51 protein-coding genes and 18 pseudogenes (1 of these 69 running past the window's edge) are annotated in these 57671 nt (G+C 50.9%); 28 read left to right on the top strand and 41 right to left on the bottom strand.

Annotation, left to right across the window (positions count from 1 at the left end):
* A protein-coding gene (gene ccdB / locus MKleb_RS29790) for a type II toxin-antitoxin system toxin CcdB (protein WP_217077203.1) crosses the window boundary here: on the bottom strand, positions 1-9 show its beginning. Its footprint begins 297 nt before the window's first position; the window shows 9 of its 306 coding nt (coding positions 1-9); its start codon is at positions 7-9; its stop codon lies beyond the left edge, outside the window.
* 1 nt (position 10) lies between these two features.
* Positions 11-229, bottom strand: coding sequence for a type II toxin-antitoxin system antitoxin CcdA (gene ccdA, locus MKleb_RS29785; RefSeq protein ID WP_032934863.1), 219 nt, complete (start codon positions 227-229; stop codon positions 11-13).
* A 697-nt stretch (positions 230-926) separates the two neighbouring features.
* On the opposite strand from ccdA (MKleb_RS29785), the pseudogene MKleb_RS29780 reads away from it, so the two are divergent.
* Positions 927-1630, top strand: a pseudogene (locus MKleb_RS29780) (transcriptional regulator); the annotation flags it as partial.
* Positions 1631-1779: 149 nt separating this feature from the next.
* Here the strand turns inward: MKleb_RS29780 and MKleb_RS29775 are convergent.
* Complete coding sequence (locus MKleb_RS29775) at positions 1780-2994, bottom strand: IS91 family transposase (protein ID WP_217076995.1); 1215 nt, start codon at positions 2992-2994, stop codon at positions 1780-1782.
* A gap of 80 nt (positions 2995-3074) precedes the next feature.
* Here MKleb_RS29775 and MKleb_RS29770 point away from each other — a divergent pair.
* Positions 3075-3569: pseudogene (locus tag MKleb_RS29770) on the top strand (NAD(P)H-dependent oxidoreductase); the annotation flags it as partial.
* Between the two features lie 16 nt (positions 3570-3585).
* Here the strand turns inward: MKleb_RS29770 and MKleb_RS29765 are convergent.
* Positions 3586-3750, bottom strand: a pseudogene (locus tag MKleb_RS29765) (IS3 family transposase); the annotation flags it as partial.
* A 336-nt stretch (positions 3751-4086) separates the two neighbouring features.
* Here MKleb_RS29765 and MKleb_RS29760 point away from each other — a divergent pair.
* From MKleb_RS29760 to MKleb_RS29750, 3 genes and pseudogenes are all read left to right on the top strand, one after another.
* Positions 4087-5565, top strand: a complete 1479-nt coding sequence (locus MKleb_RS29760; protein WP_217077202.1) for a SulP family inorganic anion transporter — start codon at positions 4087-4089, stop codon at positions 5563-5565.
* An 18-nt stretch (positions 5566-5583) separates the two neighbouring features.
* Positions 5584-6411 carry a universal stress protein gene (locus tag MKleb_RS29755; RefSeq protein ID WP_217077200.1) on the top strand — a complete coding sequence of 276 codons (828 nt, stop codon included), beginning with the start codon at positions 5584-5586 and terminating at the stop codon, positions 6409-6411.
* Positions 6412-6458: 47 nt separating this feature from the next.
* A pseudogene (locus MKleb_RS29750) lies at positions 6459-6662 on the top strand (IS110 family transposase); the annotation flags it as partial.
* A gap of 114 nt (positions 6663-6776) precedes the next feature.
* On the opposite strand, the gene MKleb_RS29745 reads toward MKleb_RS29750, so the two are convergent.
* Together MKleb_RS29745 and MKleb_RS29740 are read right to left on the bottom strand one after the other, a co-directional pair.
* On the bottom strand, positions 6777-7913 hold the full coding sequence (locus tag MKleb_RS29745; RefSeq protein ID WP_217077199.1) for a colicin-like bacteriocin tRNase domain-containing protein: 1137 nt from the start codon (positions 7911-7913) through the stop codon (positions 6777-6779).
* A 3-nt stretch (positions 7914-7916) separates the two neighbouring features.
* A pseudogene (locus tag MKleb_RS29740) lies at positions 7917-8520 on the bottom strand (tail fiber domain-containing protein); the annotation flags it as partial.
* Between the two features lie 399 nt (positions 8521-8919).
* Between MKleb_RS29740 and MKleb_RS29735 the strand changes: the two are divergent.
* Together MKleb_RS29735 and MKleb_RS29730 are read left to right on the top strand one after the other, a co-directional pair.
* Positions 8920-9186 carry a type II toxin-antitoxin system TacA family antitoxin gene (locus MKleb_RS29735; RefSeq protein ID WP_003026799.1) on the top strand — a complete coding sequence of 89 codons (267 nt, stop codon included), beginning with the start codon at positions 8920-8922 and terminating at the stop codon, positions 9184-9186.
* The gene (locus tag MKleb_RS29730; protein WP_154022109.1) at positions 9174-9656 is read left to right on the top strand and encodes a GNAT family N-acetyltransferase; all 483 of its coding nucleotides are present in this window, start codon (positions 9174-9176) and stop codon (positions 9654-9656) included. Before MKleb_RS29735 ends, MKleb_RS29730 begins: the two co-directional genes overlap by 13 nt.
* 140 nt (positions 9657-9796) lie before the next feature.
* On the opposite strand, the gene MKleb_RS30115 is transcribed toward MKleb_RS29730, so the two are convergent.
* Both MKleb_RS30115 and MKleb_RS29720 read right to left on the bottom strand, forming a co-directional pair.
* Positions 9797-10924: a hypothetical protein gene (locus MKleb_RS30115; RefSeq protein WP_228740836.1), complete on the bottom strand. Its 1128-nt coding sequence runs from the start codon at positions 10922-10924 to the stop codon at positions 9797-9799.
* Positions 10925-10926: 2 nt separating this feature from the next.
* On the bottom strand, positions 10927-11355 hold the full coding sequence (locus MKleb_RS29720) for a cell envelope integrity TolA C-terminal domain-containing protein (protein ID WP_217077198.1): 429 nt from the start codon (positions 11353-11355) through the stop codon (positions 10927-10929).
* Between the two features lie 251 nt (positions 11356-11606).
* On the opposite strand from MKleb_RS29720, the pseudogene MKleb_RS30110 reads away from it, so the two are divergent.
* The 12 genes and pseudogenes from MKleb_RS30110 to MKleb_RS29660 all read left to right on the top strand — a co-directional run.
* Positions 11607-11708 (top strand): annotated as a pseudogene (locus tag MKleb_RS30110) (ISNCY family transposase); the annotation flags it as partial.
* A gap of 467 nt (positions 11709-12175) precedes the next feature.
* On the top strand, positions 12176-12508 hold the full coding sequence (locus MKleb_RS29710) for an SdpI family protein (protein WP_154022755.1): 333 nt from the start codon (positions 12176-12178) through the stop codon (positions 12506-12508).
* Between the two features lie 6 nt (positions 12509-12514).
* Positions 12515-13249 carry a hypothetical protein gene (locus MKleb_RS29705; protein WP_217077196.1) on the top strand — a complete coding sequence of 245 codons (735 nt, stop codon included), beginning with the start codon at positions 12515-12517 and terminating at the stop codon, positions 13247-13249.
* Positions 13250-13266: 17 nt separating this feature from the next.
* Positions 13267-14328, top strand: coding sequence for a radical SAM protein (locus MKleb_RS29700; protein WP_324110162.1), 1062 nt, complete (start codon positions 13267-13269; stop codon positions 14326-14328).
* Entirely contained in the window at positions 14325-15395 is a 1071-nt protein-coding gene (locus tag MKleb_RS29695) for a methyltransferase (protein ID WP_217077194.1), read from the top strand. The genes MKleb_RS29700 and MKleb_RS29695 overlap by 4 nt, the downstream gene beginning before the upstream one ends.
* An 18-nt stretch (positions 15396-15413) precedes the next feature.
* On the top strand, positions 15414-17102 hold the full coding sequence (locus MKleb_RS29690) for a hypothetical protein (RefSeq protein ID WP_217077193.1): 1689 nt from the start codon (positions 15414-15416) through the stop codon (positions 17100-17102).
* 7 nt (positions 17103-17109) lie between these two features.
* Entirely contained in the window at positions 17110-17616 is a 507-nt protein-coding gene (locus MKleb_RS29685) for a toxin-activating lysine-acyltransferase (RefSeq protein ID WP_217077192.1), read from the top strand.
* Positions 17617-17675: 59 nt separating this feature from the next.
* A complete protein-coding gene (locus MKleb_RS29680; RefSeq protein ID WP_228740835.1) occupies positions 17676-18890 on the top strand; it encodes an HlyD family secretion protein in 1215 nt (404 codons plus the stop codon).
* Positions 18891-18900: 10 nt separating this feature from the next.
* Entirely contained in the window at positions 18901-21060 is a 2160-nt protein-coding gene (locus MKleb_RS29675; RefSeq protein WP_217077188.1) for a peptidase domain-containing ABC transporter, read from the top strand.
* A gap of 42 nt (positions 21061-21102) precedes the next feature.
* Entirely contained in the window at positions 21103-22938 is a 1836-nt protein-coding gene (locus MKleb_RS29670) for an alpha/beta hydrolase family protein (RefSeq protein WP_217077187.1), read from the top strand.
* A 151-nt stretch (positions 22939-23089) separates the two neighbouring features.
* A protein-coding gene (locus MKleb_RS29665; protein WP_223274117.1) for an IS1 family transposase occupies positions 23090-23787 on the top strand; the annotation gives its coding sequence in 2 pieces (ribosomal slippage) (positions 23090-23339 and positions 23339-23787; 699 coding nt in all).
* Positions 23788-23860: 73 nt separating this feature from the next.
* Positions 23861-24760, top strand: coding sequence for a hypothetical protein (locus MKleb_RS29660; protein WP_217077186.1), 900 nt, complete (start codon positions 23861-23863; stop codon positions 24758-24760).
* Between the two features lie 69 nt (positions 24761-24829).
* Here the strand turns inward: MKleb_RS29660 and MKleb_RS29655 are convergent.
* From MKleb_RS29655 to ssb, 13 genes and pseudogenes are all read right to left on the bottom strand, one after another.
* Positions 24830-25431: pseudogene (locus MKleb_RS29655) on the bottom strand (tyrosine-type recombinase/integrase).
* Positions 25432-25553: 122 nt separating this feature from the next.
* Positions 25554-26174: a histidine phosphatase family protein gene (locus tag MKleb_RS29650; RefSeq protein WP_071830716.1), complete on the bottom strand. Its 621-nt coding sequence runs from the start codon at positions 26172-26174 to the stop codon at positions 25554-25556.
* Between the two features lie 517 nt (positions 26175-26691).
* The gene (locus tag MKleb_RS29645; protein ID WP_217077157.1) at positions 26692-29682 is read right to left on the bottom strand and encodes a Tn3 family transposase; all 2991 of its coding nucleotides are present in this window, start codon (positions 29680-29682) and stop codon (positions 26692-26694) included.
* A 29-nt stretch (positions 29683-29711) separates the two neighbouring features.
* On the bottom strand, positions 29712-30335 hold the full coding sequence (locus MKleb_RS29640) for a recombinase family protein (RefSeq protein WP_118284045.1): 624 nt from the start codon (positions 30333-30335) through the stop codon (positions 29712-29714).
* Between the two features lie 158 nt (positions 30336-30493).
* Complete coding sequence (locus MKleb_RS29635; protein WP_217077158.1) at positions 30494-30832, bottom strand: DUF6616 family protein; 339 nt, start codon at positions 30830-30832, stop codon at positions 30494-30496.
* A 12-nt stretch (positions 30833-30844) separates the two neighbouring features.
* Positions 30845-31615, bottom strand: coding sequence for a DNA alkylation repair protein (locus tag MKleb_RS29630; protein ID WP_217077159.1), 771 nt, complete (start codon positions 31613-31615; stop codon positions 30845-30847).
* Complete coding sequence (locus MKleb_RS29625) at positions 31612-32106, bottom strand: MarR family winged helix-turn-helix transcriptional regulator (RefSeq protein WP_217077161.1); 495 nt, start codon at positions 32104-32106, stop codon at positions 31612-31614. Before MKleb_RS29625 ends, MKleb_RS29630 begins: the two co-directional genes overlap by 4 nt.
* 952 nt (positions 32107-33058) lie before the next feature.
* Entirely contained in the window at positions 33059-33685 is a 627-nt protein-coding gene (traW, locus tag MKleb_RS29620) for a type-F conjugative transfer system protein TraW (protein ID WP_217077224.1), read from the bottom strand.
* Positions 33682-34089: a type-F conjugative transfer system protein TrbI gene (gene trbI, locus MKleb_RS29615; RefSeq protein WP_049071729.1), complete on the bottom strand. Its 408-nt coding sequence runs from the start codon at positions 34087-34089 to the stop codon at positions 33682-33684. The genes traW and trbI overlap by 4 nt, the downstream gene beginning before the upstream one ends.
* 32 nt (positions 34090-34121) lie before the next feature.
* Positions 34122-34538, bottom strand: coding sequence for a conjugation system SOS inhibitor PsiB family protein (locus tag MKleb_RS29610; protein WP_217077226.1), 417 nt, complete (start codon positions 34536-34538; stop codon positions 34122-34124).
* A 3-nt stretch (positions 34539-34541) separates the two neighbouring features.
* A pseudogene (locus MKleb_RS29605) lies at positions 34542-35000 on the bottom strand (ParB/Srx family N-terminal domain-containing protein); the annotation flags it as partial.
* Positions 35001-35069: 69 nt separating this feature from the next.
* Positions 35070-35318, bottom strand: coding sequence for a DUF905 domain-containing protein (locus tag MKleb_RS29600; RefSeq protein WP_217077223.1), 249 nt, complete (start codon positions 35316-35318; stop codon positions 35070-35072).
* A gap of 49 nt (positions 35319-35367) precedes the next feature.
* On the bottom strand, positions 35368-35925 hold the full coding sequence (ssb, locus tag MKleb_RS29595) for a single-stranded DNA-binding protein (RefSeq protein ID WP_217077221.1): 558 nt from the start codon (positions 35923-35925) through the stop codon (positions 35368-35370).
* 317 nt (positions 35926-36242) lie between these two features.
* On the opposite strand from ssb, the pseudogene MKleb_RS30105 reads away from it, so the two are divergent.
* A pseudogene (locus tag MKleb_RS30105) lies at positions 36243-36396 on the top strand (hypothetical protein); the annotation flags it as partial.
* A gap of 286 nt (positions 36397-36682) precedes the next feature.
* Here MKleb_RS30105 and MKleb_RS29590 read toward each other — a convergent pair.
* The 3 genes from MKleb_RS29590 to MKleb_RS29580 all read right to left on the bottom strand — a co-directional run bounded on the left by MKleb_RS29590 (position 36683) and on the right by MKleb_RS29580 (position 37752).
* Complete coding sequence (locus MKleb_RS29590; protein WP_217077220.1) at positions 36683-37072, bottom strand: hypothetical protein; 390 nt, start codon at positions 37070-37072, stop codon at positions 36683-36685.
* Between the two features lie 62 nt (positions 37073-37134).
* Entirely contained in the window at positions 37135-37461 is a 327-nt protein-coding gene (locus MKleb_RS29585; RefSeq protein ID WP_217077218.1) for a hypothetical protein, read from the bottom strand.
* 36 nt (positions 37462-37497) lie between these two features.
* Positions 37498-37752, bottom strand: a complete 255-nt coding sequence (locus MKleb_RS29580) for a DNA polymerase III subunit theta (protein ID WP_049070990.1) — start codon at positions 37750-37752, stop codon at positions 37498-37500.
* A 465-nt stretch (positions 37753-38217) separates the two neighbouring features.
* Between MKleb_RS29580 and MKleb_RS29575 the strand changes: the two genes are divergently transcribed.
* Positions 38218-38613 carry a hypothetical protein gene (locus MKleb_RS29575; protein ID WP_217077214.1) on the top strand — a complete coding sequence of 132 codons (396 nt, stop codon included), beginning with the start codon at positions 38218-38220 and terminating at the stop codon, positions 38611-38613.
* 42 nt (positions 38614-38655) lie between these two features.
* On the opposite strand, the gene MKleb_RS30100 is transcribed toward MKleb_RS29575, so the two are convergent.
* The 7 genes and pseudogenes from MKleb_RS30100 to MKleb_RS29550 form a co-directional block, all read right to left on the bottom strand.
* Positions 38656-39555 (bottom strand): colicin Z C-terminal domain-related protein, encoded by a 900-nt coding sequence (locus MKleb_RS30100; RefSeq protein WP_228740837.1) that lies wholly within the window; start codon positions 39553-39555, stop codon positions 38656-38658.
* A gap of 156 nt (positions 39556-39711) precedes the next feature.
* Positions 39712-39945 (bottom strand): annotated as a pseudogene (locus MKleb_RS29565) (hypothetical protein).
* Positions 39946-39948: 3 nt separating this feature from the next.
* Complete coding sequence (locus MKleb_RS29560; RefSeq protein ID WP_217077213.1) at positions 39949-40455, bottom strand: antirestriction protein ArdA; 507 nt, start codon at positions 40453-40455, stop codon at positions 39949-39951.
* Between the two features lie 43 nt (positions 40456-40498).
* A complete protein-coding gene (locus MKleb_RS30350; RefSeq protein ID WP_416381406.1) occupies positions 40499-40606 on the bottom strand; it encodes an antirestriction protein in 108 nt (35 codons plus the stop codon).
* Positions 40561-40758, bottom strand: a pseudogene (locus MKleb_RS29555) (antirestriction protein); the annotation flags it as partial. The gene MKleb_RS30350 and the pseudogene MKleb_RS29555, both read right to left, overlap by 46 nt.
* Positions 40759-41189: 431 nt before the next feature.
* A pseudogene (locus MKleb_RS30095) lies at positions 41190-41285 on the bottom strand (hypothetical protein); the annotation flags it as partial.
* A 237-nt stretch (positions 41286-41522) separates the two neighbouring features.
* The gene (locus tag MKleb_RS29550) at positions 41523-41753 is read right to left on the bottom strand and encodes a hypothetical protein (protein ID WP_217077212.1); all 231 of its coding nucleotides are present in this window, start codon (positions 41751-41753) and stop codon (positions 41523-41525) included.
* Between the two features lie 218 nt (positions 41754-41971).
* Between MKleb_RS29550 and umuD the strand changes: the two genes are divergently transcribed.
* Positions 41972-42397 (top strand): translesion error-prone DNA polymerase V autoproteolytic subunit, encoded by a 426-nt coding sequence (gene umuD / locus MKleb_RS29545; protein WP_154022182.1) that lies wholly within the window; start codon positions 41972-41974, stop codon positions 42395-42397.
* Entirely contained in the window at positions 42397-43668 is a 1272-nt protein-coding gene (locus MKleb_RS29540; protein WP_217077209.1) for a Y-family DNA polymerase, read from the top strand. Before umuD ends, MKleb_RS29540 begins: the two co-directional genes overlap by 1 nt.
* A gap of 1345 nt (positions 43669-45013) precedes the next feature.
* Here the strand turns inward: MKleb_RS29540 and MKleb_RS29535 are convergent.
* From MKleb_RS29535 to ccdA (MKleb_RS29505), 7 genes are all read right to left on the bottom strand, one after another.
* Positions 45014-45991: a ParB/RepB/Spo0J family plasmid partition protein gene (locus MKleb_RS29535; RefSeq protein WP_217077208.1), complete on the bottom strand. Its 978-nt coding sequence runs from the start codon at positions 45989-45991 to the stop codon at positions 45014-45016.
* The gene (gene sopA / locus MKleb_RS29530; RefSeq protein ID WP_217077207.1) at positions 45991-47157 is read right to left on the bottom strand and encodes a plasmid-partitioning protein SopA; all 1167 of its coding nucleotides are present in this window, start codon (positions 47155-47157) and stop codon (positions 45991-45993) included. Before sopA ends, MKleb_RS29535 begins: the two co-directional genes overlap by 1 nt.
* A 689-nt stretch (positions 47158-47846) precedes the next feature.
* Positions 47847-48602: a replication initiation protein RepE gene (repE, locus tag MKleb_RS29525; RefSeq protein ID WP_217077206.1), complete on the bottom strand. Its 756-nt coding sequence runs from the start codon at positions 48600-48602 to the stop codon at positions 47847-47849.
* A gap of 500 nt (positions 48603-49102) precedes the next feature.
* Positions 49103-49897 (bottom strand): site-specific integrase, encoded by a 795-nt coding sequence (locus tag MKleb_RS29520; protein ID WP_217077205.1) that lies wholly within the window; start codon positions 49895-49897, stop codon positions 49103-49105.
* Positions 49890-50051, bottom strand: a complete 162-nt coding sequence (locus tag MKleb_RS29515) for a hypothetical protein (protein ID WP_187326103.1) — start codon at positions 50049-50051, stop codon at positions 49890-49892. Before MKleb_RS29515 ends, MKleb_RS29520 begins: the two co-directional genes overlap by 8 nt.
* Positions 50052-50213: 162 nt before the next feature.
* Positions 50214-50519, bottom strand: coding sequence for a type II toxin-antitoxin system toxin CcdB (gene ccdB / locus MKleb_RS29510; protein WP_217077203.1), 306 nt, complete (start codon positions 50517-50519; stop codon positions 50214-50216).
* Between the two features lies 1 nt (position 50520).
* A complete protein-coding gene (ccdA, locus tag MKleb_RS29505; protein ID WP_032934863.1) occupies positions 50521-50739 on the bottom strand; it encodes a type II toxin-antitoxin system antitoxin CcdA in 219 nt (72 codons plus the stop codon).
* Positions 50740-51436: 697 nt separating this feature from the next.
* Here ccdA (MKleb_RS29505) and MKleb_RS29500 point away from each other — a divergent pair.
* Positions 51437-52140, top strand: a pseudogene (locus tag MKleb_RS29500) (transcriptional regulator); the annotation flags it as partial.
* 150 nt (positions 52141-52290) lie between these two features.
* On the opposite strand, the gene MKleb_RS29495 reads toward MKleb_RS29500, so the two are convergent.
* Positions 52291-53505, bottom strand: coding sequence for an IS91 family transposase (locus MKleb_RS29495; protein ID WP_217076995.1), 1215 nt, complete (start codon positions 53503-53505; stop codon positions 52291-52293).
* 80 nt (positions 53506-53585) lie between these two features.
* Between MKleb_RS29495 and MKleb_RS29490 the strand changes: the two are divergent.
* Positions 53586-54081 (top strand): annotated as a pseudogene (locus MKleb_RS29490) (NAD(P)H-dependent oxidoreductase); the annotation flags it as partial.
* A 16-nt stretch (positions 54082-54097) separates the two neighbouring features.
* Here the strand turns inward: MKleb_RS29490 and MKleb_RS29485 are convergent.
* Positions 54098-54262, bottom strand: a pseudogene (locus MKleb_RS29485) (IS3 family transposase); the annotation flags it as partial.
* A 336-nt stretch (positions 54263-54598) separates the two neighbouring features.
* Between MKleb_RS29485 and MKleb_RS29480 the strand changes: the two are divergent.
* The 3 pseudogenes from MKleb_RS29480 to MKleb_RS29470 all read left to right on the top strand — a co-directional run.
* Positions 54599-56076, top strand: a pseudogene (locus tag MKleb_RS29480) (SulP family inorganic anion transporter).
* Between the two features lie 18 nt (positions 56077-56094).
* Positions 56095-56923: pseudogene (locus MKleb_RS29475) on the top strand (universal stress protein).
* A 47-nt stretch (positions 56924-56970) separates the two neighbouring features.
* A pseudogene (locus tag MKleb_RS29470) lies at positions 56971-57173 on the top strand (IS110 family transposase); the annotation flags it as partial.
* 114 nt (positions 57174-57287) lie between these two features.
* Here the strand turns inward: MKleb_RS29470 and MKleb_RS30260 are convergent.
* Positions 57288-57656 (bottom strand): colicin-like bacteriocin tRNase domain-containing protein, encoded by a 369-nt coding sequence (locus tag MKleb_RS30260; RefSeq protein ID WP_324110171.1) that lies wholly within the window; start codon positions 57654-57656, stop codon positions 57288-57290.
* Positions 57657-57671: the final 15 nt, after the last annotated feature.

Raw genomic sequence — 57671 nt, 5'->3', positions numbered from 1 at the left:
AAACTGCATATCACCAGTCCCTGTTTTCGTCAGCAAACGATCCGTTAGCCTCGATAAAGCTGGCCACCTCAGCCATCCCTTCACGGTTTTCTTCCTGCCAGCGTTCGGCGCGCAGACGTCGGGCTTCGTTCTGCATGGTCGTACTGACCAGACCGGAGATATTCACGTCGTATGCCTTGAGCAGCTGATAGCTGTCGCTGTCCACTGTCACGGTAATTCGTTGCTTCATGATGCACCTCTTTTTTACATACTTCAGGTATGAGGTAAAGTATACATTCCCCGGCCGCAAAAATCTGCCCTGCATTGTGAATACTGTTAACCGGCTTACAGTGAAGGAGTTAACTGTAAGCTGCTGCAATATGCATGCTTTTTATATGTATTATGATGTGCATTTCAGTGATGCAGGGTTACATTCCGCAAAACGCATATTGTTAACCAGCCAATAGTTATACATTCATATTTTACATAATGTGATATTAACCTTATGTAATTACAACTCAGATTATAAAAACGGAACTGAATTACCGGACGGTCGTTCCGGTCAGATCCGACTTTTCACTTTCAGTGAAGTTTCCGGAAGTGTACCACGGTCAGGGAATAATCAAATCGGCGTTTCACGGTGGTGAGCGGGCGGTCACGGAGCAGGGGAGAGACACAGCATATAGCGTCATGATCAGATGATGACACCGCTACATCTTGTGTTACCGGGCCTCTGCACGCCGGTAGGGCTGAAGAAGATCCGGGACTACCTTTTTTCGGATCTGATGAGAAATAAGAAGAGAACGGTGCAGGTTTAGCAATACCTACATCACTTTCAGTAATAAAGGATGTATCACAAATTAAAGATACAAACTCAGTAAATTAATGACAAAAACATTGAATGCTAAGTTAGCATCTTGAGCAAAACAAATACTAAAGGAATGATGATGCTCAGTCAGCTTAACCTGCGTTTTCACAAAAGATTGATCGAGGCGCTGAAAGTGCGCGCCGTTCGCGAAAATACTTCGGTCAACGCCTGGCCGAACGCTTCCTCGATGACGGTCTGAAAACGGTTGCGCCCGACGACGGGTATTTTCAGCTGACCGCCGATCCGGAGGCCGCAGTCCGACAACTGTACCGGCATATCATTCTCGGCCAGACCTTAGGCACCGCGGCCGTCTCCCGGGATGAACTGCGCTTCATCCTGGTTCATGCCCGGGAAGCCTTTCTGTGCGGCCGGAACAGGGTGGCCACGCTCCCGGCCCTGCGCACCCTGATGGACATCACCCAGGATCTGCTGACCTGGCAGGCTGAGAACGACCGTCCGGTGGACGGACACTACCTGAAGGGGATCTTTCGCCTGGCGGGGGAGAACTGGACGGTAGAATTCGACGCTTTCCTAGTGGCGCTGCGCCCCGTGGTGGATCAGATGTATGCCGAACATCTGCTGCGCCCGCTGGAAAGACTGGCAGACGTGCCGGACGCCGTGCTGGCGGAAATCTTTACCCTGCCGCGGCTGAAAGCCGTTTTCCCGTTGGTTCTGCGCGGGCTGGACTGGACCGGACCAAAAGCGACAGCGCTGGCGCAGGATCTGCGCCCGGTGATCCCGGCCGTCACGCAAACCATTGAAGCCGGCACCCTGCGCCTTGATGGTTAGGAGATTGAATCATCGTTTCAAAAAATTCCTGGCCATGAATGTCGTCACCGGCAGCGCACTGACGGCGCGTGGTTGTGACTCTTATGTTAACAGAATACCGCTTTCGATTCTTTTTTGACCTGAAAGCCATTTTTCAGGCGCACTTATCCTGCTGCCTGTCCCTGAAGCCATCGTTTACGGTCGATATTATGCAGCCTTTCGGCCACTAACACCGAAGCGTGCCTGCCCGCTTCTGCGCTGACAAAGCGCAGCCGGTTACCGCACAGAATGCATTTGTACGGGTCTGTGCGCAGAAATTCCTTCATCAGCGCGGCGAATCCCGGTTTCTCCGGTTTTTTCCGTGCCTCCATCTCCAGGGCTTCATACACCTTTGGCAGCAGCTCGCCCCGTTTCCTGCTGGACAAAAAGCCGTAGTAGCGCACCATCTTAAAGTGCTTCGCCGGGATATGACTGATATAACGGTCAATCATCTCTTCCTGCGTCAGCGTCTGCTGCCGGTACTGCTGCGTACGGTGGTCGAGGTAATGATGTGCCACGGCCCCGCCGCTGTAGTGCCTGAGCTTTGCCGCCGACACCGGCGGTCGCTTCAGATACCGGCCCAGATATTTGACGCTACGCCATGCACCCCGGGTCTTCTTTGCGAAGTGGACCTTCCAGCAGCGCCCGTACTGCGCTTCCAGATAACGGCCCCACTGTTTTTTGTTCCGAATATGATCCAGCCCCGGCAGGCTGCCGGGGTTAATCAGGTCATAACTGTGGCGCAGCAGGCGGGTGACCGCCCCGCGCCAGATGACCTCCACGGCGTGCTTCTTAAAGAAGATATCGCGCCAGACACCGTGTTTAACGTCGGGGCCACCGCGGGTGACGGAGAGGTGTATGTGTGGATGCTGGTTGAGCTGGCGGCCGTACGTATGCAGGGCGCAGAAGATACCGATCTCCACGCCCTGTTTGCGGGCCCAGCGTAGCATGGCCCGGGTGGCAGCACGGAACAGGGCATTGAGCAGAGGCCAGTTGTTATTGAAGAAGGGCCACAGAAGGTGGGGCATGGTGAAGGTGATGTGCTGCCAGTCACAGTCGGGCAGAATATGCTGTTGCTCTGTAATCCACTGCTCCGTGGCTTTATGCCCGCAGGCGCTGCATGCCTTTGACTTGCAGGTCTGGCAGAAGAAGCGGGAGTGTGTGCAGTCAGGAGATGAGCAGCAGTAGCGCTTCACGCCCATCGCTGTGGTGCCGCAGGCGAGCATGCGCTCAACGCAAAGTCGTGTCCAGGGCGTGACGCGGCCCCCGAACCTGGCGAGGAACCTGTTCCAGGCGTCATCGACGGTGAAGAGCAACTTTGCGGGGCGCGGAATGTACATGCCGCAGAGTATAAAACGGGACTCTGTACCTGCAAACCATCGGAATCGCGAAGCGGTGACGCTCGCCCTGTAAGGGCGCTACTGTTCTAATCGTTTCTCATCCGTATCCGGAGCGGTCCGTTATGATTAAAGGGCTACAGCAGGCGGCTGAGAGCGTAGATGGAGTCACTGTTCGTAACCTTGAAACGCTCTATGGTTTCGATACGCGCAAGATAAACGGTGATGAGGAGAGGCGTGTCACACGCCAGAATGACAGGATAGTGTTTATCTTTCCCACTCACTGGTTCAATATCACCCCAATGATGAAAGCGTATATGAATGACACATGGGGTAGCGTTGGCCCGGATTTATGGAAGGGTAAGGAAATGCTTATTGTTACTACTGCTGCCGGTGACGACTCAACATACGGAAAAAATGGCAGAACAGGTACTGAGCTTGCCGATATTTTCACACCCATGGAAGCCAGTGCATTACATGCGGGCATGACATGGCTCCCGCCACTTGTTTTTCAGGGGGTGAGAACCAGCCAGTTGCCTGAATACCAGCGCCAGCTGATTGAACGCCTGACAAAGTAGAAATCTGCCTTCACAGAAGGCGGCTCTTATACTGGCGACTGGTATAGTGACTGCCCTGGACGCTGTGGAGCAACACTCCTGTTGGCTTACCCCGAAGCGGCCAGGCCATCTGCAACGCTTTGACCGTGAGTGCTGAGTCCGGCGACGTCGACATAGCCCAGCCCACCGGTTTACCGGCGAACTATGTGTATCATTTGTAGGGGAGGGCATATGTACTGAACCCCAGATTTGACCGTGCCTGTAATTTGTTTATAGTATTGAGCGGCTTTGGTTTGGTCCTGGCTCAAACTCTATGCCTCTCATTTATCCCGGGCATCAGACCCGGCAATACATCCACTCTCGCTTTGGAGAAGCTGACAAACGCTATGCGTATTACGCCACCCTGAGTTTTCTTTCCTCCGTTGTACTGAGCGAGCCTCAGAACGCACTCAATATCATCCCGTCTGCGGATGTGCTTTATCGTACGTAAAAATGCTGCCCTCCAGGGCTGACTGTATCTAAAAACTGAGAAATTAATATGTTACTGTCCTCGACGCGTAAGGACTGGCTGGGTAACGTCCGTGGTGACGTTCTGGCCGGTATTGTTGTCGCGCTCGCACTCATTCCAGAAGCGATCGCCTTTTCCATTATTGCCGGTGTAGACCCCCAGGTGGGCCTCTACTCGGCGTTCTGTATTCCTCTCGTTATGGCCTTCTTTGGCGGACGTCCGGCGATGATTTCTTCATCCACCGGTGCAATGGCGCTGCTTATGGTGACGCTGGTGAAAGATTATGGTTTACAGTATTTACTGGCCGCTTCCATACTGACCGGGGTATTCCAGCTGATAGCCGGTTACCTGAAGCTCGATGGACTAATGCGTTTTGTTTCACGCTCAGTGGTCACGGGATTCGTTAATGCGCTGGCAATACTGATTTTTATGGCGCAGTTGCCCGAATTAACCAACGTGACCTGGCATGTTTATGCCATGACTGCGGCAGGGCTGGGGATCATCTATATCTTCCCTTATATCAACAAAACCATTCCTTCACCGCTTGTGTGCATCGTGGTGCTGACCGGCATTACCATGTGGCTGCATCTGGATGTACGAACCGTCGGGGATATGGGGAAACTTCCCGACAGTCTGCCGGTCTTCCTGCTCCCGGACGTGCCCTTAAATCTCCAGACGCTGCTCATCATACTGCCATATTCTGCGGGGCTTGCCGTGGTGGGGCTGCTTGAGTCGATGATGACCGCCACTATTGTGGATGACATGACCGACACGCCAGGCGACAAAAACAGGGAGTGCAAAGCTCAGGGCATAGCAAACATCTGCACATCCTTCATCGGAGGAATGGCAGGCTGCGCGATGATAGGACAATCCGTTATCAACGTAAAATCCGGTGGCCGCGGACGGCTTTCAACCCTCACGGCGGGCGTGGTGCTGCTTTGCCTGATTGTGTTCCTGCGCGACTGGGTCTCCCAAATCCCGATGGCAGCGCTGGTTGCGGTGATGATTATGGTTTCCATCGGGACATTCTCCTGGCGCTCCATTGCCAACCTGCGGACACACCCCCTTTCAACCAGCGTGGTCATGCTTGCCACTGTCGCGGTTGTGGTGGCAACACATAATCTGGCCTTCGGCGTGCTGACCGGCGTACTGATTGCTTCGCTCAACTTTGCCACTAAAGTATCCCGGTTCATGCGTGTAACCTCAGGTCTGGAGGGGACCAGCCGGGCGTATACCGTCACCGGCCAGGTATTCTTTGCATCAGCAGACCGCTTTACCAGCCACTTTGATTTCCGTGAAGCGATTGAGAATGTGGTGATAGATGTTTCACATGCCCATTTCTGGGACATCACGTCCGTCAGCGCCCTGGATAAGGTGGTCATTAAGTTCCGAAGAGAGGGCACTGGGGTGGAGATACGTGGGATGAATGAAGCCACCAGCACCATCGTTGACCGGTTTGGTGTTCACGATAAACCTGAAGAAGTCGAAAAACTGATGGGCGGTCATTAACAGACCGGAGGGAAAACTATGAATAATACTGTTACAGCCTGTGTGGACGGTTCACTTTCAACGCGGTCAGTGTGTGAATATGCGGCGTGGGCAGCCCGCACTTTGCAATCACAGCTCGCACTGTTGCACGTTATCGAAAAAGACAGCACCCCGGTAGTGTCAGACCTGACCGGCACTCTAGGCATAGACAGTCAGCAATTGCTGACCGATGAGCTGGTAGAAATCGAAGGGCAACGTAATCGCCTGCTGATGGCCCAGGGGAAAGCAATACTGGAAAGTTGTGCTGAACTGCTTCAAAAACAGGGAAGCCCGGATGTGCTTTTGATGCAAAAACACGGTACACCGGATGAAGTTCTGGCAGAGCTGAGCGACCTTCGTCTCATGGTGCTGGGGCGTCAGGGCAGCCAGCATCCGGTAGGCTCTCATCTGGAAAGCGTTATTCGTCTGCAAAAGAAACCCCTGCTGGTTGTTCCGGAGAACTACTCAGCGCCTTCCAGAGTTATGTTGGCTTATGATGGCAGTGAAGAAAGCAGGAGAAACCTGGAACGTCTGACGATGAGTCCCTTACTCAGGGGGCTGGAATGTCACCTTGTCATGGTAAACGGTAAGAAGGAAGAGCTGCTGACCGCACAGAAAATTTTATGTGACGCGGATATAGAAAACAGCACAACACATCTTACCGGGCAATCAGTCGGGGATGCGCTTATTCGTTACGCCGGTGAAAATGCTGTCGATCTGATAGTGATGGGGGCCTACGGTCATTCCAGGTTGCGGCAGTTCTTTATCGGTAGTCATACCTCTGAAATGCTGCAAAAGATGCAACAACCGCTTCTGATCCTCCGTTAGCAATGAAAAAGGGCGGGTACCCTCGCCCTACTTCATGAAGTGGGATAGCGAAGCTTTACATGTCCGCCCTGTGCGGAAAAATCTACAATAAGCGAATGCGTAAAATTAACGATGAGATGTCGCTGCGGAGTAAACCTAAAATGGTGGCCATTGGTGCGCTGATGCGGAAACTGGTGCACTGGTGTTATGGCGTACTGAAGACCGGAACCGTTTTTAATGAAGAAGGCCTGAAACAAGTACTGTCAACCTGACTGTACCAGGCTGGCATTAAAACCAGGACAACGCTCACGCCAGTAAGTGAGCGCAATACACTATGAGCGAAAAACGGAAGCTGATAAAAAACAGACGATATCGTGGTGGGGAGTTTAACTGCAGGAAATCATCATCGCCGCCGGTGCCGCCAGCAGGGCGCTGGCGGATTTCACCATTTCCGTAGTGAACGCTGGCGTCTCCTGAATACCTGCTTTGCCAAACAGGTATTTACGGTTTTCCTCGGCTTTGCCCACCGCATCTATTCTGTTCCTGATATCTGTTTCAGCCAGTTGACGCTGATGTAGAGACTCAGGATTTAATACCTCTACAGAGGATATATACAGCGGGCTGGCTCCACTCCCTGCCGGGAATCTCACAATGACATCGTCATTTCTGGCGGAGGAGGTATAGCCGGCTGGACCATAAACCCCCTGTCCGCTAATGATTCCTCTGGCGTTTGGAACAAAATTCTTGGGAAACAACTTGGAGTCATTAATATCGTTAGTAGTGAAAATAAGAGGTGGAAGCCCGGGCGCAATGGTTGCCTGATAAGTTTTCTTCAGGAATCGGTCTGTTTGTGGTGTCTTGTCCTTCACGAGACCGGCATCCACCACACGAACAGACATGGATTTTCCTCCTGTCACCACCAGGTACTGATTCCCCCCGGATACCAGATCGGTCAGACGCCGCTGAACGTTCACTGTTCCTCCTGGTGCGGGTAACGCATTTACCGGCACATCTGTGACGGCATTTAAGGGCTGGATTGTCATTACGCGGGAAATTTTTTCCGGGTGTGGGGATTCTGGCTCCAGCCGGGCATAAGGCACAACGGCAGGCCTGGAGGGGTCAGGTAACCCCGAAACCAGTCCCCGGTCGAGAGTGGCCATGGCGGCAGGCACGGGCTCCTGTTCCCGATAAGCTTCATAGAGACTGATGGTCCAACCGGGCCAGTCACCATCTTCTGTCAGTATATCCAGAACAACCCTTACCGGAACACCATATACAAGGTAGCCCTGGTTAGAAGCCACGCCTGCCATATCGTAATCAGCCCAGCCCGGCCCTAAGGTTGATGGCGGCAGATAAGAAGTATCAGGGGGAGTATATCCGTTTGACGGCCATACAGTCAGAATATCACCAGCCTGACTTCCCGTGGTGGGCGCCACCCAGTGCCCCGGACCGTCTTCATCAGCAGGAAGCCATACATTACCCGGCAATGGTGGTACCCCACCGTTGAAATTATACTCATCCATGAATCAGACCTCCCGACCCACACGTTCTTCCAGCGCTGCCAGACGTTGCTCAAGAGAAAGTCTGGCTTCCTTCTCCAGGATCCGGGCCTGATGTTCTTCCTTCAGTGCTTCAACCAGCAGGGCGACCACGCCATTGATGTTGATACTACGCGCATCCGGCAGCACGCTGCCATCATTGAGCGTCAGCGTTGTCTGCGTCACCGCCTGCGGCAGCACTGCCTCCACTTCCTGGGCAATCACCCCGGCTTCTGGTTTCCCCTGTTTGAGATAGGTGTAACCGCCGATGCGGTCGAGTCTGTCCAGCGCATTATCGATTTTTTTCGATGTCCGTTTTCATGCGGGCATCAGAGCTGCTGTTCCAGACACCGTTGGTGTAGGCCTGCCCGTCGTTACGGAATTCGTACCAGCCCTGTGCGCCGCCATTGGCCACATGCAGTCCCAGAAAGTGATGCTGTCCGATACGCTCCTGATGATAGAAGTCGGCGGCTAAATCGCTCGCACCCTGTAAATGAACACCGTTGGTTATTCTCTCAGTACTGCTGATATTTTTGTTTCCACCTGCCCAGAACCAGCCATCCGGATTACGTTTGATAAATTGTCCGGCAGCCCCACAGCGTAGCGAGGACGAAGAAGCATTACGGCTTTAGCCGTAATAATCCCCTTAGTGTGGTTTTCTACATCACTGGACTTCAAATCCCTGAACAGGTTTAGATCCTATTAAATATTAAAAGTAATGTCGGGTCGGTGGTATAACGTTAAACCTGAGCCGGGCAGAATGCACCGCAGCAGCGCCAGCCCCACAACGCGTCTCGATCCGGTAAAATGGAAGGACACCGTCCGCTAGCGTCACGACACGACACGACAAATACATCAACTCATAATTAATGATGTAATTGATTGATATTCAACATAAAACGCATTGTCGGCGCTTTGAGGTGTATAGCATTTGCTATACGTTGGTGTTGTGTTATTCTTGTATAGCAATTGCTATACAAGAGAGGTGTGTATGAAATCAGATGTTCAACTCAACCTAAGAGCTAAGGAGTCTCAGAGGGCACTCATCGATGCCGCTGCAGAAATCCTTCATAAATCGCGAACCGACTTCATTCTGGAGATGGCCTGCAAGGCTGCGGAGAATGTGATCCTTGATCGCCGTGTTTTCAATTTTAATGACGAACAATATGCAGAGTTCATCGATATGCTCGATGCACCAGTCGAGGATGAGCCCGCCATTAATAAACTACTGGCAAGGAAACCTCAGTGGGATGTGTAACTGCACCCGAGCCGTTATCCAGCGCCCATCAACTGGCAGAGTTCGTCAGTGGAGAAACGGTACTCGATGAATGGCTAAAACAGAGAGGTTTAAAAAATCAAGCTCTTGGCGCTGCCCGAACGTTCGTTGTTTGCAAGACGGGTACGAAGCAAGTAGCTGGTTTTTACTCTCTGGCCACCGGTAGCGTTAACCATACGGAAGCGACTGGTAGTCTTCGGCGTAATATGCCAGATCCTATACCGGTGATTATACTCGCTCGCTTGGCGGTAGATGTCTCATTGCACGGAAAAGGAGTTGGCGCCGATTTACTTCACGATGCGGTTCTACGCTGTTATCGCGTAGCTGAGAATATTGGCGTTCGTGCAATAATAGTTCACGCACTTACTGAGGAAGCCAAAGGTTTCTATACTCACCATGGATTTAAGGTATCGCAAACTCATGAGCGGACTCTGTTCCTTAAGCTTCCATGACTGCTTACTGGAGTGGGGTATTTCTCGGGATTATTTCACCCAGTCTTCCAGATCAGGTCCGACACCTGCTCAAATTCCCGCACATTATTCGTCACCAACTCGGCGTCGGTCACCCTCGCAGTCAGACAGTCCGGCCCGGACTATTTTTCAGAAAGCCGCGTAATGCCGCCCTGTACAAATGGCTGACATCTGGCTGAGGCTTTCTTCAGTTCGTTAGATCTGTTCTGGTCATAAACCCGATCCAAAGGAATAAACTGAAGCATATTTCTGTATGGTTCCCTGACGGATTCAGGGCACAGCAGTCTGACGTTGTTAAGGGAATAAACCATAATACCCTGCACCGTGTAACTTTTACCAGGGATCTTATCGGCAACATGCCAGTCCTGATTGCTGAAATGTGAGACCGGAAACTTACTTTCTTCCACCTGAAAACGCCGTGTCTGCCAATCCGAAATACCCGCAAATGCCATCGTTTTGTCGATGAGGACAGGATAAAACGATGACACAAACATACTGGTTATGAAGAGCCAGAGGCTCACTGAGACAAGTGTAAACCTGATATGCCATGACTCATTCTGTGCAGCTTTATCAGTATTTACATACACCGCACCGGGCAACATTAACAATACGCCTAACCCCGAAATCAAGGTGGCAAGTTTCAGTATTGTGAGAATGCTGTCCCCCGCTACCTGCTTATCTACCCATCTGATAATGGTAAGGACGCAAAACGTGAAGCAAAGGATAATGGCGAAAATGAGAAGCGGACTGCCGATGAAAAGCCAGCAAGCTGTTTTCCGTCGAGCTTTAGCACGCTGAAACTCCTGAGCAGTTTTTGCCGCCTGTCTGAGAAAAAGGTAGTTGATCAGAACGACCGATGAGCTCCCTGCTAGTGAAAAAAGCCATCCCAGTGCAGGCTCATAATTAGGGTAGCCGGCGGAAAGATAAGCCCATAGAAAAAACGTAAAAACAGTCAGAGGAAAAGACAGCAGGGCAGCCAGAGATATCCTTCCTTTTATGTCACGATAATTGTGAATTGTTATCACATTTTTCGGTAAGGACAGGCAAAAAATTAGTGAAGGCAGGAAAAAAATCAACCCGGCCCCTGTTGTTGTCAGTATCATAAAAATAAAGACGTAATTAAATATCCCCGTTACTGACAGGTTCTCTGTAAATAACGAGCCGTTATTAAAATAACCAAGGTATGTTCTTATAATAATAAGAGACAGTACAGCAGGCATTAAGCTGATAAGCCAGGCGGTCTTTTTCATTGTCATTCCTGTGATCTGGAGGCCAGAAGGGGCGAAGAACTTTCCTCTGAAAAGAGGGGGAGTAAGGCATTTCTGATTTTCTGCCAGGTCTCTTTATTCGGAGCCGATGGGCTTTTTGCGCAGGACATGGTTGAAAGAAAGGCTTGGCAAAATTTAGGATCACTTTTATCAGTCGCTGCACTCAACAGCATGCCATCTGGCTGTATGGAAATTCCTACAGTACTTTTTTTTCCCCTGTATGACTGAATGTCAGAAAACTGATCATACACCGCATGGGATATCTGTTCCGCATAGAGCTGGTTCTTATGCAGCAGAGTCCGGCTCGTTACGAAAGGTTCCAGGGCCGGGTTGCGTTGTTCTCTGTCGCCGGTACAGGCGATCAGCAGAAAAGAGAGAAATAAAAGAATCCGCCTGATATATTCTATTGCCATTGTGGACGTCACAGTACTGTTTTGAAAATTAGATATTAATACTGTTTTTTAACAGACGTAAACGCCCAGTAATAATGGTCTTCCGGTAGCCTTTTGCACAGTGAAGAACCAAATGGGGCATCGGCGCTAACTTTCGCTGAGATCAGAAAATGATGTTCTCGGAACTCCCCCAAAAAGAGAGCAAGTGTATGTAAGCGCTGTATTCCATCCGCTGGCTGGATGAATTTTACGATCCGCTGCAGGCAGGCAAACTCGAAGTTGCCCGTACCATGCTGCAGAACGGCATTGACCGCAATACCGTCATTAAAATGACCGGTCTGACGGAAGACGACCTGGTGCAGATCGGCCACTAATCCCCCTCCCTGGCACTTCCTGTCCGGCCATCAGCGAATACTTGGTGAGTCATAATCAGGTTCTGCCTGCCAGCCACAGCGATTAAACAGCTTCATCGCTCCCGCCACATTAACTGCCAGACGCACTGTTAGCGGATTTATCTGTCGCCATTGCAGTTAGGACGTGTGCGCGACAGGTAGGTAACATGGTTTGAAATATACCTCGAAAACCTATCGCTTTTATCAGTGGTTTTATCTTCGATATTCATGCTAGTCAAAGGTATGAATAGAGCGGTTTTGATGTATTCAACAAGGTCCTATCAGAGACCATTAAGCCTGTACTTCCTCCCCAAGGAGGTCTTTTTTCTTGATTGAGATCATTTTTTTTACATTAAACGCAGGACTATACTCGTATAGTAAAAACATTTATATTATATAAATATGAGAATGGATATCATATTTTAGATAATAATGAAAAGGAGAGGGGGGTGAACGATAACTTTTTCTACCTCAGCATTGGCAGCTTACTTCTGTTTATTATTGCTATACCTCTTGCACGACAAAAAGTTAAACCGAATCGATGGTATGGTGTTCGTACCTCATTAACTTTAAATAATCCTAAGATCTGGTTTCAGGCCAACCGTATTTATGGGCTGTCGATGATCGTTTCTGTTTTTGTCTTTTTCTTAGTGTCAGTGTTGTCAGGCATCTGGCGCAATGGTGACAGCAACGCTGACCTCATTCTTGTGTTGTTTATCATTGAAGTTTCAGTGCCTGTAGTCGTTACATTTTTGAAACTCATTGTAATGAAAAAGGAATGATACAGCATGAACGAAACAAGTGATTTTCTTAATTCCATAGGGAAAATTCGAGCTAGCGTTGCCTGTAATAAAATCTTAATCGATGATTTTTTGGCTCAGCCGATATTAGCGATAAAACAGAACAATATCGATTTTTTTATCCGCAAGGGGGGGGAAGAGATCCTTTTTTCTGACTACCTTGCGAGCGTCTCTGATTCAGCGAGAACAGTTATTATCCAGTCGGTTATTGGCATTAATCAGCAGAAAGATATCCCTCACGATGGCGGGCTGAATGAGTTGGATGACGATGATGGCTGGATTGATGAAGTCGGCGGAGGTGCTGCGGCGGCCCTTGCCGCGGTAGTGGTTAATGCGCTGGCGCTGGCCAATGCCAATGCTGTGGCTAATGCCAATGCTCTGGCCAATGCCAATATTATGGCTAATGTGAATGGCTGGGCCGGGGCGGGGGGAGTAAGCGCATCATCTTATCATCAGGCTGATAACGGGTTGTTGGCGCAGATTATTCTTCGTAACGGCGCACTGTCATCCAGCTTGCAAACCGTTTTAGAACAGCGCGGGCTGAACGTGTATCGTCAGGCTACTCTGATCAAGCATCTGGCAGAAAAATCACTCCGTACCAATTTGTTGCACAATGGCCAGAATGATATTTCCACTGTTGCGTATAAGGAGTTCAATATTACCCTTTCGCTTTCCTGCAACGCAGAAGGTTATCAAATTATTCACGCCGATCTTCTTCACTAAATAGATATCAGCAAGCCATGGCACTTTCAGAGATTGTGGAACGAATACGTATGTCCAAATTGAGCCAGTTTACCATCCTTACAACCAACAGATGCACTGCGTTTTGTGACCATTGTTCTATGTATTCTTCACCGCAGCGTCGGGGAAAAGTTGCATTATCGACTATTACACAAACCGTTGATCAGTTAATGATCGACGAAAACCACCCCGAAGTGGTGGTATTTGCTGGCGGTGAACCGACGCTGCTGCGCAACGATCTTTTTGATGCCATCGCGTATTGCCATGAGAAAGGCCTTAAAACACGTATTGTGACGAATGCATCGTGGGCAACCACGATGCAAAAAGCTGAGGCGATGATTAATACTCTTCGCGAGTGTGGATTATCCGAGGTGAATTACAGCCTCGATGATTATCATGCCCGGGATATTAATTATGAAAATGTCTTTAATGCCTGGCGCGCAAGCAAGAACAAGGGCTTTGACAGCGTGGTGATCGCCAACTGTTATGGCCACAACTCGACGATCACCAGTGATTTTATCCAACAGCAACTTGGGGAAACAATCCCGGTTTATTGGGATGAGCATGGCACGCCGCAACATTCGATGTCGCGTAGTGCAGATGGTACCTGTTATTTAATTTCCAATGCGCGCTTACAGCGCTTGGGTCGGGGTATTGCGGTCGCCGAGCGGGACATTATTTATCCGCGTAAGCAATCCATCCTCAATCTGAAATGCCCCTGGGCGGTGAACAGTGCCGCGTTATCCGCAGGCAGTCACCTGCTGGCCTGTTGCGGGATCAACGCGCATGGTAACGAATTCCTCGATTTTGGCGATGTTCGGGATGCAAACGTCGCGGCGTTGCTCCGCCAAGGGGAACAGAGGTTGGTTATTCAGGCGATTCGAAAATTTGGCCCCTGGTTTTTGATGAAATTCGTCAGCGATATTGCGACGCAACCGCTTTTCAAACCCCGTTACGCTTCGGTATGCGAGATCTGTGAGGACGTGGTGAATATCGCTGAGTCCCGCCAGATATTAAGAGATTACCTCCCGGAAATTTACCCTCTTTACGAAAACATATGAAAAACCTGACGCGTTATTTAAATGACATCGGTTATGCCGAGCTCTGTAGCTCCTTCTTTCCCGGAACACCACGCCTCACCCGTTGGGCGGCAATAAACGATCTCATTTCCGATGCCCGCTTGCATGCATTTTACCGGCTGCTGCTGATCAACGAGCCTGTCGAATTGAGCGCCTTCTCGGCGCAAGAACTGGCGTTACTTGCCCCCCTGATAGCGCGCGAGATCCTGCAGCGCGATCGGCAGGTACTGCAGAGCCGCGGGTTTTCATTATTTATGGTGCTGGGTAACTGGCTACTTTTTGAAACCCCTGACACCAATCCAAAAATCTATTACGGTGATGACTCCTTTGGCTTGCTCACGCGGTTGCGTCCTGTGGTAGAAGGTACCACGCTAGATTTGTGTTCCGGGCCTGGCGTGCAGTCCATCTATTGTGCCGCAAAAGCTGCACGTGTGGTCTCGGTTGAAATTAACCCCTTGTCTGCCGCCGTGGCAGAGATAAACCGCAGCCTCAACGGGCTGGAAAACTGGGATATCCTGGTCGGCGACCTCTACAACGCGCTGCAAAGCGACGCGCAATTTGACCACATTGTCTGCAACCCGCCGCTGCTGCCGTTCCCCGATGAGCTGCCCTATCCCTTTGTCGGGCACGGCGGTAATGATGGTTGGGCCGTGACGTGGCGAGTGCTGGAAGGATTACCCCGTTACCTGAAACTAGGAGGACAGGCGCAGATCATTGGTACAACGTTAAGCGACGGGGTGGAGCCCGTGGTAATGGCACGGTTAATCGACTGGGCGAAAGCCAGCCAGATGGATTGCCAGCTCACAATCCTGTCTCAGCACCGTATGGCACCTGGGTACGAATATTTTGAGGGGCTGGCTTTCTCCTCGGCGGCGATGAATGTAGGTGAACTTGACGACATAAAAGCGAAGCTGACGCATTTCCTTGCTGAAAATCATGCCACGGCGTTAATCAGTACGGCTCTGCATATCCAGCACGGTAGCGGGAAAGTGAAAGTCTTGGATTTGTTTGACAGTGCCCATCCACAGCAGGGGCTGTGGTATGTGTAATAATCTGTCAGGTCCGGTATGAGCAGCGTTACTCATCATTTGCAACCCAGCCTGGTCCCATTTGACACCCGCAGGCAACCGGGCTGCCAGCTTATCTTTCGCGATCGGACTCTGGAATTACATGATGAGGCCGTGTTGCGCCGTTTTTCATGGACGGTGGATACCGAAGGATCTCGATGCGAGCTGGCAGGTAAAACCTTTTACGGCGAGCGCTATGGGGGCAGCGGCATCGGTGTGCATGGCGGTGGGGCGCGTTGCGGCTTCGATGGTGAGCGTTATCAGCTTAAAGGAATTGGACCCAATCCGCTGTTGGGGGTAATCGGCGAGGATGATGTCGGGCAGAGCGATGGCGAGCTTACGCTCTCTGCGGCGCTCTATGAGATGATCTGGAGCCGCATTCTCGACACGGTATTGCCATTCGGGGCGAATCGTTGCTTGGCTATCCTTGCTGTACCCGCACATTCTACGTTTTCCCGTGCGTTGCTGCTGCGCGAGGGTTATTTACGCCCGGCCCATTTCGAGCGTGCGGCCTACTTTCGCGGTGGCGCACAGGGTGGTCGCCATGAACAGGCCGCCGATGTCAGGCGCACGGTGCAAATGTGCCGACAGCTGCCAGACATCTTAGCCGACACCTTTCATTTGTGCGGCGATACTGAGCACTGCTTGGCTGAAGGGCTGGCTGAGTTCGCCCGCAGGCAGGCGGCGCAAATAGCCTGCGCCACTTCGCGGTTTTTGTATCACAGCATCTCTTCATCTAATTTTTCGCTGGACGGTAAGTGGCATGACTTTACCTCGCTTTCACCGCTGGATCCCCGTCATTTGCCTGTGGATTTCGGCATGGATAGCGCATGGGCAACACTGTGGGGGCAATTTGCTTTGGTGGCAGATGTGCTCGGATCATGGATTTTCCATTACGCCAAATATACCCACCTTTCTCAGTCTACCATGCAGGCACTGACGCGCGATGTCCTGACGGAATTTGAACAGACGCTGCATCAGCAGTATGCCTTCAATTTGTTGTGCGTGATGGGCATCCCCCGGCTGATAGCGCAAAGTATCTACAGCGAAACCGCCGTGCAGACGTGGGCCACCTCGCTGCTGGCTATCCTGCCTTCGTTGCCTTTCTGGATGCAACCACCTGCGGCAGCACTGCCTCTGGCTGCGATCAGTTTTAGCCGTGCGGCTACTGCGCCAACACAGGCGGGCTTTTTTCAGCAGACACGGGTTGCGACTTGGTTATCCCAGCGTGAAACTGTTCGTCGCCGGGCCATTGTTGTTGCGCAAGAGCACGGTATCGCAGCGCAGGATCTCGCCCTAGCGGTCGATATCAATGCGGCAAAATTTCTCTGCCCACGCCAGGCCGTAAGTTGGAGGGCGATGATTGATTCTCTTGATGGCATTCTTGTTGACGCGGATCTTGCCCTGAATGAGAAAGTCGACATTTTACTGCCCTGGTGTGAAGCGCGGGTTGCCCACTGGCGCTTTCATCTTACTGCCGACGCAGGTATGCAAACGATCTGCTGGCAGGGCAACAATACCGTCGTGATCTTTGATATGCAGGCGGGGTCATTCAAGGTTTCAACCGGGGGGCGGTCACGTCAGGTCGCTCCGCAAGATCTGCACGCATTTATGGCCACGTGCGAGGCAGGGCGCGCGTTTCGCGATTACTGCCAGCAGGTGCAGTTGTGCCTGTTTCCTGAGGGGTAAAAGGCGAATGAGCATCCAGTATTGGCGCAAAAAAGATGAACAAAAAGCAATGCAGTTGGGGGCCATTGCCAGCGTCATTGCCCGACACCCAATGTATGGGCGATGTCCGGCCAACTGGCTGGGGGCTTGGATCTTTAATGCGCTGGAGCATCAACAAGCTTACGTCTATTTTCGCAGCGGTCTGCCTGTTGGATTTATGACATGGGCTTTTTTGCAGGAAGAGACCTTAGCCCGACTGATTTACAGTGATTATGTGCTGCACTGGAGCGAATGGTCAGAAGGCGATTATTTGTGGCTGGTGGATTTTTGCATGCTGGAAGCTCTGTCAGAGCCTGAACTAATTGAACTGCTCAGCACCGTGTTTGCCGGGTACCGGACGGTGTACTGGTGTTCCCGCCAGGCTAAAAGCCAGACCATTTATCGTCTACATATTGACCGGCGTCACCTTAGCGTAATGGATAGCATCCGGTTTGTGGAATTGCTGGGGCAACCCACGCGTGAGAGTGCCTCATGACTCATCAGCGCAATCCGTTGTTTCGTCAGGAGGCAGTGGAAGCTCAACGGACCCCGGCAATGAGCGAAATTGTGCTTATCCGGCCTGTTTCATCAACTCTGATATTGACTATTAGCCTGTGTGCGGCGCTGGCCATTGTGCTGTTTATGATGCTGGGTAGTTACGCTAGGCGTACAACTGTCGAAGGGATCGTAGTACCAGATAAAGGGTTGGTGAAAATCTACCCGCAACAGCCGGGCGTGGTAGTCAATAAAGCGGTACATGAAGGGCAGCCTATCAAAAAAGGTGACCTTCTTTATACAGTTTCCACCGACTTGCGCAGTATGGCTGATGGTGAAACACAAGCCGCGCTGGTTAATCAGGTGCGTAATTATAAAAAATCCCTGCAGGAAGAGAGCGAAAAACTGCAACGTATGCAGTGGCAGGAAAAACAAAATACGCAGGAGAAACTCGTTAATTTGCGAACGCAATTGGCGCGGGTTAACACGCAGATTGCTACACAACAAACGCGTATTTCACTAGCGAAAGATGTTAATAACCGCTATCAGCAATTATTGACGCGCAACTACATCACCCGCGATCAGTTCCAGGTGCACCAGGACGCGCTACTTGATTTGCAATCCGATTTGCTCTCCTTTGAGCGGGAGCAGGTAAGTATTACTAGTGCTATCAACGATGCGACTACCGAATTAACCAATTTAGATCTGAAACAGCAAAACCAGCTATCGCAAATTGAACGCAGCGTTATTGACTCCAACACCACCTTAATTGCGCTGGAATCGCAACGCGAAATTGCCGTCAGCGCGCCGATCGACGGTACCGTGACGGCAACCATTGCCGAGGTTGGGCAAAGTGTTGATACTCAACACCCGGTGGCAACCATTATTCCCGATGATGCGCACTGGCAGGTGCGGTTATATGTGCCCAGCGGCGACATTGGTTTTATTAAACCTGGCGATGCGGTTTTGATTCGTTATCAGGCTTTTCCTTGGCAAAAATTTGGTCAATATCGCGCCAGAATAGCGTCGATTACGCTGGCGGCTTTATCGGCGGCCGATCTGTCGCGGGAAGAGCTGCCCACGCTGGTGGCCAATAGCGGCGGCACTACGTTTTACCGTGTCACCGCCAACCTTGATGAGCAGCGTGTCCATGTCTATGGCGAGCCACAGCCATTGCAGGCGGGGATGCTACTAGAAGCCGATATTGTGCAGGAGCACCGGCGTATTTATGAGTGGATGCTGGAGCCTGTTTTCAGCATGACGGGAAAACTATAACGCGCAGACTATGCAGATATTTGACCGATTATCCCCCGGCTTTGGCCGTAAATTACCGATGATTTTACAAACTGAGTCCACAGAGTGCGGGCTGGCATGTATTGCTATGATAGCGGGGTATTACGGCCATCACCTTACCCTTGCTGCTCTGCGGTCACGTTTTGCCGTGTCACTGAAAGGCACCGACCTGCGCACCGTGATGAAAATTGCGCAAGCACTGAATCTTGGTACCCGGGCAATGCGTATTGACTTGACAAAATTATCACAACTGCGTTTGCCCTGTATTTTGCACTGGAATTTCCGTCACTTTGTCGTGCTGAAAAAAATGACCCGCGACGGAGCGATCATTCATGATCCCGCCTGTGGTGTCGTGAAGATCACGCGGGGTGAGTTATCCCGAAACTTTACCGGCGTGGCGCTCGATGTATGGCCTACGGAGCAATTCGAGTCGCGCCCGCACGAGCCTCGCATCAGGTTGCGCACGCTGTTTGGTCCGCTCAAAGGTCTGGGCAGCTCGCTGGTGCTGATTGTTCTGCTCGCGCTGTGCCTGGAAGTTTTTTCTTTGATTCAGCCGCTGTTTTTGCAATGGGTTATTGATGAAGTGGTGGTCAGCAATGACACGGATTTATTAACCGTGTTGGTCATTGGTTTTGCGCTGGTGTTGATATTCCAACAGGTAACGTTTGCCGCCAAAGACTGGACGTTGATGTTTTTTAGCACCACCTTCAACATCCAGTGGCGTTCAAATGTGTTCTCGCATTTGATTTCATTACCGGTGCAATATTTTGAGCGGCGCCATCTTGGTGACGTGATTTCCCGTTTCGGTGCGATTGATACCATTCAACAGACGCTGAGTACCTCTTTTCTGGGCGGTCTACTCGATGGCATGGTAACGGTAGTGACGTTAATCATGATGTTTGTGTATAGCCCAAAGCTGGCGGCCATTGCGCTGGGAGTGATGGTGATATATGGCGTGATTCGCGCGGTGATGTACCAGCCTTTGCGGCAGGCCACGGAAGAGAATATCGTTCAGGGCGCTAAGCAACAAAGCCACTTTCTGGAAACATTACGCGGGCTGAAAACCATCAAACTCTTTAACCGCCAGGCAGACCGGCGTGAAAGCTGGTTGTCGCTATTTATCGCGCAGATTAACGCCGGTTTGCATGTGCAGAAGTTGCAACTGGTGTCGCAGCAGATCAATGGGTTGTTATTTGGCCTAGAAGGGTTGTTGATCATGTGGCTGGGCGCGCGCATGGTCATTGATAAGGAATTCACCGTCGGGGTGCTGATCGCCTTCAATGCCTATAAATTACATTTTGATACCCGCGTCAGCAGTTTAATTGATAAGTATTTTGAAGTCAGAATGTTGCGCTTACAGGGCGAACGGTTGTCCGATATCGTGCTGACCGAAGCGGAAGATCACAGCCAGCGCATTAATGTGTATGCAAACGATGCGCAAGAGCACTATGGCATCCGCTTTGACAAAGTTTCCTTTTGCTACGCAGAGAGTGAACCAGAGATCCTGAAAAATGTCTCTTTTACCGTGCTACCTGGCGAGTCAGTTGCGCTGGTTGGCCCCTCTGGATGTGGGAAAACGACACTGATGAATATTGTTCTCGGCGTGTTGTCGCCCTCGGCAGGCCACATCATGTTGGGCGAAGTAGATATTGCCCGGCTGGGCATGGAGCGTGTACGCCAGCTTACCGGTACGGTACTGCAAGATGATGTGCTGTTTGCCGGGACGATCGCCGACAACATCTGTTTTTTCGATCCGGCGGCGGACTTTGAACGCATGATGACGTGCGCTTCGCTGGCAGCGGTGCATGAAGACATTGTGCGAATGCCCATGGCGTACAGCACGCTAGTCGGGGACATGGGGACAGTGCTTTCCGGCGGGCAAAAACAGCGTGTGTTACTGGCCCGCGCGCTTTATAAACAACCGCGCATCCTGTTGCTGGACGAAGCTACCAGCCATCTGGATATTGTCCATGAGAAAGCGGTGACCAGGGCGATTGATACATTAAATATGACGCGCTTATTTGTGGCCCATCGTCCAGAGACGATTGCTTCAGCCAGCCGGGTTTTGGTGCTCGATCAGGGGTCACTGTATATGACCAGCACCGAGTCCTATTTGGCCTCTCTTGCAGTAGCGCGGGCTGCCTATGAATAATAGACTGGAGTGATAACGGAGCGCAGACCAAGTGAGGGAATTATGCCGAAACAGAGCGAACAAGCGCACGCTGCCGTTGCGCACTTCTTTCTATCTCCTTTTCAATTTTTATTTAAACTTTCGGCGACGGGGGAACACCTGGCGTATATCCGGCAGAAAGGGCCGGAAACCCTGCTCGTTATTGATCGGTTCGATGACGCCTTACAGCGCAGCCGTACAGCCCAGGTGAGCATTCCTGACGGTGACACCGTTGTTGATCTGGAGTGGAAAACCGCAGAGATGATTATTATCGTGGCCGTGAACCGCGCCTCATCGATGAAAAAATTGTTCGCTTACCGCCAGGCTTCCTCACTGTTGGATTTATCGTCGGGCAACGATGAGTGTGAACTGGCGGCGCTATTACCCTCTGCGCCGGAACATGTTCTGGTTTATGACACGGATAAAACGCGCAAGACGATCAGTCTGCTTAATATCACCACACGCGAGCGCAGTGTATTAAGAGTCTGCCCCGACGATGAGGTGAATTATTTCTTCGACTGGAGCGGTCAGCTCAGAATGATTTTTCGCATCACGACGCAGGGTTATCAAATTCTGATGCCGGATGCCGCGACGCAGCAATTTACCCCGATCTCTTCATTACCCTTTGATGGGGTTTTTATTCCACTGTTTACCAGCGCCGATCCGCAGGATGATTTTTATGCGCTGACCAATTTAGACCGAGAATTTACCTCGTTGGCGAAAGTCTCTTGCCGCGAGGCCTTTACGCTGGTTTGGTGCGAGACAGGTGTGGAGGGCGATGTGGCGGGGATCACAGGGCTGGACAGCGAAGGCCATATTGAAGGTGTTATTTTTGCCACAGCGCGCCATGACCCGCTCTTTTTCGCCCCGGATGCCCGGCAATTGCATACTCTGCTGAAAGCAAAGACGGCACTGCCCCTGCTGCGCATTAAAGCTGTTTCGGCTGATAAGCGCCGTTATATTGTAGCGGGTGCGGGGGACACGGTTCCTGAGTCATCTTTTTTATATGATTGCACTACAGAGCTGTTCATCTCGCTTGGCTGTAGCTTGCCAGATATCGATGTGCAGCGTTTACGCCCAATGACCTCCCTGACTCTCAATAGCCACGATGGCACAGTGCTGCCCTGTTTTTTAACGATGCCGAAAACGAAGCAGGCCTGTCCATTAATTCTTTTCCCACATGCTGGCCCCTGGACGAACGATAGCTGGGGTTTTAACGCGATTGTGCAATGTTTTGCCAGTGCGGGCTATGCCGTGTTGCAGGTTAATTTTCGCGGCTCTACTGGGTATGGCCGCAGCTATATACGTAAAAGCATCGGTCACTGGGGTGACAATATTCAACAAGATCTGACCGTTGCGTTGCAGAGGGTAATGAGGGATTTTTCCATTGATAAGACGCGCATTTTCGCATTTGGCACCAGTTTTGGCGGGCTGGCCAGTTTGTTACAACTAGCGCGGAAAGAGACGCCATTTGCCGGAGCAGCAACGCTCAATGCACCGACTGATTTGTTGGCGATCTTAACTGAGCTCCCTGCATTATGGTTACCGCTACAACAGGCTTTTTACCATTTGATTGCCAATCCCCATCAGCCTGAAGCTTCGACCAAGCTGCAACAAGCCTCGCCTTTATATCTCTGTGAGGCAATTACTGCGCCAATTCTTCTTTTGCACAGTAAAAATGATCAAGTCGTCAGTATCGAACAAAGTCTTAAGTTCTATCAGTCTATGTGTGAATTACGCCGTGAATGTCATTTTAAGGTGATCCCCGATGAAGGTCACGATGTGCTTTCAAGAGAGAACATAGCTTGTGCTGTAGTTGCTGCCCTAGAGTTCTTTGACTCAATCGCATTGACAACATAAGGTAAAATAGAATTGAACTGCTGTTTAGAAACAAAAATTTTATATACTCACCACGGATTTAAGGTATCGCAAACTCATGTGTGGACTCTATTTCTTGGTAATGGTGCCAACTTACTGATTTAGTGTATGATGGTGTTTTTGAGGTGCTCCAGTGGCTTCTGTTTCTATCAGCTGTCCCTCCTGTTCAGCTACTGAAGGCGTGGTGCGTAACGGTAAAAGCACTGCCGGACATCAGCGCTATCTCTGCTCTCACTGCCGTAAAACATGGCAGCTACAGTTCACTTACACCGCCTCTCAGCCCGGTACACACCAGAAAATTATTGATATGGCCATGAATGGCGTCGGATGTCGCGCCAGTGCACGCATTATGGGCGTTGGCCTCAACACGATTTTACGACACTTAAAAAACTCAGGCCGCAGTCGGTAAACTCACGCATACAACCGGGCAGTGACGTCATTGTTTGCGCGGAAATGGACGAACAGTGGGGTTACGTCGGCGCTAAATCACGCCAGCGCTGGTTGTTTTACGCGTATGACAGGATACGGAGGACGGTTGTGGCGCACGTATTCGGTGAACGCACGTTGGCCACGCTGGAGCGTCTTCTTGGCCTGCTGTCGGCCTTTGAGGTCGTGGTATGGATGACGGATGGCTGGCCGCTTTATGAATCACGCCTGAAGGGAGAACTGCACGTTATCAGCAAGCGATATACGCAGCGCATTGAGCGGCATAACCTGAATCTGAGGCAGCATCTGGCAAGGCTGGGCAGGAAGTCACTGTCGTTCTCAAAATCGGTGGAGCTGCATGACAAAGTCATCGGGCATTATCTGAACATAAAACACTATCAGTAAGTTGGAGTCATTACCGAACTATTCTGATTTGTTTATAAAGAACATTTTTACATCCAAGGGCGAAATATTTTTTATGCTATCTTACATGCTATCTCAATATGCCAAGCTACCTGTGCCTGAAGTTACCCTACTTTCATGGCTAAAACAATGGTTGTCAGAGCAGGAATCGAGGTGTACAGACAGAAGTTTCTCGGCGCGATTTCCCTGGAGAGAAACTGGATTATGTCAGGAATATTTTTTACAACGAAAACTCAAAATTGATGGAAAGCAATTTCTTACTGGCCCCCGTTATCAGGGCGGAAATATTAGCAAACCTTTTATTGATATTGTAGGTATGGATTCTGACCTAAGTCATACTGCATTAGAACTCATTAGTAAGGAATGGTCACAACTCAGAGCTCAGTATGTTCGCATTCTTGTGCCAGGCCAGTACTTCGCGCAGGGTATTCCCGATCAGTATATATATGCCACCTCTTTTTCTGATCCCCCTGAATTCAATGATAAATCTCTTACTTTGCAAGTGGCGACGTACGAAGATTTTGACTGGTGTAGTCAGGCCCTGAGTGAGGCCTATAAGCATACATGGCGGTCAGTTCGCGAACTGACTGCAAGCAATTTGGTAGCAGTTGACGACGAAGAGTTGTGTGACCATATTTCCGAGAGAGAAGTATATATTATCTATGAAAACGATGCTCGCGCCGGGTTGCTAATATGCCAGAAAGGAAACATCGCTTTTCTGAGAGGATATCGTATTACTGAAAAAATAATACTTCCTGCTTTTCGCGGTCGATCATTGTCAGCCCGAGCGCAACACCTGCTGTACCGTTTATTAACTCATTCCGATTCGGAACTATCTTTGTATATGGGCACAATTATTCCGGAGAATATCCCCTCGATGAAAACTGCAGAAAGAGCGGGACGAACTTGCATCCTAAGTTATCAATTTCTACCAATCTGCAGAACCCACGACTAACAGCAATGCTAATTTATCTTCATCCTACTACAGTTTCTGGCACAGGGCTGCTGTTGCAGCCCACACAAATTAAACTTCAATAGACTCAGATATCTCCAGGGCATCATCCACTTCAATACCGAGATAACGGACTGTACTTTCGAGTTTTTTGTGACCTAACAGTCGCTGGATAACTCGAAGATTCTTCGTTTTTTTATAGATCAGATATGGCTTGGTTCTTCGCATAGAATGCGTACCGTACAGAGTCTCGTCGAGACCCACCTTATCAATCCATCCATGAAAAATACGGTTATATTGCCTGGTTGAGATATGTCGTGAAGAATCGACGCCGGACTGGAACAGATAGTCGCTACTACGTAGATGAGCCCTTTTGATCCACGCGGCCACAGTCTCTCTGGTTCCCTTAGTCAGTTCAAACTGAACGGGGCTTCCCGTTTTTTCTGCAGCACTGTCGCTCTGCTCGAAATAGAGTGCCCATAGGCCACATCAGAAACTTTTAGCTTAACCAGATCACAGCCCCGAAGTTTACTATCCAGAGCCATGTAAAACAGAGCTAAATCGCGTACTTTTCCTTCCAGCTCAAGTCTGATACGGATTCCCCAGATATGAGATATCTGAAGAGGCCGTTTCTGGCCAATAATACGACCCTTGTTCCAGGGGGATGTTGTCATGCTCAATCTCCTTTGGGTTAGGAGATGTGATTATGGTTGTCCCATATGAGCGAGGAGCGGACATTATGCTTAAATAATGATGACTCTGGCAGGATGGGTTTTCAATGCTTGGAAGGTAGCCACTAATTCAGGTGACGTAAATGTGTAGCAATCCCCCACTTTAGGCCGATACATTTTCCATTAATCAGGTCGATAACAGAATAACTTGCATTGGGGTGAGCATAGCGAGGGAAACTATTGACAGTCCCTTCTTTAAGAATTGCCAGAGTGCCCTGACTGACATGCCCGTGAGACACAATACATATTGTTTGTTGATGTGATGAGGTATCTTCCAGGTTTTGTAAAAAACGCATAACTCGCTGAGAAGCATGCGCCAGTGACTCCCCCCCAGGTGGACAATACTCTGCATCAAGCCTGAATAACGCATTTGCATAGTTTGGATGTTTTTGTCTGAGTAGTTCTAACGGCATACCTTCAAACTGACCAAAGGCCTGCTCTTTAAGGGCCGGTTCAGCCGTCAGTGAACAATGAAAGTGTTCAGCCAGGCTTTGCCCCATTTGCCAGGCACGCCCAAGCGGAGAAGCGTAAACACGCTCTATTTGATACTCACTTGCACTAAACGCTGCTAGTAGGACGGATGTTTCACGCAAACCCCGACAGGTCAAGGAGCTATCGCTGTGCCCCTGAATAATTCCTTCCAAATTCCACTCTGTTTCTGCGTGTCGAACAAGTATCAATTTCATCGTTAGCTGGCCATGCTCGTTGTTGATCAAAATGTCCCAACTGCGCGATATCAAACACACACCGTTGAAGCAGCGGAAGGCTTTCCTGTTTTGGAAATAATGAACAAGTGTAGCTTATTGCCGTTATGCAGCGGCTCTGGGGGTGGGGCGCTGAATTTTATCCGTAGTTAACTTCCGCTCCTGGCACAAAGCAGACGTTAAGACTTACAGCATCGTGAAGCTTCTGAATGCCGCATCAGCGGCATGGAGGCGCCAGCTGAAGTTGAATGGAGTACTACGGGCAAATGGCGCCGTCGCCCGGCGCAGCCGGCAGCCGTTTTGACAGGTTTTGCCTATCCCATCCCTCCTGTTAAGCCATACCCACTTAAAACGTCTCAGACGCCTTTGTACGCGGTCGGAGTGGACCCGACAAGGCGACAGCCGCAGTCGGGGCGTATCTCGGGGTTTGAGGAGCAACGGAACAGTAAACGCCGTTAAGCGGTCAATTTAAATGGTTATTAATTTATTAATCAATAAATTATGCCTCTTCATTGAAAGCTCTCAGCTCACCCTTACTGACGGATTCCGGCACCGTAAAGGAATAACGCCCCTGCATATTGATATGTCCGCACTGCAATGGGGACAGTTTTTCAACATCTTCATCCTGAACCGGATAACCTTCATGCCTGAGCTGCTGAATCGCGGCATCTATGTAAATCGTGTTCCACAGAACAATAATATTGAGCACCAGACCTAACGATCCAAGCTGATCTTCCTGGCCTTCACGGTAAGCCTGTCTCAGTTCTCCCCGTTTACCATGAAAGACATTTCTGGCCACTGCGTGGCGACCCTCTCCACGGTTGAGTTGCTGCAACGTTCTTCGCCGTTTGTTTTCATCGTCGAGGTAAGTCAGCATATGGATAGTTTTATCGGCGCGGCCTATTTCGGCTATTGCCTGTGCCAGGCTGGTTGGCCTGTCGCCCGTTTGCAGTGTTTTCATGATGGACATGACGTTCAGTCGTCCAAGTTTGAGGGACGCAATCAGCCGCAGAATATCATCCCAGTGTGGCTCTGTTTTTTTCCCAAAATTAAGGCGATGCGAAGATATCGCGTTAAACGGACCGTAATCTGCTTTAGGGTCGGTGCGCCAGAATCTGGCTCCCCCCGTGTCCGCGATCCTTGGACAAAAACGATATCCCAGCAGGCGGAAAAGCCCAAAAATAACATCGCTGTATGCACCAGTATCGGTCATTATCTGGTATGGCATTTGATCCGTTTGTTGCTCCAGAACGACAGCCAGAATGACCAGGCTATCCCTGAGGGTTCCAGGAACAATGATGTCGTTTATCCCCGAATACTGGTCAGATATCAGGTTGTACCATGTAACCCCTCGTCCTTCTTTGAAGTATTTTGGGTTGGGGCCGGCATGCACCGTGCGCACAGGAACAACAAATCGCATACCATCGGCTGACGCCACCTCACCACCACCCCAGATGTTCGCCAGGGGAACGCCACTTTGTGCTGCGACCAGAATGGCGTTAGCTGCCCGAATCGTTTCATCCCTGATGTAGTTGCTGTCTGTCCAGGTCAGACGGTCACGCTTCAGTGCCGCGACATCATTACGTATAAAGGGCTCCGGACCGGTGTTACAGGCTTCTGCCATCAGCATGGCGCAGATGCTGATATGCAGGTCCGAGACGCGGGAGCTTTGCTCTGATGAATGGGTAAAGGCACCGGTGAAATGTGTCCGGGCATCGATTTCCAGTATCAGTTCAGGCAAATCAACTCGTGGCAGCATGTCGGCCACCCGCTGCCGCAATGCGATCAGCGATGGCGTTTCTTCAATGGCATCCAGAGGACTCAGGATCAGCTCCGTTTTATCGCCATTCTCCGCAAATCTGACTGCCGGGTTTTCCGGTAGTCGGTCCAGCACATCACGATATGTTGAATCCAGTTCTGTTGCGATGGCCGACAGGGTGGCACCTGGTGCTGATGATAATCCCAGAGAGCGGCAGATTACCGGGCGCAGAGCTTCCCATTCCTTACCTTCGATAAGTCCAGCCCGGGGATCTGCATAACGCCAACTGGGGGTAACATAAATATCCCGTTTTTTCAGTGTAAGCTGAAGTTCCTTGAGTGCGCAAAACGTATAGGCGTGAAAATCAATGCTGCCGTCTTTTCTCATCACATGTTGCTGCCACGGTTTATTGATTATTTCACGTGGTGCATCGTTATCTGTCTTTTTCTTTTTTAAATTAACTTCAATCCAGCTAAGTGCATTAATTAATGCCTCCGCTGAGGCATTACCTTCAAAATGTATTCCGGACAGTAAATCAGGTAAAAATCGCCGTACTGTTTTGAATTTCGCATCAAGTTCATTGAAATAAACGTTATTAGCCGGACGAATAATTGATGTCACATTATTGACTGCATGCTTCAGTACATCTTCGGGGATAATATTGAAGATATTATCACGAACATCGGTATTGGGTAACTTTTCGTCAAGGATCATCCGGCATGCTTTTGCCAGTATTTCTGCTGCACGATCCAGATCTTTAAGTGTTCGCTGGCGGTTCCGTTTATCTGCCTGAACCGCTTCATTGAACAGATCCCGGAGTAGTGCTTCAAGTAATTCAAGTACATCATCCTGAGCCGTCGCCTCCATACAACAGGAGAATGCAACAAGCGTAGCCAGTTTTCTTTTTTCTGGTAAGCGCTGAAGCGCTGTTGTTTTAGCCGTTGAGGCATAACGTGCCAGGGCAGCAATACGGGTATCCGAAACTGGTGTAATTGCTGGTAATGTCACGCCCAGGTTACGTATGGTCTGAAGACGGCCCGTGGCCTGTACCAGAGATGTGGCATTCACTTTAGTGGGGCCGGTACGTAACTGATCGAGTAACGAATAGCGGCTCCCGGCCGGAACCGAAAGCAGCTCCAGAAGCCGTTGTGCCTGAGCGTCATCAATACAGGTCGCCAACGACTGCCAGAGCCGGTTTTCAACCCTGCTGCGTAATCGGGCTATATAACGTTCGAGCAACGAATATCCGGGTAATAAGACTTTGTGTGATAAAAGCCATCCTGTACATCTTTCAAAAAGAATACCCGGACGACTTGTTCCGGTCCAGCATAAAGAATATAACCAGCGGGTCAGTGAAAACGCCACACGGGTGTCGGTGAATTCCGTGTAACCATATATTTTTGTGATTTCATCTATATGCTGTCGGCGCTGCTTTCCTGAGTTATATATACTAACCTGTTCACTACCACTCTCAATATGCAGCTGCTCTGCCAGAAAATCAATAGCAGCAACCGGAATTATTGTAGTTAAATCTGGGAAACGTCCGAGGTAACGGACTGTACATAATAATACGGCATAGCCCAGCCGGTTATGCTCTCCCCGTTTTTCTGAAATGTTCATCCGGTCAAAATCATCAAGATGAAAATAACGCGCCAGTGTTTCCTTTGTCAGTTCGCCATGATAGTTACCATAACCTGCTTTTTGGTCTTCGGAAAGAAAATTAACGGGCATCGTAAACCATCCTTAGTTCAGGGGGGATTTCACGAATTTTTTTGCGACTGATGGATTGCCCAGACGCGTTTGACCTGGCTGATGCTGCATCCGGCCAGCGTGGCTGTGCGCTCAATGGTTAACCCGGACTGCCGGAGGGTAATGATGCGCTCATGGGTCACGAGATCGGCCTTCCTGCCTGCGTACTTGCCTGCAACTTTGGCGAGCTGAACCCCCTGTCGCTGTCTTTCCCGTCGTACTTCGTAGTCATCCCGGGCGGTCTGAAGGGCAAGTTTCAGCAACAACTCCTGAACAGATTCGAGGACAATGCGGGAGACACCATCATTTTCTGCTACCACTTCTGACAAATCCACTATGCCTGGAATAGCCAGCCTGGCACCTTTGTCTCTGATAGAAGCAATCAGTTTTTCTGCTTCAGGAAGAGGAAGGCGACTGATACGGTCAATTTTTTCGGCTATCACTACATCACCAGGTTGAAGGTCGGCGATCATGCGGAGAAGCTCAGGTCTGTCAGCTCTGGCACCCGATGCTTTTTCCCGATAAATACCGGCGATATAAAAACCACTGGCAATGGCCGTTTTTTCGATGTCAGCCTGGCGTGTCAGATCCTGCTCTGATGTACTGACTCTTTCATAGATGCGAGCAATTTTCATTTACGGTAGCCAAAATGAGTATAGGTAATTTGGCTATCGTAAAAGATATGGCTAAAAATGCAAATCTGCGATGTAAATTGGCTGGTTGTTTTTTAGCTATTTAAAATGGCTGCTTAATAGCGTTCGCCCTTCGAGAGCTTTCCAACCACTGATTACACTCATGCATTTTCCAACATTCGAAGGTGTTGGGCGAAATCACCATCCGTACCTGTCACGTTCACATGCTCAAAATATTCATACCATCCACTGGCCTTAATTCCAGCCAGCAATGCATCGCGTGTCTGAGCATCAGGAAAACGCCAAATACCGAGAAAGCGATGTTCTGTGCTTCTGTCTATACCTGGTTGAATTTCGGTAAGCGTAAGAATTTCAACTCCCATACTGGATAAACTGCTCATAGAGTTGTTGATGTCTTCCAAAAACTGCCGGCGTAGTCCGATAGTTAGAGACTTCCATTCGGCGTTGGGCGTATAGAGTTCAACAAGATAGCAGGACATAAGGCTTCTCCTTTATTTAAGGTTACGCAACGCACGTTGACAAATGCGACGGGTTGCATCGGTGGGGGTTGTATGTAGCCATTGAGAACAGACATTACGAACCCAATTAGGCTGATCCTTAGCTGCATCGTTTAACCAGTTGGACACAGAGTCCTGCACATAAACGGAAGGATCTGCGCGGAGCGGCATAAGTATAGAGATTGCAAGTTCAGGTTCGTGTTTAAGAGCACTGATATGCGTACACCATACACCGCGTGGGCGCAGGACTTCACAGGCGAAGCGACGTAAATATTCGGAAGGTGATACAGTCCATTGGACCAAATAACCAATAGACACATCAAGTTGGTCTGCTATATGCGGGCGAATAGCCATCCAGGCCCACTCACGTACAGCAAAGTGACCATCGTCGGCCAACGAACGGATGGCAGTCAACCGTTCAGACAGATGTAATCCAGGTTGATTGCGAATCATAAAGCAAGCCCAGCCACGTACCGAGTCCGCTCTGTGCACCCGGCATTTTTCTATCCCTTCAGACCCCAACGCATCCAGTAAAACAGCACCGATTGTGTCCATGCGTTTGAGAATACCTGACTCGCAAGCAGCATCGATTTCTTTCATAGCATCTGTCGGCAACTCGGGAAAGACCGCACGTACCAACTGGGCCTGGTTAATAGCCAGGCATTCGGCTAGGGTCGCGCTTTGTATTTTGCCACGAGACAAGGATTGTTGTATGTCCACAGTAACATCAGCTACACGAGTTACACCTTTACGTACAGAAGTCATGATGCTGAATCTCCAATGTTACCGGATACTTTCTCTAACAGCGTTACCAGTTGTTTACGTTCTCGTGCAGAAAGATTGCTGTAAAGGCTGGCAATCCAACGACTATGCTGCTCAAACACCGTCCTGGCTACATTTTTTCCTTTACGTGTAAGTCTTACGCACAACGCTCGTCGGTCACTGACATCCTGATGCCGTTCAATCAATTTGTCTCGTTCCAGACCATCCAGCAGTCCTGTTATGGTGGCACGTGTAACACCTGCTTGTTTTGACAGCGTGTTGGGAGCCACTCCATCAGATGCTGCATCAAGCAGGAAAAGAAGGATAAAGCGTCCTTCAGATAAACCGTGCAACGCCAGTAACGCAGCGCAACTTCTGTCAATTCCGGCAGCCAGAGAAAGAGTCTTAAAGCACAAAAGAATACCTTCTACATCGGGTAGATTTCGGCGTTGTGCTTCCTGGATGAGTGAATGATATTTTTGTTCAATCTTCATTGTGATGTCGCCATATAGTATGGCGGCTTACTATATACTTATTACAACCTATTTGGCAATAAGGGTCACCTAAGAAAACGGAATAAAGCACGGTAAGGACACACACGCTGACCGAGTTGTTCGGTTCAGGATGAAGTTTTTGAAAACTATCAACGTTACAATGCAGGCATATCAATATGCAGGGGGTATTCTTTTACGGTGCTGGAGTCCGTCAGTAAAGGGGAGCTGAGAGCTTTCAATGAAGAGGCATAATTTATTGATTAATAAATTAATAACCATTTAAATTGACCGCTTAACGGCGTTTACTGTTCCGTTGCTCCTCAAACCCCTATCTCCGCGTTAGCGGGCCGCAGGGCCGCTTACGAGCGTGTACCTCAGAACTGACCGCAGCTCCACTGACAGCGATGAAGAAGAATAGTTACAACACCCATCATTAAAAGCGATGGTGTTCCCCGGCCTTCGGCCGGGGGCGGCGGCGCTTTTCAGGGCGGACAGGTGGGCACTGGTGTTGTTGAAGCGTCAGCGGCGCTCGATGGTGGGTGGTGAGGTTTGCGCGGTGTTTTGTACCGATTGTTTTGGCTGAGGACTGAGCTGGCGTGGTTTTACGGGTATTTACTCGGATGATGTAACTAACTTTTGCTCTTTGTCTGACTGGCCCGACGCTTAGCGGCGGGAGGTACTATCTATTCTGAGCGACGTGGACGCTTGCGGCCGCTGTAAGCGAAGGCCTGTTTGAGGTTGTCCACAGGACAGCCGGCGAACAGGTTTTCTTTTGAGACGAAAGAGATTCTGATCTTTAAAAGAAGTACAGAGCAGGTGTTTAAAGGGAACCATGCGGTCTGGCCCCCTTAACGAATCGCCCCTCACAGGAAGGGTCAGCAGCCGCACTGAGGCTGTACCCCCATAACGTCAGGGCACTCAGAAGGAGAGTCAGGGTTTTCACAGAACATCCTTACTTTACAGGGAAGGTCTCAATATTCAGCCGTTCACCGGAGGGCGCCGGAGTGATACGCGCCGGCACCGTGGTCAGGCCAAAGCGCTGGCTCAGCACGCCGTTCTGGTCGAAATAAATCCGGCTGTCCAGCGCGGCGGACGTGTCCGGCACGCTGCCGCGCACCAGGATAATCTTGCTCATCAGGGTTTCCGGGATCTGGCGCTTCATCCACGCTATCTGGTCAGCGTCATCCCCGTTGATGAAGTACAGGGTCTGCATAAACGGCACGGTTTTCAGGGGATTCACCACCTCTCCCTTTCGGGCAAACACCCGGCCCTCATTGTCCTTCAGGTCTTCGGTCAGACGGATACTGGGGTCAAACCAGCGCTGCTCGTACTTCTCAGCACGCTTAATCCCCTCCACCGGAGCCGGACGCTGGCTGTTCTCAATGACACGCTGTTTAAACTCATCCATCGTCTGGTCCCACTTTCCTGTGGTCTGCAACGTCTGCAGACGTTGCGTGATGAGCTGCAGCATGTCCTGTTCACGGACGAGCCATAAATCCCCCCAGGTACCGAGGTCGGCCGCCTGCGTCAGCGGTGACAGCAGACAGCCGGCGAGCAGAAAAGCGCGAAATTTTGTCATTCACGGTCCCCCTTCATCCGGCGGGCAATGTCGTGCTGAATGGTGCGGGTCACATCGGATGCGCCCTGAACCACGGCGGGTGAGACCAGAATGAGCACATGATGCTGCTGCTGAAAATCCGCCAGGCTCTTCTCCAGCGCGTCGTTAAACCGGTCCGAAAGCGCTTTTGACTGGACCTCCGTCAGTGGCTTCTGGCTGACGCTGTCCATAAAGCTGTCGAGGGTCTTTTTCATATCGAAGGCCACCACCCGTGGTGTGGTGTACGCCAGCATCACCCGCGTGAGCATGACGTTGCAGGCCAGGGTAAAAACGACGAGGGCGGTGATGACCAGCACCCGCCGGAAAGTGCGCGATGTCGCTTTATCCTTCTGTTGTTCCGGTTTCTGTGGTTGCTGCTGTTGCATCTGCTCCGGTTGTTGCTCTGCATTCTCTTCCATCAGCGGTTTTCCTCTGTGTCGTTTTCAGATATACGGGATTCAAGCTCAGCCATCTCCCTGTCAAAGTTCCGGCAGGCCAGTCCGTACACCGCATCGTGAATATCGACACCTTCTGCCCGGCGCGCTTTCATGTACTCGAAATCCGGGCCTTTGGAGGAGTACATCGCCCTGCTGAGCGGGTCGACAAACAGGCGATGCCAGGAGCAGTTCGCCTCCACCTGCAGCATAAAAGAGGAGAACCACTGCTCTTTGGCCGAGCCGAATCCGTTAATCATGTCTTTCTCAAGCTTGCTGAACTGGTCACGCATTACGGCATGGGTCAGTTCGCGGCGATAGTCTTCTCCGGCAGCGCGATAATCTTCCAGTTCGTCGGGGATCATGGTTTTCAGAACATCAGTGGTAATAACATTGCGCATTTTTTTCTCCTTACTGCCGCGGAATGCATAGATTTGTTCTGCGGGATGCATCGACAGATGTTCGTCATTCTCGATAAAGGAAACCAGTCGCGCCACATCGTCACTCACGCGCTTAACCGGTACGCTGTACTCCGCGTCAATTCCCTTTTCGCTGGCAAGCAGACTGAGACCTGCGAGGCGACGTCCCCCCGCCGCCACGCCGGATTTGCCCTCACCCATCGAGTGAACAACCAGATTTTGCAGCAGTCCGACGGCCTGAATGGATGTCGCCATGCTGCGTACGCTGGCCTCCGGGTAAGGAATGACGCGCACATTGAGAGGTGATACGACTAAACACGACAGCGGTACATATTCAATCGGCGCGGCGTCCAGTGCGGATTTCAGCACCTCACGCTCCGCTTTGGTCGGTTTCTTAGTGCTGGATTTCCGGGTGGTTTTTGCTTTAGACTCGGCAACTGACATAATTGATACTCCTTCATGATATTGATTACTGTCTGCCGGACAGCCCATCTGTCCGGCACCTCATACGACTTATTGCGTTTTACGTACTCCGTAATCCCGGATATAACGGTTCATCAGGTACTCACCGCCTGGCTCAAAATTCCAGACGCGCCAGACCATGCTGCCATCCTCGCGGTGACGGACGACCAGGCGAAAATGGGTACCCTGATCGTCCTCAATCGCCACATTCTGATACTGCGCCGCCACTGCCTGAGCCTGCTCGCGGGTGAATGTGCCATCCGGCAGGGACTGAAGGGGGGATGTAACGTTGTGGTTCATGTGTTTCTCCTTCTCTGCCCCGCCGTTGACGGGGCGTCTTCATCATGATTTAAAAGGGCGGGTCGTCATCCATTGGCAGGTAATCCTCCGGGAGCGGCTGAGGCGGTTGCGAAGCCGGAGCGGCACTCTGACGGCCTTTAGTCCCGCCCTTCGCTTTACGGGATTTAGCCGGGGCTTCAGCAGGTTGTGCCGGGGTGGCAGGACTCTGCGGCTGCACGGGCTGCTGCGGCGCGGTATTCTCAGACGGACTGCCCTCACGGCGTCCGCCCAGCATCTGCATGGTGCCGCTCTGGCCGACCAGTACCTCGGTGACATAGCGTGTGGTTCCGGCTTCGTCCTGCCAGTTTCGGGTACGCAGCTGGCCCTCGATATAGACCTGAGCACCTTTACGCAAGTATTCTCCCGCCACTTCCGCGAGCTTGCCGAACATGACAACACGGTGCCATTCGGTGTTTTCGCGCAGTTCCCCGCTCTGTTTGTCACGCCATGTTTCTGACGTGGCCAGCGTCAGGTTTGCCACCGCGCCCCCGTTGGGCATATAACGCACTTCCGGGTCCTGCCCCAGATGCCCGACCAGAATGACTTTGTTTACGCCACGTGCTGCCATGATGAATCTCCTTAATCGTTGGTTTTGCTTTTAAAACCCCGTCACCCGTTGAGTTGCCGGGGCCGCGGTTTTGACGTTTTGCGGGGACCTGCTGCTCCTTTCCCCTGGTCCTTTTCCTTCACCCGCTTGAGAGCCGTTCGCCGCGAGGGCACAGACGCCACGGCCTGACGCATCTGTCCGGGGCAGAACGCAAAAGTTTTTGCGGCCCCATGCAAAAAGTTTTGTGGGCTGTTCATTACACCCTGGACAGCTAATGCGACAGGTTGTGGCTCTATAAGCCCCGGCGAAAGGACTCAAATGGGTGAAATGGCACCAGGATGGATGAGAGCAGGAACCCGCCGCAACGACGAAGAGCGCGGGCGCGAAACGGCGTTGCTCCTTACACCCCGGCCGCCGTTGGTTTTGCCGGGGTGTTCAGAGCGCAGGCCACGGCGCGACTGGGGCGGCGCATCCGGAACGGATGCTGCAAGCCTGCCCTTGACCTCAGCCATCAGACCCTAGCGTCAGCCCGAAACCGCTTGCGGGTTCGGCGGAGCCTGGCGGGTGCGCAGCAGTTGCCACTGGCGGAGTGGGGCTCGACGACCGGATGCGAAGCGGCCGGGAACCGAAGGGGGGCCAGCTGTAGGTTGAAGTTATGTTTTCTGAACAGGAGTCATCACAACACCACACGACAGAAAGCATCAGGGATAACCCCATGGGAGAGCTGTTCGCTTCCGGATTACGTGGCAGGAAATGAATGACTGAAGCGGAAGATTTATCAGATAACGACAGTCCAGCCGTTTGTTTTATTCATCAGAATCAGGGTGGTTTTTTGTCTGTCCCGGCCGAAACCGACATCCATATCCACAATCACATCGCATGTGAAGACGGTATCTGTTTTATCAGACCTGCAGTGCTGTTTTTCCAGGGAATAGAGTGCGGGCTCATGAACAGACAACATTCCGGAAGAAATATATTCAGGCGCCTTTCCGGGGGCATTCTCTTTTGCCGCTGCATCCCTGAGTTTCCTGTTTTGCTGTTGTAGCGCTGCGGCCATTGCGGCTTTTATCTCAGGCTCAGACGGCTCATGTCCGGAAGACGCCTGCAGGCATCCGGACAACAGAAACGGGATGGTCAGTGTCAAAACAGTAATGATATTTTTCCGCATGTATTCCTCGTCGCTCCCTGTTGCTTTTCTTTATGCGCATTCCTGCGCGAGTGAAAATCAGTTTAACTATGATGGAGGCCATCACGCTTTTCTTTCCGGAACTGAATAACGGCGTACCAGACAGAAGCCATAAAGGCGAAAACGGTGACCAGCACTCTTAATCCTTCACCCGGCTCCTGGCCCTGGAGCATCGCTGCGATGATGACACCGGCAGCTATCGTCCACGGCACGCCACTCCAGAGGCGCATCTTATCGGCGAGAATATTCAGCAGGATAAAGGCGACAGACAGCCCGGCCCCCCATAAGGCGTTAACAGGCTGGAATGGAATATAAAAAAGATTGATACCGGTTAACAGCGCAACGGCGCCAAACATGACAGACATACGCATAAAATTCCCTCCCTGGGCACACTGAATATAAAGGATTCACTTATCCTGGTCATCTCCCGGTTTATTATATTCGGGAGCATTTGCGCGCGGCAGCTGCTGACTGTTCAGACGATGAACTCTGAGCCGTTCACGGAAATATTCGCGAAGATGTTCAGGCTGTTCCCGTTCAACGAGCTCCGGGACAACAGGCTTGTTCATCCGTTCCTGCCATGCAACGGCAGCAGCCGCTTTATCGACTGAGACCTTGTCCTGTTCTTCCTTTGAGAATGACGCGATATTCCACTTTGACATAAGCACCACCGGTCAGGTTTGCAGAAAGATATGACTGACAGTACGCCCATTTTCTGGCTTCAGCGACAGACACGGAGAGAAGAGTACGCGGCGCCGGAGGCGCGGCGAAGTCTCTCTCCGGCAGGCGCGGCCTGCCAGGATTTTGCGCGCCGACAGACAGGCGCCCTCCTGCCTGGACACCTGTCGTTCTGCTAATATCTTCAAAGCCCATGCAGCTGCACTGGGGGGGCTGGTTAAAACTCAGGCTGAATAGCCGCGTGTTCTCTCCATTGTGTGCGAAATCTATCCAGTCAGACTGTTGTCATGACCGGGATTCTGACAGCCTGGCGTTTAGACAGGCACTGTACCGTACAATAATTTCCGATCTCCAAACTGACCCCATTAAGCACTGTAGTTGCAAGCGAAAAATAAATTTTTGAAGTAATATGTTTTTGGATAAACCAACTGATAATTTAAGGATTTTTCATGAAAAGGTCTGTATCAAGAGTATTACTTTTTGCTATGGTATTAATCCCGATGATTAGTTACGCCAAGAATAATTTAATCACTTATACTTCGAATGGTAACGAATTCATTCTTGAAAAAAAATGCGTCAAAAGTGTGAAAATGGAAGATTTTCCTGATAGCGGGAAAGAATATGTATATACGACAGCCTTTTTCAATCTCAACAAGGAAGACATTTGCTTTAAGGAATTTGGAGCATTTTTTAAAAATAATGTTGGGCATGATGCCATCATAAAATTTAATGGGGAAGTACTGGTTTCCACTAAAATTGGGTCCCCACTGAATGCTGAAGAAGGTTTTTATCAGTCTATTCCAGATAAAACATTAGCTAAAAAAATCCTCGATGCATATAAGTAAAAAAAATAATAAACACCCGCAATTACTTGCGGGTGTTTAGGATTAATAGTTGACTCTTATGTTTTGGCCTACAGAGTGACTCTTAAATCTGGCCCTGTCTGTTCCGGCACCATAATTGTCAGTGATTTGATATGAACCTGGCCCCATAGTTTTTATAGACTTCATACCATCACTTCCGGCGTACTCAATTTGAACATCGAAACTTGAGGGTGCCTGTGATTCGGTATCGAAACTAACAGTGTATACATTGCGATTCGCTGAGGAGCCCAGGTCAACCCAAGGACCCCATGTCAGAGGTGGCGCATATGCTTGCGTGGACTTACCATGGTTTGTACCACCACCTTTTTTTCCTCGCTCATAGGCATTTGTCAAAGAAGCAATCTCTACATCGCGTTTTCGCGTGCCAATCCTGTCATTACCTTTACCCCCACCATTAATTTCGTAGGTTTCAGTAATTCGAGTCATTACCTTACCATCACTAATCCAGTATCCGTTCGGAACTACGCCCTTAAGGAAGGACTCATAAATTCCCCTGGGAATAGCGTATTCACTTACTGGATTTTTACCTGCACGCTTCTTATTGGTAAGACTTTCATTGTTACCATAATTTTTAAATGGTTTAGTTTCTTTTGCTAATTTCGAATTAAGAACGTAAACCAGCATGCCTCTTTCATCTTCAACCAATGATGAATTTTCATAGGTAATAACGATACCATCCATTACAGCATCGCCGAGACCATTAATTTTGACTGTGCCCCATTTTGATTTGTAGGTGTCGCCGTACTTCATTACAGACCAATGCAGTGCACTATTTGATTGACCGCTCCCGCCACTGTTACCTCCACCTGTACCATGAGAGCCGCCGCCGGGTGCAGGACCATCTCCTCGCTCTTTACTCCAGTTTGTCCCATCACCGAAACCGCCATAGTTAAATCCACCCATTTTATTCTCCTTGTCGCTTTCCATTTTTATACTGTATATTTATACAGCACCACGGGACGTATCTCTACTATTGACAAAAGTCAACCCGTAAATAAAAAATTTATATCCGTCTGTATTTAACATTTCACATGCTTCTGGCTCTGCTGACATCAGAGCTCATGCGGTTGTGCTGTGGAACACACGTAAGATGAAGTGACCGATGTACACCGCACACTGACAGGTCATGTAACAGCAGATTTCGTCCATCACTTAGGTGGTGGTCAGTTCCCGCTGCCCGGCATCACGACGGCGGGCATTAATCAGGGCTTTGTACTGGCGCAGAATATCGCGGCTTTGTGGTGCAAGTTTCGTACGTATTTTCCTTAACCGGCGGGCTTCCCCGCCGGACATCATTCAGTTTCTGAAGACATAACCGTCATGGAACACATACCCGTCGCTGAATAAATCCCGCGCGTATGCCTCATAATCGAAATAGACGCGCAATGATTCGGGCATCTCGTTTAACAGGCCGTGATCCTCCACAAAGCCATAAGCAAAATCTTCCTCGCTTTCTGCTTCGCCGTAATACGCATCATCAAAGGCATCATAGTCGCACTCGCCGGTATACTCTGCCCATGCCACAAACGCGGCGGCGCGCCCGTCGTCCTGTGCCTGCCGGAAAGCCTTGATAAACCCCCACTTAACAGAGGATTCAGAGGCAAACGGTGAGGGAATACCTTCCCAGTCCTGAAACATCAGTTCGGGATCGTCCTCGCCGGTGTGCAACGCGCGGCAGGCGTCATAAAACGCGTCTTCGTCGTCGAAATTGGTTAAATCAAACCATTTGCCAAAAATGCTGCCGCAGTTGTATTTGTGATATGTGCCCACGTAGACAGCTGGTACGGTTAATGCTGAATTCATTTTTCATCTCCCTGCGGGGCGGCACTGCCGCCCCGGTCGTTAATCAGTCCAGCGCGGCATAAATGGCGTTGCATTCCGGGTGAAAGGTGATGTGATTCCAGAGCTGGGCATCATGTAGCCGCCACCTTCCGGCAGACGAATGAAGTGCCAGAAACCGCCTTCATACTCGGGCATCATTTTTTTAGCCAGGGCATAGACCTGTAACTCTGCGAGCATGAAGTCATTGCCAAACATGTACGGCAGGAGAGAAAGATGGTCGGACTCTTCAACATTCAGGACAGGGCGCGTTTTCACATACTGCATGGTAAACCTCCGTAATCACATGGACTGCGACACCGGGTGGTGCCGTGCCTCCATAACAGACGGGCGATCAGCCGGGAATTCAGGGGCGCAAAGGAAGCCGCAGCCTGACGCACACGGCAGTCGGGAGCTGGAGGGTGAGACCGGGAATCCTGAGCGGTCGAACGACCGTAAGATCACGTCTGACGGGAAGGAGGGACCGGGTGACTGCCGCGGCAAAGCGAACCCTTGAATTCCCGGCAGCCCGGCTAAGATGGAGGCACGGCACCACCCGCTCACTGCACGGAGATAACAGAGGACAGTTTTCACCCATAAGGCCCGTAAACCGGGCCGGGTGAATGCGGAGCCGGCACGGGGACATCCTTATCGCACTGGTCCTCCTGCGCCGGCAGGCAGTTAAGGGAGAGTTTCCCCTCCCCCACAGCTCCGGCCTGTCACGCCGACGTTCTGACGGCCCGGGCCTCTCTCACCACGTCGCCTAAAACCCGGCGATCAAGCCAGCGGCGAACCGGATCGCCCGGGAAACGCAGAGCAATAAAATCGCCCGTCCCGTGACAAACCGGACGCGGCACACTGGCAGCGTGCGGCAGCATTGCCGGGGGGCTGGCTAACCGGAGAAAACAGACGTAACTGGCGGGAACAGCTGTCCACAGAGTATCTGTTTAACTCTGTGGATAACCTGAAGGCATCTGCCGGAAAAGAAGACGATAGCTGGCATGACAACAACAGTGCTTTTTTTGAGCACTGCCGCCGCAACAACGAAGAAACTACTGGCGCCGGGACTTGTCGCCGACAACGGACAGGGCGATATAGACCCCGCCTCCCCAGATAATCTGAGATATGACGAAAACCCAGAGCGGGACATCGAAAACAAGTAGCGGGAGGAGACAAACCGTCACAATCCCTATCAGCCGGCTGCTAAATTTACGACGTACGGGTTCACTGCTGTCCACCGGTACACAGGCATATCTGAGAACAGTTCTGAAACCTGGTGACATAGTGGTCCCTCCGGATATGAATTTCTATCGTCTGCTCAGTATATTACAAAATTTAAGCAACTCGAGCAGCAGAAAAACTGTACACGAAGCGGTACCGGTACAACTATTTTTATTATCAGAGCAATCAGTTAGCACCTTCCCGGGTAAATACGCTTGCAAATCGCGACATTCAGAAAAATAATTACTGTATATAAACACAGTTAATGGAATGGAAAATCGTGAAGTTTATCCCTGCAGTATCCGACCCTGAAATCCTGTCGTTGCCCCTTTTCACGGAGCGGTGCGCCGCCGGTTTTCCTTCACCGGCGGCAGATTACACGGAAGCGGAGCTGGATCTGAACGAGTACTGCATCCGGCACCGGGCCTCCACCTATTTTGTCCGGGCTATCGGCAACTCGATGACCGATATTGGCCTGAACTCAGGTGACCTGATGGTCGTCGACAGGGCAGAAAAGCCGGTACACGGTGACATTGTCATCGCTGAAATGGAGGGGGAATTTACCGTGAAACGGCTTCTGCTGACGCCCCGTCCTGTACTGCAACCCATGAACCCGGCCTACCCTGCCCTGCACCCTGACCCGGAGACGCTGCAAATTTTTGGTGTGGTGATCGCGTTTATTCATAAAACGCGCGGAGCGGACTGATGTTTGCCCTGGCCGACGTCAATTCATTCTATGCCAGCTGCGAGAAGGTGTTTCGCCCTGACCTGCGGGCTAAACCGGTTGTCGTGCTTAGTAACAACGATGGTTGTGTTATCGCCCGCTCAAAAGAAGCAAAACTGCTGGGAATTAAAATGGGTGTCCCCTGGTTCCAGCTTAAGAGTGCGCAGTTTCCGGAAAAACTGCATGTGTTCTCCAGTAATTACGAACTCTACGCCTCGATGTCAGACAGAGTCATGACCCATCTTGAGGAGCTGGCGCCCCGAGTTGAGCAGTACTCAATTGATGAGATGTTCCTCGATATCCGAGGCATCGACAGCTGCATTAACTTTGAAGCGTTCGGGCAGCAGCTGCGTGAGCATGTTGGTAACGGGACCGGCCTGACGATGGGCGTCGGCATGGGACCCACGAAGACGCTGGCAAAATCAGCGCAGTGGGCCTCGAAAGAATGGCCTCAGTTCAGAGGCGTTCTGGCACTGACGCCGGACAATCCACGGCGAACGGCAAAACTTTTATCCCTTCAGCCGGTAGAAGAAATCTGGGGCGTGGGGAACCGGATAGCGAAGAAACTGAAGCTCATGGGGATCACCACAGCCCTGCAGCTGTCACTGACCAGTCCGACCTTTATCCGTAAGAACTTTAACGTAGTTCTGGAACGTACGGTGAGAGAGCTGAACGGAGAGCCCTGTATATCGCTGGAAGAAGCGCCCCCGCCGAAACAGCAGATTGTCTGCAGTCGCAGCTTCGGTCAACGTATCACTGATTACGATGAGCTCCGTCAGGCAATCTGTCAGTACGCGGAGCGCGCGGCCGAGAAGCTGCGGGGTGAACGTCAGTACTGTCAGCACATATCGGCGTTCATCAAAACCTCCCCGTTCGCCGTCAACGAGCCATATTACGGCAACGTGGCCACAGAAAAAATGAACACGCCAACACGCGATACCCGGGATATTATCGCTGCTGCAGTTAAAGCGCTGGACAGGATCTGGATACCTGGCCACAGGTACGCTAAAGCAGGCATTATGCTGAATGATTTCTCTCCGAACGGGGTATCACAGCTGAACCTGTTCGATGAGATCCAGCCCCGCCCACAGAGTGATGAGTTGATGAAAGTTCTCGACGGTATAAACCATTCCGGTCTGGGGAAAGTATGGTTCGCTGGCCGTGGCATTGCGCCAGAATGGCAAATGAAGCGGGAGATGTTATCGCCAGCTTACACCACCCGCTGGAAGGAATTGCCGGTTGCCAGGTTTTAATGTTAGAGGCCGAGTTGGTCTACAGAAATATACTTACGTTTCCTGCGCTATCAGCCGTAAACGGACGAAACAACTCAACAAGTCCGATAAACACTTTCAGAATAGAGATAGCTTTCTCAAGCATAAGCTACATTCCATACTCCATAAATTGAGCGAGAACACGACTGTTCACTCTAATCTTGCCCATTACAGTAGGTATCCAAAGCATATGGGACCATGGTCCCAGGTGACTATCAGACGATAACAGGAGTATCTGGGACCGTGGTCCCAGGTGGCTATCAGACGATAACAGGAGTATCTGGGACCGTGGTCCCAGGTGGCTATCAGACGATAACAGGAGTATGTGGGACCATGGTCCCAGGTGACTATCAGACGATAACAGGAGTATCTGGGACCGTGGTCCCAGGTGATTATCAGACGATAACAGGAGTATCTGGGACCGTGGTCCCAGGTGACTCTCAGGCGATCCCAGGGATATGTGGGACCATGGTCCCAGGTGACTCTCAGATGATAACAGGGGTACGTGGGACCGTAGTCCCAGGTGACTCTCAGACGATAACAGGAGTATCTGGGACCGTGGTCCCAGGTGGCTATCAGACGATAACAGGAGTATGTGGGACCATGGTCCCAGGTGACTATCAGACGATAACAGGAGTATCTGGGACCGTGGTCCCAGGTGATTATCAGACGATAACAGGAGTATCTGGGACCGTGGTCCCAGGTGGCTATCAGACGATAACAGGAGTATGTGGGACCATGGTCCCAGGTGACTCTCAGACGATAACAGGAGTATCTGGGACCGTGGTCCCAGGTGACTCTCAGGCGATCCCAGGGATATGTGGGACCGTAGTCCCAGGTGACTCTCAGACGATAACAGGAGTATCTGGGACCGTGGTCCCAGGTGGCTATCAGACGATAACAGGAGTATGTGGGACCATGGTCCCAGGTGACTCTCAGACGATAACAGGAGTATCTGGGACTGTGGTCCCAGGTGACTATCAGACGATAACAGGGGTACGTGGGACCGTAGTCCCAGGTGACTCTCAGACGATATCAGGAGTATCTGGGACCGTGGTCCCAGGTGGCTATCAGACGATAACAGGAGTATGTGGGACCATGGTCCCAGGTGACTATCAGACGATAACAGGAGTATCTGGGACCGTGGTCCCAGGTGATTATCAGACGATAACAGGGGTACGTGGGACCGTGGTCCCAGGTGACTATCAGACGATAACAGGAGTATGTGGGACCGTGGTCCCACCGGAAATCGAAATATCGAAGGAGAAATTGGATAAAGCTGGCCGCTACATAAAATATTTACCAGCCCAAAGTCCTGGCAGATTTATCAAGATTCCTGAGCTTCCAGCTCCTTGAGTATCGCTTCAATTTTCTTAATATACTCAGCAGGTAAACGAGTTCTGTCCAGATTCAGTATGATTTTATCCCCTTTATACAAAGCCGATGCACCGGGCGCGAACTGATGTCTTGAACTGAGATTAGCTCTGCTTAAAGAATTTTCTTTCAGAACCGCCATCAACAATGTAATGACCTCATCAGATTCAAAAATTACACCTGCTTTCTTTTGCTCGTGCAGTTCCTCCGCCCGATTTTTTAGCTGTTCTTCTTTATCAGTAAAGGCTTTTAAAAGAGCTTCACCAGCCCGTGCGGATAGTTCACCGGGATGAGAAAAGAGGGCAACTACAGATTTTGGTAATCTGGCAGTGTTGATGCAACGACTAATGATTTTACGTGAAATATGTTCCGCATCAGCAAGAGCTGAAATGTTACCCGCGAATTCATTCTCCAGACGTTTTGCGTAACGATGACCTCTTTCATAAGCACTCGTTGGACGATAATCGTTTCCCAGCCGGGATAACGCAGCCATTTGTTCATCATCAAGGTCACCGACAAGAACACGATAATCGCAAGATGTAAGAATGGCTGCTTTTCGACGTCGACTCCCGTCTGCAATTTCTATGATGTCAGAAATCCGGCGGCCAAATGCAGGTGTCTGCTGGCCAGCCAATAAAAAGGAGGGGATCAGGTCATCAAGTGCATCCTCCGTGAGAAGTTCCTGATCGCGCTCATTACCTGACCAGACCCTGGAGGTATTTTCTACCGAGTTTCCTGGGATTACTTCCAGCGTGAATTTAACTTCCCGACCGCATACAGGCAGGGCGATAGAATTTCCACGCGCCATAGCTCCAACACGCGCAATTAATGAATCAACCATTGGAGCAGCTGGGGCAGGGGCGGGCGATGAAGCGTTTTCTACCGCCTGGGAATTTACTGTATGTTTCGGAATGATCGGAGCACGTTTCATTATCGAATCTCCCACCGAGGTTTAATCAGGCGATCAAAGATCTCATTGCAGACTGGCTCCCAGATAGATAAAGCATTTCGCCATGCACCGGTAGAAGAACGCTGATCAATTGCCTGTTCGAAAACTGTTCTCATACGAATCTGGCCTTTGCCTACTTCATCAGTTTCCCGAACAACATTTTTCAGGACCATACTTCCCCAGGCATCTCTGATTTGCTCTTCCATCCAGGGAGATTGTGATCCATTGTTATTGCTGTATTTTGTCAAAAGAATGCGGACATCCGGTTCAAACCCCTTAAGATCAACGTTCTTAAGCAGGTCGCGTAACATATCGAAAAACTGAAGGGCGGAAGTGTAATCGAAAAGTTCTGCAGGAGTCGGCACAATGAGAACATCGGCTGCACATACTACATTAATCGTACCGATACCCAGGTTCGGAGCGCTATCGATAACTATAACGTCATAGTCATGCGCCACCGTTTCAATTGCCAGACGAAGCATCAGGTGTGGATCGGCAGGTAATTTACCTTCGTCAAATTTTCCCATCAGTTCGGTTTCAATTCGATGTAGAGCCAGACAGGAAGGAATGATATCAAGGCCTGGCCAGCAGGTTGGTTTTATCGCATAGCTGGCATCATCTGTTTCCCCAAGATAGAAGGGGAGTAATGTATCTTCGGCATGAATATGGAGATCGGGAACCCATCCGTGATACATCGATGCCGTTCCCTGCGGATCATTGCCTTCAACAAGTAAAACCCGTAAACCTTTAAGAGCAAGATCCTGAGCAAGATGAACAGAGACAGAGGTTTTATAGACGCCACCTTTATGAGCCGCTACACCGATAACCGGAGGGAACGCGTCTTCTGAACGCCGCAGCCGAGTTCCAAACACATCCCGCATGTGGTTGATCTGTTCGATAGTATAGCCAACACGTTGCTCAACTCTGCCACGGGTTTCCATATCAGGGTGGGGGAGACGGCCCGCTTTCTCTGCATCTCTGATGGCCTGCGATGAAACACCAACCAAATCAGCTGCTTCACCGATTCGCCAGCGGCGAGTAATCTTGCGTGCCTCCGGACTGTCATCATTAAACTGAGCAATCGCTATTGCCTTAGTCATTTCATGACCAGCACTAATGCACTGGTTCAAGGTATCCATTAATCCCATACTGAGCATCCTTTAATCATAACTTTGCAGTATTTTATTAAATCTTGGAAATTAATGCAAAGCAACACTAAAAACGCAAAGCCATTAAAAACATGCAAAGTTGCTCACAAAACAAACAATCCAGTAGCTAAATTCAAGCAGGTGAATCTGCAAAAGCATACTGCAGTCAATAAAAATGACTAATGCTCGCCGCAGCCATGTAACCGAGCGTAGCGAGCGAACTGGCGAGGAAGCATAGAGGAACCGTTCAGGCAGGTGGCACTTACGCTCAGTGTGGGAAGATGTGTCCGCTATGGGAAACAATCCGAGCAGACGCACCTACTATATCAGCCAATTAATGGGCAATTAACTGTGACAATCTGCCCTCATTAATGAGTCGAACAAACTGCAGTACCTGGTATACGGTTAATCCGCTTCGTAAGTAGGGGGCAAGGGTGCAACTGTGACAAATAGCACTCAGCGTTCACAGACATACGTGACAATTTGCACTCTTTAAACTGTGACAAACAGCCCTCAGGAGCTGTGACAAATTGCCCTCAAATTCTGCTTAACGAATAATTACGGCAAAAAATAAAGCGAGTAAGACGAATAATGGCAGAGGTGAACAGCAAAACTGTGACAAATCACCCTCAGACTGCCGGGTAGAATGTGACTAACCACCCTCAAATCTGTGACAGATTACCCTCGAGTTATTCGCCCGTCATGGAGGTGACATCCCGGAAGGTAAATACGATATGAGTAGTCTGACGGCCCTTCTTTTTCTCTATGTACGACAGGCGCATTGGGGTCCTGCTGTTGATTTCATCAACGCTGGCCTGCAGGAAACGACGGCGGAAGTCCGGCATACGCTGGTAACTTTGAGGTAGTTGGTAGCGCTCCATGATCCAGTCGATTTTCAGGGACACGACGCCTGAGCCATCCGGCTTACGGTACTGGCAAAGGGATTCGTATAAACGCATGGCATACGGATTGGTGATCTCTTTTGTTTCACTGAGTCTGAACTGCGTAAAACGGTTCTGTAGTCCAATGAAAAACGGAATGAGGTATGGGTTGATATGTACGCTGTAAAGCCCTCTGGATGGGCTGTGCGCACGTTTGATAAACCAGGGAAAAGATTCATATCCCTTTTCATCGCCGGCGTCTTCTTCAGGCCGATAGAAAACCACTTCCTTACCAGCAAACCCCTTCAATGCCTGCCGTATATCCTTACTTGCCTCAGCGGAGGTCAGTCCGAAAGTTTCAGCATATTTAGCAACATGAATTTCGCAGATACCATCATGTTCCTGCAGAGTACCGTCGGATTTTCTGATCTGGTCAACGAACAGATACAACATACGTTTTTGATCCCGGGAGAGACTGTATGCCGCCTCAGTCAGCTCGTTTGACTGGACAATACGCGGGCTATTTTTACGTTTTTTGTGATTTATAACCGGTATTTCCACCATGACAGATCCATGTGAAGTGTGACAGGTTTTTAGATTGTCACATTAAATAAAAAAGAGTCAACAGGCAGGGATAACTTTGTGAAAAGCCGCATCGCCCGAGGGCAATTTGTCACAGAGTTGAGGGCAATTTGTCACAGATAAAGTGGTCATTTGAGGGTGATTTGTCACACTGAAAGGGCAGTTTGTCACAGCTACACCTCTGAAAGCCGCATGGATAAAGGGCTGTAAGCCCTTCTAAAAAAGTAAACCTAACAACTGTTTTAAAAATGTTTATAAAAATGTACCAGTGGATAAGTGGATAAATTCGGGGGCTCCCTTAAGACATCGAGCGTAAGCAGAATATATGAGTACTGTTCCCTGGTGCTTCCTCGCTCACTCGCGGGCTTCGCCCTGTCGTTCAACTGCGGCGAGCACTGCTTGCTCAATCATATCCACGGCCGGAATTTAGCATCCTCCCGGAAATAGCAGCCTCTTAACCTGGGGGGGGTTCCCATAGTTACCTATGCAGATTGACCTGGGATAAGCTTTTTTATCAGCGCGACGGCTTCAGCTTCCGGCATCGCAAACTGAACGCGGTGGCGTGCCGCTACATCGAGCGCAAACACTTTCGTATAGACTTCCGTCGAACTTATCGACTTGTGTCCCATGAGACTCTGCAGCACCTTCAGCGGTATACCGGCATACAACATATGCATGGCGTAACTGTGCCTAAACGTGTGCGGCGTCACCGGTACTGAGAATGTCACACCGTCGGCGGCCGCGGCTTCGACCGCCTCAGCAAGCCAGGTGCGCACGGTCCGATCGGTGATCTCCCAGATGCGGGCCTTCTCGGTTCGGCCGGTCCGCTTGTTGCGTCTTTCCAGCGGTATTTTCAGCGTGGCCACCATCATCTGCAGCTGGCTGACGTACTGGGTGTCAGAAAGCGGAACCAGGCGATGAGCCTGACTACCGGCCGGCGCTCGACCTGCCGTTCTGGCCGCTTTCTCGGTGCGCTGCTTGAGCGTGGCCAGCTGCACGAACGGATACGGTGCCGCCAGCGAAAAATCCCCCCTGGTTAGCGCCAGCGCCTCGTTAATGCGGGCGCCCGTGTTCCAGAGGGTGGCCAGCAGCATCTTACGGTGCAGATCGGGCACATAGTGGAGCAGGGCGCTCACTTCCGGCGCCAGCAGATATCTCGGCAGTTCGTCGTGAACGATGGCCATCTGACGCAATGCCAGCGCTGCGGGATAATCAATGGCTACCGGGAGCACTGTTCCGGGAGACATCGAAGAGCCAGCTGGAACCAGGTTATTCATTTTCTTTGGTATCTTTTTTCATTGTACGGAATGGGCTGCTCGGTACCACTACTAACATAATAAGCAGAAGTCCGACACAACCCAGCCAGAAAGCTGGCGAAGTCACAAACAAAACAATTCCGTCGATGACAGTAGACACGATATTTACAGGCATAGACTCTATTCCTTTCATAGGGTCAGTTATTTCAGAACCGGAAAACTGACAGAATCAGTCACAATTCCAGGTTTCCGTTGCCATCATCAGCAATTGCATTGCTGTTCCTGAGAAAAGGGATAACACGGAGAAAGCCTGTGCACCCACACAATGATAGGTACCTCAGACCCCCCAGAACATCAGGTTGATGGCATTTTTAATATCATTCTCCCGGTGACTGAGGTCGGCCATTTCCTCGCCGATAACCGAAACCGGCACACTGGCCATATCGGTGGTCATCATGCGGTAACTTTCGTCGCCGGCATTCACCACCGGGTAAAGCTCACGTGAGACTTTATCGGACAGCAGGTGGGCGCTGATCAGCGGGATCACCATCCGGCGTCCCGGGGTGTCAATAATGTCACTCTGCACGTCGACGAACAGACGGTAGCGGCTCTCTCTTTTATAGGCGTAGACCTTAAACTGCATATCACCAGTCCCTGTTTTCGTCAGCAAACGATCCGTTAGCCTCGATAAAGCTGGCCACCTCAGCCATCCCTTCACGGTTTTCTTCCTGCCAGCGTTCGGCGCGCAGACGTCGGGCTTCGTTCTGCATGGTCGTACTGACCAGACCGGAGATATTCACGTCGTATGCCTTGAGCAGCTGATAGCTGTCGCTGTCCACTGTCACGGTAATTCGTTGCTTCATGATGCACCTCTTTTTTACATACTTCAGGTATGAGGTAAAGTATACATTCCCCGGCCGCAAAAATCTGCCCTGCATTGTGAATACTGTTAACCGGCTTACAGTGAAGGAGTTAACTGTAAGCTGCTGCAATATGCATGCTTTTTATATGTATTATGATGTGCATTTCAGTGATGCAGGGTTACATTCCGCAAAACGCATATTGTTAACCAGCCAATAGTTATACATTCATATTTTACATAATGTGATATTAACCTTATGTAATTACAACTCAGATTATAAAAACGGAACTGAATTACCGGACGGTCGTTCCGGTCAGATCCGACTTTTCACTTTCAGTGAAGTTTCCGGAAGTGTACCACGGTCAGGGAATAATCAAATCGGCGTTTCACGGTGGTGAGCGGGCGGTCACGGAGCAGGGGAGAGACACAGCATATAGCGTCATGATCAGATGATGACACCGCTACATCTTGTGTTACCGGGCCTCTGCACGCCGGTAGGGCTGAAGAAGATCCGGGACTACCTTTTTTCGGATCTGATGAGAAATAAGAAGAGAACGGTGCAGGTTTAGCAATACCTACATCACTTTCAGTAATAAAGGATGTATCACAAATTAAAGATACAAACTCAGTAAATTAATGACAAAAACATTGAATGCTAAGTTAGCATCTTGAGCAAAACAAATACTAAAGGAATGATGATGCTCAGTCAGCTTAACCTGCGTTTTCACAAAAGATTGATCGAGGCGCTGAAAGTGCGCGCCGTTCGCGAAAATACTTCGGTCAACGCCTGGCCGAACGCTTCCTCGATGACGGTCTGAAAACGGTTGCGCCCGACGACGGGTATTTTCAGCTGACCGCCGATCCGGAGGCCGCAGTCCGACAACTGTACCGGCATATCATTCTCGGCCAGACCTTAGGCACCGCGGCCGTCTCCCGGGATGAACTGCGCTTCATCCTGGTTCATGCCCGGGAAGCCTTTCTGTGCGGCCGGAACAGGGTGGCCACGCTCCCGGCCCTGCGCACCCTGATGGACATCACCCAGGATCTGCTGACCTGGCAGGCTGAGAACGACCGTCCGGTGGACGGACACTACCTGAAGGGGATCTTTCGCCTGGCGGGGGAGAACTGGACGGTAGAATTCGACGCTTTCCTAGTGGCGCTGCGCCCCGTGGTGGATCAGATGTATGCCGAACATCTGCTGCGCCCGCTGGAAAGACTGGCAGACGTGCCGGACGCCGTGCTGGCGGAAATCTTTACCCTGCCGCGGCTGAAAGCCGTTTTCCCGTTGGTTCTGCGCGGGCTGGACTGGACCGGACCAAAAGCGACAGCGCTGGCGCAGGATCTGCGCCCGGTGATCCCGGCCGTCACGCAAACCATTGAAGCCGGCACCCTGCGCCTTGATGGTTAGGAGATTGAATCATCGTTTCAAAAAATTCCTGGCCATGAATGTCGTCACCGGCAGCGCACTGACGGCGCGTGGTTGTGACTCTTATGTTAACAGAATACCGCTTTCGATTCTTTTTTGACCTGAAAGCCATTTTTTCAGGCGCACTTATCCTGCTGCCTGTCCCTGAAGCCATCGTTTACGGTCGATATTATGCAGCCTTTCGGCCACTAACACCGAAGCGTGCCTGCCCGCTTCTGCGCTGACAAAGCGCAGCCGGTTACCGCACAGAATGCATTTGTACGGGTCTGTGCGCAGAAATTCCTTCATCAGCGCGGCGAATCCCGGTTTCTCCGGTTTTTTCCGTGCCTCCATCTCCAGGGCTTCATACACCTTTGGCAGCAGCTCGCCCCGTTTCCTGCTGGACAAAAAGCCGTAGTAGCGCACCATCTTAAAGTGCTTCGCCGGGATATGACTGATATAACGGTCAATCATCTCTTCCTGCGTCAGCGTCTGCTGCCGGTACTGCTGCGTACGGTGGTCGAGGTAATGATGTGCCACGGCCCCGCCGCTGTAGTGCCTGAGCTTTGCCGCCGACACCGGCGGTCGCTTCAGATACCGGCCCAGATATTTGACGCTACGCCATGCACCCCGGGTCTTCTTTGCGAAGTGGACCTTCCAGCAGCGCCCGTACTGCGCTTCCAGATAACGGCCCCACTGTTTTTTGTTCCGAATATGATCCAGCCCCGGCAGGCTGCCGGGGTTAATCAGGTCATAACTGTGGCGCAGCAGGCGGGTGACCGCCCCGCGCCAGATGACCTCCACGGCGTGCTTCTTAAAGAAGATATCGCGCCAGACACCGTGTTTAACGTCGGGGCCACCGCGGGTGACGGAGAGGTGTATGTGTGGATGCTGGTTGAGCTGGCGGCCGTACGTATGCAGGGCGCAGAAGATACCGATCTCCACGCCCTGTTTGCGGGCCCAGCGTAGCATGGCCCGGGTGGCAGCACGGAACAGGGCATTGAGCAGAGGCCAGTTGTTATTGAAGAAGGGCCACAGAAGGTGGGGCATGGTGAAGGTGATGTGCTGCCAGTCACAGTCGGGCAGAATATGCTGTTGCTCTGTAATCCACTGCTCCGTGGCTTTATGCCCGCAGGCGCTGCATGCCTTTGACTTGCAGGTCTGGCAGAAGAAGCGGGAGTGTGTGCAGTCAGGAGATGAGCAGCAGTAGCGCTTCACGCCCATCGCTGTGGTGCCGCAGGCGAGCATGCGCTCAACGCAAAGTCGTGTCCAGGGCGTGACGCGGCCCCCGAACCTGGCGAGGAACCTGTTCCAGGCGTCATCGACGGTGAAGAGCAACTTTGCGGGGCGCGGAATGTACATGCCGCAGAGTATAAAACGGGACTCTGTACCTGCAAACCATCGGAATCGCGAAGCGGTGACGCTCGCCCTGTAAGGGCGCTACTGTTCTAATCGTTTCTCATCCGTATCCGGAGCGGTCCGTTATGATTAAAGGGCTACAGCAGGCGGCTGAGAGCGTAGATGGAGTCACTGGTTCGTAACCTTGAAACGCTCTATGGTTTCGATACGCGCAAGATAAACGGTGATGAGGAGAGGCGTGTCACACGCCAGAATGACAGGATAGTGTTTATCTTTCCCACTCACTGGTTCAATATCACCCCAATGATGAAAGCGTATATGAATGACACATGGGGTAGCGTTGGCCCGGATTTATGGAAGGGTAAGGAAATGCTTATTGTTACTACTGCTGCCGGTGACGACTCAACATACGGAAAAAATGGCAGAACAGGTACTGAGCTTGCCGATATTTTCACACCCATGGAAGCCAGTGCATTACATGCGGGCATGACATGGCTCCCGCCACTTGTTTTTCAGGGGGTGAGAACCAGCCAGTTGCCTGAATACCAGCGCCAGCTGATTGAACGCCTGACAAAGTAGAAATCTGCCTTCACAGAAGGCGGCTCTTATACTGGCGACTGGTATAGTGACTGCCCTGGACGCTGTGGAGCAACACTCCTGTTGGCTTACCCCGAAGCGGCCAGGCCATCTGCAACGCTTTGACCGTGAGTGCTGAGTCCGGCGACGTCGACATAGCCCAGCCCACCGGTTTACCGGCGAACTATGTGTATCATTTGTAGGGGAGGGCATATGTACTGAACCCCAGATTTGACCGTGCCTGTAATTTGTTTATAGTATTGAGCGGCTTTGGTTTGGTCCTGGCTCAAACTCTATGCCTCTCATTTATCCCGGGCATCAGACCCGGCAATACATCCACTCTCGCTTTGGAGAAGCTGACAAACGCTATGCGTATTACGCCACCCTGAGTTTTCTTTCCTCCGTTGTACTGAGCGAGCCTCAGAACGCACTCAATATCATCCCGTCTGCGGATGTGCTTTATCGTACGTAAAAATGCTGCCCTCCAGGGCTGACTGTATCTAAAAACTGAGAAATTAATATGTTACTGTCCTCGACGCGTAAGGACTGGCTGGGTAACGTCCGTGGTGACGTTCTGGCCGGTATTGTTGTCGCGCTCGCACTCATTCCAGAAGCGATCGCCTTTTCCATTATTGCCGGTGTAGACCCCCAGGTGGGCCTCTACTCGGCGTTCTGTATTCCTCTCGTTATGGCCTTCTTTGGCGGACGTCCGGCGATGATTTCTTCATCCACCGGTGCAATGGCGCTGCTTATGGTGACGCTGGTGAAAGATTATGGTTTACAGTATTTACTGGCCGCTTCCATACTGACCGGGGTATTCCAGCTGATAGCCGGTTACCTGAAGCTCGATGGACTAATGCGTTTTGTTTCACGCTCAGTGGTCACGGGATTCGTTAATGCGCTGGCAATACTGATTTTTATGGCGCAGTTGCCCGAATTAACCAACGTGACCTGGCATGTTTATGCCATGACTGCGGCAGGGCTGGGGATCATCTATATCTTCCCTTATATCAACAAAACCATTCCTTCACCGCTTGTGTGCATCGTGGTGCTGACCGGCATTACCATGTGGCTGCATCTGGATGTACGAACCGTCGGGGATATGGGGAAACTTCCCGACAGTCTGCCGGTCTTCCTGCTCCCGGACGTGCCCTTAAAATCTCCAGACGCTGCTCATCATACTGCCATATTCTGCGGGGCTTGCCGTGGTGGGGCTGCTTGAGTCGATGATGACCGCCACTATTGTGGATGACATGACCGACACGCCAGGCGACAAAAACAGGGAGTGCAAAGCTCAGGGCATAGCAAACATCTGCACATCCTTCATCGGAGGAATGGCAGGCTGCGCGATGATAGGACAATCCGTTATCAACGTAAAATCCGGTGGCCGCGGACGGCTTTCAACCCTCACGGCGGGCGTGGTGCTGCTTGCCTGATTGTGTTCCTGCGCGACTGGGTCTCCCAAATCCCGATGGCAGCGCTGGTTGCGGTGATGATTATGGTTTCCATCGGGACATTCTCCTGGCGCTCCATTGCCAACCTGCGGACACACCCCCTTTCAACCAGCGTGGTCATGCTTGCCACTGTCGCGGTTGTGGTGGCAACACATAATCTGGCCTTCGGCGTGCTGACCGGCGTACTGATTGCTTCGCTCAACTTTGCCACTAAAGTATCCCGGTTCATGCGTGTAACCTCAGGTCTGGAGGGGACCAGCCGGGCGTATACCGTCACCGGCCAGGTATTCTTTGCATCAGCAGACCGCTTTACCAGCCACTTTGATTTCCGTGAAGCGATTGAGAATGTGGTGATAGATGTTTCACATGCCCATTTCTGGGACATCACGTCCGTCAGCGCCCTGGATAAGGTGGTCATTAAGTTCCGAAGAGAGGGCACTGGGGGGAGATACGTGGGATGAATGAAGCCACCAGCACCATCGTTGACCGGTTTGGTGTTCACGATAAACCTGAAGAAGTCGAAAAACTGATGGGCGGTCATTAACAGACCGGAGGGAAAACTATGAATAATACTGTTACAGCCTGTGTGGACGGTTCACTTTCAACGCGGTCAGTGTGTGAATATGCGGCGTGGGCAGCCCGCACTTTGCAATCACAGCTCGCACTGTTGCACGTTATCGAAAAAGACAGCACCCCGGTAGTGTCAGACCTGACCGGCACTCTAGGCATAGACAGTCAGCAATTGCTGACCGATGAGCTGGTAGAAATCGAAGGGCAACGTAATCGCCTGCTGATGGCCCAGGGGAAAGCAATACTGGAAAGTTGTGCTGAACTGCTTCAAAAACAGGGAAGCCCGGATGTGCTTTTGATGCAAAAACACGGTACACCGGATGAAGTTCTGGCAGAGCTGAGCGACCTTCGTCTCATGGTGCTGGGGCGTCAGGGCAGCCAGCATCCGGTAGGCTCTCATCTGGAAAGCGTTATTCGTCTGCAAAAGAAACCCCTGCTGGTTGTTCCGGAGAACTACTCAGCGCCTTCCAGAGTTATGTTGGCTTATGATGGCAGTGAAGAAAGCAGGAGAAACCTGGAACGTCTGACGATGAGTCCCTTACTCAGGGGGCTGGAATGTCACCTTGTCATGGTAAACGGTAAGAAGGAAGAGCTGCTGACCGCACAGAAAATTTTATGTGACGCGGATATAGAAAACAGCACAACACATCTTACCGGGCAATCAGTCGGGGATGCGCTTATTCGTTACGCCGGTGAAAATGCTGTCGATCTGATAGTGATGGGGGCCTACGGTCATTCCAGGTTGCGGCAGTTCTTTATCGGTAGTCATACCTCTGAAATGCTGCAAAAGATGCAACAAACCGCTTCTGATCCTCCGTTAGCAATGAAAAAGGGCGGGTACCCTCGCCCTACTTCATGAAGTGGGATAGCGAAGCTTTACATGTCCGCCCTGTGCGGAAAAATCTACAATAAGCGAATGCGTAAAATTAACGATGAGATGTCGCTGCGGAGTAAACCTAAAATGGTGGCCATTGGTGCGCTGATGCGGAAACTGGTGCACTGGTGTTATGGCGTACTGAAGACCGGAACCGTTTTAATGAAGAAGGCCTGAAACAAGTACTGTCAACCTGACTGTACCAGGCTGGCATTAAAACCAGGACAACGCTCACGCCAGTAAGTGAGCGCAATACACTATGAGCGAAAAACGGAAGCTGATAAAAAACAGACGATATCGTGGTGGGGAGTTTAACTGCAGGAAATCATCATCGCCGCCGGTGCCGCCAGCAGGGCGCTGGCGGATTTCACCATTTCCGTAGTGAACGCTGGCGTCTCCTGAATACCTGCTTTGCCAAACAGGTATTTACGGTTTTCCTCGGCTTTGCCCACCGCATCTATTCTGTTCCTGATATCTGTTTCAGCCAGTTGACGCTGATGTAGAGACTCAGGATTTAATACCTCTACAGAGGATATATACAGCGGGCTGGCTCCACTCCCTGCCGGGAATCTCACAATGACATCGTCATTTCTGGCGGAGGAGGTATAGCCGGCTGGACCATAAACCCCCTGTCCGCTAATGATTCCTCTGGCGTTTGGAACAAAATTCTTGGGAAACAACTTGGAGTCATTAAT

It is taken from the genome of Klebsiella sp. PL-2018, from assembly GCF_019048985.1.
GTDB lineage: Bacteria > Pseudomonadota > Gammaproteobacteria > Enterobacterales > Enterobacteriaceae > Klebsiella > Klebsiella michiganensis.
The sequence above is the reverse complement of the archived record's forward strand: the minus strand, read 5'-3'. Positions and strand labels throughout refer to the sequence as shown.

Bases quoted from the DNA above. Each gene is read 5' to 3' on its own strand.
- MKleb_RS29690 (WP_217077193.1), top strand. From the start codon at position 15,414: ATGAGCAGCGTTACTCATCATTTGCAACCCAGCCTGGTCCCATTTGAC.
- MKleb_RS29705 (WP_217077196.1), top strand. From the start codon at position 12,515: ATGAACGAAACAAGTGATTTTCTTAATTCCATAGGGAAAATTCGAGCT.
- MKleb_RS29590 (WP_217077220.1), bottom strand. From the start codon at position 37,072: ATGCGGAAAAATATCATTACTGTTTTGACACTGACCATCCCGTTTCTG.
- MKleb_RS29745 (WP_217077199.1), bottom strand. From the start codon at position 7,913: ATGGATGAGTATAATTTCAACGGTGGGGTACCACCATTGCCGGGTAAT.
- ccdA (WP_032934863.1), bottom strand. From the start codon at position 50,739: ATGAAGCAACGAATTACCGTGACAGTGGACAGCGACAGCTATCAGCTG.
- MKleb_RS29735 (WP_003026799.1), top strand. From the start codon at position 8,920: ATGAAATCAGATGTTCAACTCAACCTAAGAGCTAAGGAGTCTCAGAGG.
- MKleb_RS29610 (WP_217077226.1), bottom strand. From the start codon at position 34,538: ATGCGCAATGTTATTACCACTGATGTTCTGAAAACCATGATCCCCGAC.
- MKleb_RS29650 (WP_071830716.1), bottom strand. From the start codon at position 26,174: ATGAAATTGATACTTGTTCGACACGCAGAAACAGAGTGGAATTTGGAA.
- MKleb_RS29600 (WP_217077223.1), bottom strand. From the start codon at position 35,318: ATGAACCACAACGTTACATCCCCCCTTCAGTCCCTGCCGGATGGCACA.
- MKleb_RS30100 (WP_228740837.1), bottom strand. From the start codon at position 39,555: ATGGGTGGATTTAACTATGGCGGTTTCGGTGATGGGACAAACTGGAGT.
- repE (WP_217077206.1), bottom strand. From the start codon at position 48,602: ATGGTGGAAATACCGGTTATAAATCACAAAAAACGTAAAAATAGCCCG.
- MKleb_RS29520 (WP_217077205.1), bottom strand. From the start codon at position 49,897: ATGAATAACCTGGTTCCAGCTGGCTCTTCGATGTCTCCCGGAACAGTG.
- MKleb_RS29670 (WP_217077187.1), top strand. From the start codon at position 21,103: ATGCCGAAACAGAGCGAACAAGCGCACGCTGCCGTTGCGCACTTCTTT.
- MKleb_RS29550 (WP_217077212.1), bottom strand. From the start codon at position 41,753: ATGTCACCAGGTTTCAGAACTGTTCTCAGATATGCCTGTGTACCGGTG.
- MKleb_RS29675 (WP_217077188.1), top strand. From the start codon at position 18,901: ATGCAGATATTTGACCGATTATCCCCCGGCTTTGGCCGTAAATTACCG.
- MKleb_RS29755 (WP_217077200.1), top strand. From the start codon at position 5,584: ATGAATAATACTGTTACAGCCTGTGTGGACGGTTCACTTTCAACGCGG.
- MKleb_RS29585 (WP_217077218.1), bottom strand. From the start codon at position 37,461: ATGCGTATGTCTGTCATGTTTGGCGCCGTTGCGCTGTTAACCGGTATC.
- MKleb_RS29635 (WP_217077158.1), bottom strand. From the start codon at position 30,832: ATGTCCTGCTATCTTGTTGAACTCTATACGCCCAACGCCGAATGGAAG.
- MKleb_RS29560 (WP_217077213.1), bottom strand. From the start codon at position 40,455: ATGAATTCAGCATTAACCGTACCAGCTGTCTACGTGGGCACATATCAC.
- MKleb_RS29535 (WP_217077208.1), bottom strand. From the start codon at position 45,991: ATGAAACGTGCTCCGATCATTCCGAAACATACAGTAAATTCCCAGGCG.
- ccdA (WP_032934863.1), bottom strand. From the start codon at position 229: ATGAAGCAACGAATTACCGTGACAGTGGACAGCGACAGCTATCAGCTG.
- sopA (WP_217077207.1), bottom strand. From the start codon at position 47,157: ATGGGATTAATGGATACCTTGAACCAGTGCATTAGTGCTGGTCATGAA.
- ssb (WP_217077221.1), bottom strand. From the start codon at position 35,925: ATGGCAGCACGTGGCGTAAACAAAGTCATTCTGGTCGGGCATCTGGGG.
- MKleb_RS29625 (WP_217077161.1), bottom strand. From the start codon at position 32,106: ATGAAGATTGAACAAAAATATCATTCACTCATCCAGGAAGCACAACGC.
- MKleb_RS29700 (WP_324110162.1), top strand. From the start codon at position 13,267: ATGGCACTTTCAGAGATTGTGGAACGAATACGTATGTCCAAATTGAGC.
- MKleb_RS30115 (WP_228740836.1), bottom strand. From the start codon at position 10,924: ATGAAAAAGACCGCCTGGCTTATCAGCTTAATGCCTGCTGTACTGTCT.
- MKleb_RS29760 (WP_217077202.1), top strand. From the start codon at position 4,087: ATGTTACTGTCCTCGACGCGTAAGGACTGGCTGGGTAACGTCCGTGGT.
- MKleb_RS29540 (WP_217077209.1), top strand. From the start codon at position 42,397: ATGTTTGCCCTGGCCGACGTCAATTCATTCTATGCCAGCTGCGAGAAG.
- MKleb_RS29680 (WP_228740835.1), top strand. From the start codon at position 17,676: ATGAGCGAAATTGTGCTTATCCGGCCTGTTTCATCAACTCTGATATTG.
- ccdB (WP_217077203.1), bottom strand. From the start codon at position 50,519: ATGCAGTTTAAGGTCTACGCCTATAAAAGAGAGAGCCGCTACCGTCTG.
- MKleb_RS29515 (WP_187326103.1), bottom strand. From the start codon at position 50,051: ATGCCTGTAAATATCGTGTCTACTGTCATCGACGGAATTGTTTTGTTT.
- MKleb_RS29645 (WP_217077157.1), bottom strand. From the start codon at position 29,682: ATGCCCGTTAATTTTCTTTCCGAAGACCAAAAAGCAGGTTATGGTAAC.
- trbI (WP_049071729.1), bottom strand. From the start codon at position 34,089: ATGCAACAGCAGCAACCACAGAAACCGGAACAACAGAAGGATAAAGCG.
- MKleb_RS29575 (WP_217077214.1), top strand. From the start codon at position 38,218: ATGAAAAGGTCTGTATCAAGAGTATTACTTTTTGCTATGGTATTAATC.
- traW (WP_217077224.1), bottom strand. From the start codon at position 33,685: ATGACAAAATTTCGCGCTTTTCTGCTCGCCGGCTGTCTGCTGTCACCG.
- MKleb_RS29720 (WP_217077198.1), bottom strand. From the start codon at position 11,355: ATGGCAATAGAATATATCAGGCGGATTCTTTTATTTCTCTCTTTTCTG.
- MKleb_RS29495 (WP_217076995.1), bottom strand. From the start codon at position 53,505: ATGTACATTCCGCGCCCCGCAAAGTTGCTCTTCACCGTCGATGACGCC.
- MKleb_RS29685 (WP_217077192.1), top strand. From the start codon at position 17,110: ATGAGCATCCAGTATTGGCGCAAAAAAGATGAACAAAAAGCAATGCAG.
- MKleb_RS29580 (WP_049070990.1), bottom strand. From the start codon at position 37,752: ATGTCAAAGTGGAATATCGCGTCATTCTCAAAGGAAGAACAGGACAAG.
- MKleb_RS29630 (WP_217077159.1), bottom strand. From the start codon at position 31,615: ATGACTTCTGTACGTAAAGGTGTAACTCGTGTAGCTGATGTTACTGTG.
- MKleb_RS29660 (WP_217077186.1), top strand. From the start codon at position 23,861: ATGCTATCTTACATGCTATCTCAATATGCCAAGCTACCTGTGCCTGAA.
- MKleb_RS29775 (WP_217076995.1), bottom strand. From the start codon at position 2,994: ATGTACATTCCGCGCCCCGCAAAGTTGCTCTTCACCGTCGATGACGCC.
- MKleb_RS29695 (WP_217077194.1), top strand. From the start codon at position 14,325: ATGAAAAACCTGACGCGTTATTTAAATGACATCGGTTATGCCGAGCTC.
- MKleb_RS29640 (WP_118284045.1), bottom strand. From the start codon at position 30,335: ATGAAAATTGCTCGCATCTATGAAAGAGTCAGTACATCAGAGCAGGAT.